Source organism: Neorhizobium sp. T25_27, assembly GCF_002968565.1.
GTDB classification, from domain to species: domain Bacteria; phylum Pseudomonadota; class Alphaproteobacteria; order Rhizobiales; family Rhizobiaceae; genus Neorhizobium; species Neorhizobium tomejilense.
Genome location: NZ_PVBJ01000019.1, coordinates 1 through 41,031 on the forward strand (window position 1 = coordinate 1; position 41,031 = coordinate 41,031).

44 protein-coding genes and 1 pseudogene are annotated in these 41,031 nt (G+C 62.5%); 26 read left to right on the forward strand and 19 right to left on the reverse strand.

All coding sequences use genetic code 11. The features are described 5' to 3' along the window. Positions 1-38: 38 nt before the first annotated feature. Positions 39-683: a heme ABC exporter ATP-binding protein CcmA gene (gene ccmA / locus C5J24_RS30320; RefSeq protein ID WP_105423418.1), complete on the reverse strand. Its 645-nt coding sequence runs from the start codon at positions 681-683 to the stop codon at positions 39-41. A 270-nt stretch (positions 684-953) separates the two neighbouring features. Here ccmA and acnA point away from each other — a divergent pair, with 270 nt between their 5' ends. The 4 genes from acnA (at position 954) to C5J24_RS30340 (ending at position 6,127) form a co-directional block, all read left to right on the forward strand. Next, positions 954-3,647, forward strand: coding sequence for an aconitate hydratase AcnA (gene acnA, locus C5J24_RS30325; RefSeq protein WP_105404546.1), 2,694 nt, complete (start codon positions 954-956; stop codon positions 3,645-3,647). A gap of 115 nt (positions 3,648-3,762) precedes the next feature. Continuing rightward, positions 3,763-4,500, forward strand: a complete 738-nt coding sequence (locus C5J24_RS30330; RefSeq protein WP_205836993.1) for a sulfite exporter TauE/SafE family protein — start codon at positions 3,763-3,765, stop codon at positions 4,498-4,500. Between the two features lie 195 nt (positions 4,501-4,695). Next, a complete protein-coding gene (locus C5J24_RS30335; protein WP_105423381.1) occupies positions 4,696-5,445 on the forward strand; it encodes a thioredoxin family protein in 750 nt (249 codons plus the stop codon). 292 nt (positions 5,446-5,737) lie between these two features. Then, positions 5,738-6,127 carry a DUF2794 domain-containing protein gene (locus C5J24_RS30340; protein WP_046631850.1) on the forward strand — a complete coding sequence of 130 codons (390 nt, stop codon included), beginning with the start codon at positions 5,738-5,740 and terminating at the stop codon, positions 6,125-6,127. Between the two features lie 9 nt (positions 6,128-6,136). Here C5J24_RS30340 and C5J24_RS30345 read toward each other — a convergent pair whose 3' ends face one another. From C5J24_RS30345 to C5J24_RS30360, 4 genes are all read right to left on the reverse strand, one after another. Continuing rightward, the gene (locus C5J24_RS30345) at positions 6,137-6,694 is read right to left on the reverse strand and encodes a GNAT family N-acetyltransferase (RefSeq protein ID WP_105423383.1); all 558 of its coding nucleotides are present in this window, start codon (positions 6,692-6,694) and stop codon (positions 6,137-6,139) included. A 109-nt stretch (positions 6,695-6,803) separates the two neighbouring features. Then, positions 6,804-7,586: a Bax inhibitor-1/YccA family protein gene (locus C5J24_RS30350; protein WP_037081483.1), complete on the reverse strand. Its 783-nt coding sequence runs from the start codon at positions 7,584-7,586 to the stop codon at positions 6,804-6,806. 234 nt (positions 7,587-7,820) lie between these two features. Continuing rightward, positions 7,821-10,364, reverse strand: a complete 2,544-nt coding sequence (locus C5J24_RS30355) for an ABC transporter permease (protein ID WP_105423385.1) — start codon at positions 10,362-10,364, stop codon at positions 7,821-7,823. Then, a complete protein-coding gene (locus C5J24_RS30360) occupies positions 10,361-11,074 on the reverse strand; it encodes an ABC transporter ATP-binding protein (RefSeq protein WP_046665109.1) in 714 nt (237 codons plus the stop codon). Before C5J24_RS30360 ends, C5J24_RS30355 begins: the two co-directional genes overlap by 4 nt. A gap of 77 nt (positions 11,075-11,151) precedes the next feature. On the opposite strand from C5J24_RS30360, the gene C5J24_RS30365 reads away from it, so the two are divergent. The 4 genes from C5J24_RS30365 to C5J24_RS30380 all read left to right on the forward strand — a co-directional run bounded on the left by C5J24_RS30365 (position 11,152) and on the right by C5J24_RS30380 (position 13,255). Beyond that, positions 11,152-11,802 carry an arylesterase gene (locus C5J24_RS30365; protein WP_105423387.1) on the forward strand — a complete coding sequence of 217 codons (651 nt, stop codon included), beginning with the start codon at positions 11,152-11,154 and terminating at the stop codon, positions 11,800-11,802. 66 nt (positions 11,803-11,868) lie between these two features. Continuing rightward, a complete protein-coding gene (thpR, locus tag C5J24_RS30370) occupies positions 11,869-12,459 on the forward strand; it encodes an RNA 2',3'-cyclic phosphodiesterase (RefSeq protein WP_105404554.1) in 591 nt (196 codons plus the stop codon). A 37-nt stretch (positions 12,460-12,496) separates the two neighbouring features. Beyond that, positions 12,497-12,799 carry a 4a-hydroxytetrahydrobiopterin dehydratase gene (locus C5J24_RS30375; RefSeq protein WP_046631864.1) on the forward strand — a complete coding sequence of 101 codons (303 nt, stop codon included), beginning with the start codon at positions 12,497-12,499 and terminating at the stop codon, positions 12,797-12,799. 57 nt (positions 12,800-12,856) lie between these two features. After that, a complete protein-coding gene (locus C5J24_RS30380) occupies positions 12,857-13,255 on the forward strand; it encodes a YkvA family protein (RefSeq protein WP_046665105.1) in 399 nt (132 codons plus the stop codon). A 12-nt stretch (positions 13,256-13,267) separates the two neighbouring features. On the opposite strand, the gene C5J24_RS30385 is transcribed toward C5J24_RS30380, so the two are convergent. Beyond that, the gene (locus tag C5J24_RS30385) at positions 13,268-13,831 is read right to left on the reverse strand and encodes a sigma-70 family RNA polymerase sigma factor (RefSeq protein ID WP_105404555.1); all 564 of its coding nucleotides are present in this window, start codon (positions 13,829-13,831) and stop codon (positions 13,268-13,270) included. A gap of 328 nt (positions 13,832-14,159) precedes the next feature. Between C5J24_RS30385 and C5J24_RS30390 the strand changes: the two genes are divergently transcribed. The 4 genes from C5J24_RS30390 (at position 14,160) to C5J24_RS30405 (ending at position 17,913) form a co-directional block, all read left to right on the forward strand. Beyond that, positions 14,160-14,726: an invasion associated locus B family protein gene (locus tag C5J24_RS30390; protein WP_080955221.1), complete on the forward strand. Its 567-nt coding sequence runs from the start codon at positions 14,160-14,162 to the stop codon at positions 14,724-14,726. A gap of 221 nt (positions 14,727-14,947) precedes the next feature. After that, positions 14,948-16,186: a 23S rRNA (adenine(2503)-C(2))-methyltransferase RlmN gene (rlmN, locus tag C5J24_RS30395; RefSeq protein WP_105404556.1), complete on the forward strand. Its 1,239-nt coding sequence runs from the start codon at positions 14,948-14,950 to the stop codon at positions 16,184-16,186. Between the two features lie 102 nt (positions 16,187-16,288). After that, entirely contained in the window at positions 16,289-16,642 is a 354-nt protein-coding gene (locus C5J24_RS30400; protein WP_105423389.1) for a YciI family protein, read from the forward strand. Continuing rightward, entirely contained in the window at positions 16,642-17,913 is a 1,272-nt protein-coding gene (locus C5J24_RS30405; protein WP_105423391.1) for an RNA polymerase sigma factor, read from the forward strand. The genes C5J24_RS30400 and C5J24_RS30405 overlap by 1 nt, the downstream gene beginning before the upstream one ends. Here C5J24_RS30405 and C5J24_RS30410 read toward each other — a convergent pair. Beyond that, the gene (locus C5J24_RS30410) at positions 17,897-18,538 is read right to left on the reverse strand and encodes a LysE family translocator (RefSeq protein ID WP_046637422.1); all 642 of its coding nucleotides are present in this window, start codon (positions 18,536-18,538) and stop codon (positions 17,897-17,899) included. The genes C5J24_RS30405 and C5J24_RS30410 overlap by 17 nt on opposite strands. Before the next feature lie 70 nt (positions 18,539-18,608). Beyond that, entirely contained in the window at positions 18,609-19,469 is an 861-nt protein-coding gene (locus tag C5J24_RS30415; RefSeq protein WP_105423392.1) for an SDR family NAD(P)-dependent oxidoreductase, read from the reverse strand. A 105-nt stretch (positions 19,470-19,574) separates the two neighbouring features. On the opposite strand from C5J24_RS30415, the gene C5J24_RS30420 reads away from it, so the two are divergent. After that, positions 19,575-19,829 carry a type II toxin-antitoxin system ParD family antitoxin gene (locus C5J24_RS30420; protein ID WP_105423394.1) on the forward strand — a complete coding sequence of 85 codons (255 nt, stop codon included), beginning with the start codon at positions 19,575-19,577 and terminating at the stop codon, positions 19,827-19,829. 121 nt (positions 19,830-19,950) lie between these two features. Beyond that, entirely contained in the window at positions 19,951-21,174 is a 1,224-nt protein-coding gene (locus tag C5J24_RS30425; protein ID WP_046637426.1) for an argininosuccinate synthase, read from the forward strand. Positions 21,175-21,228: 54 nt separating this feature from the next. Here the strand turns inward: C5J24_RS30425 and C5J24_RS30430 are convergent, their stop codons facing one another. Then, complete coding sequence (locus C5J24_RS30430) at positions 21,229-22,425, reverse strand: multidrug effflux MFS transporter (protein ID WP_245446869.1); 1,197 nt, start codon at positions 22,423-22,425, stop codon at positions 21,229-21,231. Position 22,426: 1 nt separating this feature from the next. Next, complete coding sequence (locus C5J24_RS30435; protein ID WP_371674857.1) at positions 22,427-22,930, reverse strand: MarR family winged helix-turn-helix transcriptional regulator; 504 nt, start codon at positions 22,928-22,930, stop codon at positions 22,427-22,429. Positions 22,931-23,043: 113 nt separating this feature from the next. Between C5J24_RS30435 and C5J24_RS30440 the strand changes: the two genes are divergently transcribed. After that, positions 23,044-23,685, forward strand: coding sequence for a LysE family translocator (locus C5J24_RS30440; RefSeq protein ID WP_105404563.1), 642 nt, complete (start codon positions 23,044-23,046; stop codon positions 23,683-23,685). A gap of 27 nt (positions 23,686-23,712) precedes the next feature. On the opposite strand, the gene C5J24_RS30445 is transcribed toward C5J24_RS30440, so the two are convergent. After that, entirely contained in the window at positions 23,713-24,135 is a 423-nt protein-coding gene (locus tag C5J24_RS30445; protein ID WP_105404564.1) for a hypothetical protein, read from the reverse strand. A gap of 189 nt (positions 24,136-24,324) precedes the next feature. Here C5J24_RS30445 and C5J24_RS30450 point away from each other — a divergent pair, with 189 nt between their 5' ends. The 5 genes from C5J24_RS30450 (at position 24,325) to ppa (ending at position 29,984) form a co-directional block, all read left to right on the forward strand. Beyond that, the gene (locus tag C5J24_RS30450; protein ID WP_105404621.1) at positions 24,325-26,415 is read left to right on the forward strand and encodes a M3 family metallopeptidase; all 2,091 of its coding nucleotides are present in this window, start codon (positions 24,325-24,327) and stop codon (positions 26,413-26,415) included. A 46-nt stretch (positions 26,416-26,461) separates the two neighbouring features. Further along, on the forward strand, positions 26,462-26,707 hold the full coding sequence (locus C5J24_RS30455; RefSeq protein WP_245441292.1) for a hypothetical protein: 246 nt from the start codon (positions 26,462-26,464) through the stop codon (positions 26,705-26,707). Between the two features lie 62 nt (positions 26,708-26,769). Beyond that, positions 26,770-28,593 carry a translational GTPase TypA gene (typA, locus tag C5J24_RS30460; protein ID WP_105404622.1) on the forward strand — a complete coding sequence of 608 codons (1,824 nt, stop codon included), beginning with the start codon at positions 26,770-26,772 and terminating at the stop codon, positions 28,591-28,593. Between the two features lie 203 nt (positions 28,594-28,796). Continuing rightward, entirely contained in the window at positions 28,797-29,303 is a 507-nt protein-coding gene (locus tag C5J24_RS30465) for a GNAT family N-acetyltransferase (protein ID WP_037081530.1), read from the forward strand. Between the two features lie 147 nt (positions 29,304-29,450). Further along, positions 29,451-29,984, forward strand: a complete 534-nt coding sequence (gene ppa / locus C5J24_RS30470; RefSeq protein ID WP_037081533.1) for an inorganic diphosphatase — start codon at positions 29,451-29,453, stop codon at positions 29,982-29,984. 4 nt (positions 29,985-29,988) lie between these two features. Here ppa and C5J24_RS30475 read toward each other — a convergent pair whose 3' ends face one another. Both C5J24_RS30475 and C5J24_RS30480 read right to left on the reverse strand, forming a co-directional pair. Further along, positions 29,989-30,303 (reverse strand): DUF167 domain-containing protein, encoded by a 315-nt coding sequence (locus C5J24_RS30475; RefSeq protein WP_105423398.1) that lies wholly within the window; start codon positions 30,301-30,303, stop codon positions 29,989-29,991. Further along, the gene (locus tag C5J24_RS30480; RefSeq protein WP_245446871.1) at positions 30,300-30,590 is read right to left on the reverse strand and encodes a YggT family protein; all 291 of its coding nucleotides are present in this window, start codon (positions 30,588-30,590) and stop codon (positions 30,300-30,302) included. The genes C5J24_RS30475 and C5J24_RS30480 overlap by 4 nt, the downstream gene beginning before the upstream one ends. 141 nt (positions 30,591-30,731) lie before the next feature. Here C5J24_RS30480 and C5J24_RS30485 point away from each other — a divergent pair, with 141 nt between their 5' ends. Beyond that, the gene (locus C5J24_RS30485; RefSeq protein WP_105423402.1) at positions 30,732-31,991 is read left to right on the forward strand and encodes an MFS transporter; all 1,260 of its coding nucleotides are present in this window, start codon (positions 30,732-30,734) and stop codon (positions 31,989-31,991) included. On the opposite strand, the gene C5J24_RS30490 is transcribed toward C5J24_RS30485, so the two are convergent. The 6 genes from C5J24_RS30490 to hemC all read right to left on the reverse strand — a co-directional run bounded on the left by C5J24_RS30490 (position 31,979) and on the right by hemC (position 37,909). Then, a complete protein-coding gene (locus C5J24_RS30490; RefSeq protein ID WP_371674858.1) occupies positions 31,979-32,761 on the reverse strand; it encodes a glutamine amidotransferase in 783 nt (260 codons plus the stop codon). The two genes, C5J24_RS30485 and C5J24_RS30490, sit on opposite strands and share 13 nt — an antisense overlap. 13 nt (positions 32,762-32,774) lie before the next feature. Beyond that, positions 32,775-33,254 carry a TerB family tellurite resistance protein gene (locus C5J24_RS30495; RefSeq protein WP_105423404.1) on the reverse strand — a complete coding sequence of 160 codons (480 nt, stop codon included), beginning with the start codon at positions 33,252-33,254 and terminating at the stop codon, positions 32,775-32,777. A 22-nt stretch (positions 33,255-33,276) separates the two neighbouring features. Continuing rightward, entirely contained in the window at positions 33,277-34,902 is a 1,626-nt protein-coding gene (locus tag C5J24_RS30500; RefSeq protein WP_105423406.1) for a heme biosynthesis protein HemY, read from the reverse strand. A 15-nt stretch (positions 34,903-34,917) separates the two neighbouring features. Further along, positions 34,918-36,174, reverse strand: a complete 1,257-nt coding sequence (locus C5J24_RS30505; RefSeq protein ID WP_105423408.1) for a mitofilin family membrane protein — start codon at positions 36,172-36,174, stop codon at positions 34,918-34,920. Positions 36,175-36,264: 90 nt separating this feature from the next. Then, positions 36,265-36,975: a uroporphyrinogen-III synthase gene (locus tag C5J24_RS30510; protein WP_105423410.1), complete on the reverse strand. Its 711-nt coding sequence runs from the start codon at positions 36,973-36,975 to the stop codon at positions 36,265-36,267. 4 nt (positions 36,976-36,979) lie between these two features. Then, positions 36,980-37,909, reverse strand: a complete 930-nt coding sequence (gene hemC / locus C5J24_RS30515; RefSeq protein ID WP_105423426.1) for a hydroxymethylbilane synthase — start codon at positions 37,907-37,909, stop codon at positions 36,980-36,982. A gap of 71 nt (positions 37,910-37,980) precedes the next feature. Between hemC and tsaD the strand changes: the two genes are divergently transcribed. The 5 genes and pseudogenes from tsaD to C5J24_RS32515 form a co-directional block, all read left to right on the forward strand. After that, positions 37,981-39,078 carry a tRNA (adenosine(37)-N6)-threonylcarbamoyltransferase complex transferase subunit TsaD gene (gene tsaD, locus C5J24_RS30520; protein ID WP_105423412.1) on the forward strand — a complete coding sequence of 366 codons (1,098 nt, stop codon included), beginning with the start codon at positions 37,981-37,983 and terminating at the stop codon, positions 39,076-39,078. Next, complete coding sequence (locus C5J24_RS30525; protein ID WP_105423414.1) at positions 39,075-40,076, forward strand: NAD(P)H-dependent glycerol-3-phosphate dehydrogenase; 1,002 nt, start codon at positions 39,075-39,077, stop codon at positions 40,074-40,076. The genes tsaD and C5J24_RS30525 overlap by 4 nt, the downstream gene beginning before the upstream one ends. A gap of 36 nt (positions 40,077-40,112) precedes the next feature. After that, on the forward strand, positions 40,113-40,403 hold the full coding sequence (locus tag C5J24_RS30530) for a YciI-like protein (RefSeq protein WP_105404574.1): 291 nt from the start codon (positions 40,113-40,115) through the stop codon (positions 40,401-40,403). An 8-nt stretch (positions 40,404-40,411) separates the two neighbouring features. After that, positions 40,412-40,852 (forward strand): EVE domain-containing protein, encoded by a 441-nt coding sequence (locus C5J24_RS30535; protein ID WP_105423416.1) that lies wholly within the window; start codon positions 40,412-40,414, stop codon positions 40,850-40,852. Positions 40,853-40,859: 7 nt separating this feature from the next. Then, positions 40,860-41,031, forward strand: a pseudogene (locus C5J24_RS32515) (methyltransferase); the annotation flags it as partial.

Sequence of the window (41,031 nt, forward strand, 5' to 3'; positions counted from 1 at the left end):
GCCTGTATATCGCGGCAAACGGGGGAGCAAAGCAGCTATCACCACCTCTCCTCCGCCAAACCCGCGAACCCTGCCATATTTAGCTCCCTAGCGCGCTCCAGCCCCAGCGGCTGGTGAGTCGCCGCCAGCACAATGCCACCGGCCGCCAGATGCGCATTGATCAGCTCCGTAAACGCCCCCTCCGCATTCACATCCAGCGCGGCCGTCGGCTCGTCGAGGATCCAGACCGGCCTATAAGCGACCAGCAGCTTGGCAAACGCCATGCGGCGCTGCTGGCCGGCGGAGAGGTAACCGAAGGGCAGATGAATGATGCCGCCAAGGCCGACGGTTTCGGCGGCCTCGGCCGGAGAGATACCTTTGCCGCCATCCACGTCGCCAAAGAAGCTCTTCCAGAAGGCAAGGTTCTCGGCAACCGTCAACTCCGCCTTCATCGCGTTGCGGTGGCCAAGATAATGGCAGGCTTCGGCGGCGCGCATTCCTGATTCGGAACTTTCGGATGTCCAGGCGACGCGGCCGGTTTCCGGATGCAGCAATCCGGCCACGACGCGCAGCAGCGTCGATTTCCCCGATCCGTTGCGGCCGGTCAGGACGAGGCTTTCACCGGCTCCGAGGTCAAAGGAGATATCCGTGAAAATCAGGTCTTCGCCGCGTCTTGCGCTCAAGTTTTCGGCCAAAAGCCGCATGCCGGAGACCTTCATTAAGATTTTAATCATCGCGATCCGAAAATTTATTCGGAATGGGCGCCAAGCGTCTGGAACCCTTCTTAGAAATTATCTATAAGCACTGCAACCACGCCAGCGGCCGGCGTGATTTCAATCTTCCGCCGGACCTGAAGATCCCAAAAAATCTTCTCGTGCGGACAGCGGAAATGGTCGTACCCGCATCCTGATGTGCATGAAGTGCATAGGCGTCCGCACGCGCGTGTTGGCTCTTTAATCAGCGGGGTTTATTCCGTGGCTAAATCTCTCGACAGTTTCAATTGTCGCTCCATCCTTACCGTAGGCGGTAAGGATTACGTTTACTACAGCCTTCCGAAGGCTGAGCAAAACGGCCTTGCCGGCGTTTCGAAGCTGCCCTTCTCCATGAAGGTGCTGCTCGAAAACCTGCTCCGCTTTGAAGACGGCCAGTCCGTCACCAAGGAACAGATCCTCACTGTTGCCGAATGGCTGAACAACAAGGGCCTCACGGAAGCGGAAATCGCTTACCGTCCGGCCCGCGTGCTGATGCAGGACTTCACCGGCGTTCCCGCCGTCGTCGATCTTGCCGCGATGCGTGACGCGATGGTGTCGCTCGGCGGCGATCCGGAAAAGATCAACCCGCTGGTTCCCGTCGATCTCGTGATCGACCACTCGGTCATCGTCGACGAATTCGGCACGCCGACCGCCTTTGCCAAGAACGTCGAGCTCGAATACGAGCGCAACGGCGAGCGTTACCGCTTCCTGAAGTGGGGCCAGCAGGCATTCAAGAATTTTCGCGTGGTTCCCCCGGGCACCGGCATCTGTCACCAGGTAAACCTGGAATATCTCGGCCAGACCGTGTGGACCAAGGAAGAGGATGGCGAAACGATCGCCTATCCGGATACCTGCGTGGGCACGGACTCGCACACCACGATGATCAACGGCCTCGGCGTTCTCGGCTGGGGCGTGGGAGGTATCGAAGCGGAAGCTTCCATGCTTGGCCAGCCGGTCTCGATGCTGCTGCCTGAAGTCATCGGCTTCAAGCTCACCGGCAAGCTCAAGGAAGGCGTCACCGCGACCGACCTGGTGCTGACCGTCGTGCAGATGCTGCGCAAGAAGGGCGTGGTTTCCAAGTTCGTCGAATTCTTCGGCCCGGGCATGGACAACATGCCGCTCGCCGACCGTGCGACGATCGGCAACATGGGCCCGGAATACGGCGCGACCTGCGGCTTCTTCCCCGTAGACGGCGAAACCATCAACTACCTGACCATGTCCGGTCGCACGCTCGAGCGGATCGCACTGGTCGAGGCCTATTCCAAGGTCCAGGGCATGTGGCGCGAAGGCGACGGTTCCGACCTCGTCTTCACCGATACGCTGGAACTCGACCTTAACGACGTCGTGCCGTCGATGGCCGGCCCGAAGCGTCCGGAAGGTCGCATTTCGCTCGACAAGATCGCCTCCGGCTTCGCCGGTTCGCTCGACACCGAATACAAGAAGCCCGGCCAGCTCGACAATCGTTACCCTGTCGAAGGCACGGATTTCGATCTCGGCCATGGCGACGTGGCAATTGCCGCGATCACCTCCTGCACCAACACCTCCAATCCGTCGGTGCTGATCGCTGCCGGCCTTCTTGCCCGCAATGCTGTTGCCAAGGGCCTGAAGTCCAAGCCGTGGGTCAAGACTTCGCTTGCACCGGGATCCCAGGTCGTCGGCGAATACCTTGCCAAGTCCGGCCTGCAGGTCGATCTCGACAAGCTCGGCTTCAACCTGGTCGGCTTCGGCTGCACGACCTGCATCGGCAATTCCGGCCCGCTGCCGGCGCCGATCTCGAAGACGATCAACGACAAGGGCCTGATCGCCGCCGGCGTGCTCTCGGGCAACCGTAACTTCGAAGGCCGGATCTCTCCGGACGTCCAGGCGAACTACCTCGCTTCGCCACCGCTCGTCGTTGCCTATGCGCTCGCCGGTTCGGTCCAGAAGGACCTGACCTCCGAGCCGCTCGGCGAAGACCAGAACGGCAACCCGGTCTTCCTCAAGGACATCTGGCCGACCTCGAAGGAAGTCCAGGAATTCATCCTGAAATACGTCACCCGCGAACTCTACGAAACCAAATATGCGGACGTGTTCAAGGGCGACGAGAACTGGCAGGCGGTCAAGATTCCCCCGGGCCAGACCTATGCCTGGGACGACGATTCGACCTATGTGCAGAACCCGCCCTATTTCGTCGGCATGGGCAAGACAGGCTCGGGCCTCAAGAACATCAAGGGCGCCCGCGTCCTCGGTCTCTTCGGCGACAAGATCACCACCGACCACATCTCGCCGGCCGGTTCGATCAAGGCCGCTTCGCCGGCCGGTGCATACCTGACGGGTCATGGCGTCGGCGTTGCGGACTTCAACCAGTACGGCACGCGCCGCGGCAATCATGAAGTGATGATGCGCGGCACGTTCGCCAACATCCGCATCCGTAACTACATGCTCGGCCCGAACGGCAAGGAAGGTGGCTACACCTTCCACTATCCGTCCAAGGAAGAGATGTCGATCTACGACGCGGCCATGAAGTACAGGGAAGAGGGCGTTCCGCTGGTCATCTTCGCCGGCGTCGAATACGGCAACGGTTCGTCACGCGACTGGGCCGCGAAGGGCACCAACCTGCTCGGCGTCAAGGCGGTCATCGCCCAGTCCTTCGAGCGTATCCACCGCTCGAACCTGGTCGGCATGGGCGTCGTTCCTTTCGTCTTCGAAGAGGGCACGACCTGGGCCAGCCTCGACCTCAAGGGCGACGAGACCGTCGAGATCCTCGGTCTCGAAGGCGACATCAAGCCGCGCGAATGGAAGACCGCCAAGATCACCTACGGCGACGGCACGGTGAAGGAAATCAACATCCTCTGCCGCATCGATACGCTCGACGAGGTCATCTACATGAACAATGGCGGCATTCTGCAGACCGTTCTGCGCGACCTCGCCGCCTAAGCGACAACAGCCAATCATCCGCCGGAGCGAAACCTCCGGCGGATTTCCTTGCCCATAGCCGATGTCCGCACAACTGTCGCCGGCGTGACATCGTCCTCCCCAAGGTCCCGCGCCCTTGACCGTCGTCATCCTCATCGGAATGGCCGTCACCGTTTTCCTGACATCGCTGCTTTCGGGAATTTTCGGCATGGCGGGCGGGCTGATCCTGCTCTGGATGCTGCTTTTCCTCTTTCCCGTCAGTACCGCGATCGCCATTCATGGCGTCATCCAGATGGTCTCGAACGGGTCGCGTGCCTGGTTCTCGCGCGCCTATATCGACTACCGCATTCTCGGCATCCTGGGCCTGGGTCTGGTCATCTCAAGCATCATCCTGCTGATCGTCGACTATCAGCCGGACCTGATCGTCGTGTCGATCGCTATCGGGCTGATGCCGATCCTGGTCTGGATGCCGGTATCGAAGCTGCGGCTCGACGCCTCGAAGCCGCTGCATGCACTGGCCTGCGGACTGATCGCCGGCGCGTTGACGGTCGGCGTCGGCGTATCGGGGCCGACGATCGATATCTTCTTCATCCGCACGACGATGGACCGTCGCAAGGTGATCGCCACCAAGGCGGCCGTACAGGTGGCCTCGCATGCCACGAAGGTGGTGTTCTACTGGAATGCGGCCTCGGAACTGCCGACCACCGAATGGATTGCGGTGCTGGTCGCGGCGCCGATCGCGATCCTCGGGGCGCGGGCCGGCAACGACATATTGCAGAAGATGACCGACCAGAATTTCCGCGCCTGGACGCGCTGGATCGTCACCGGCGTGGGTGCCGTTTATTTTACTCAAGGCCTGCTCAAACTGATTTGACCTCGGCGCGTTTTTCGCCAAGTTTGGCACCCGACGAAACGCATTCGGAAACCGATCAAATATCCGGTCTTCACCCCTTCGTGACTTTCTCTTGAGGGCGCCCGGTGGTTACTTTCCGCCATCCCGTGCGTTAGGCCCTTGATCGCCGCGAGCAATCGTGGATAACAGTTACCCTGATAAAAAGGTCTGCCACCCATGCCCTTTCGTTTTCGCTCCGTACTCCTTGTTGCGGGCCTGTTTTATGCGGGCACTGCATTTGCAGGAGAGGTCAGGGCGCCGAAGGGCGTGATCGAACTTTTTACCTCCCAAGGCTGCTCCTCCTGCCCGCCGGCCGACGCCGCTTTGGGTGAGTTGGTGGCGCAGGGAGACATGGTCGTACTTTCCTACCACGTCGATTACTGGAACTATCTCGGCTGGACCGATACGCTGAGCTCCAGGGAAAATACCGAGCGGCAATACGGCTATGCCAAGACGCTGGGGCGGAGCGGCGTCTACACGCCGCAGGCCGTCATCAACGGCCGCGATCACGTCAAGGGCACCGACCTCACGATCATCAACGACAAGGTGAAGGCACTCGGCCAGGCCGGCAAGGGGCTCGACGTCCCGGTCACCGCGGCGATGCGTGGCGACGAAATCGAGATCGAAATCGGCGATGGCAAGGGGCAGGCGGACGTCGTCGTCGCCTATTTCACGAAACGCCAGCTGGTGGATGTCACCAAGGGTGAAAACAGCGGCAAGACGATGGAATATTGGCACGCCGTCTACGACGTGCAGTCGGTCGGCACCTGGAACGGCCAGAGCATGAAGCTGACCCTGCCCGGCAAGCTGATGGGGAAGTCGAAGAAGGATGGTTGCGCGATCTTGCTGCAGACTTCCGGCCAAGGCGGCGAGCCAGCGGCAATTCTTGGCGCCACCGTGCTGATGGCAGGCCGTAAAAAATACTGACCGCGCGTGCGGTCTCTGGCCTGCCGTATTGTGCGTGAAACTGTTGTTGGCGGCCCGATCCAATAACATTGGGGGGCTGGGGGTAAGGGTCAATGCACCAGACCGGGCCATATGGCGCTGAAAACGGCGCCAACCAACGATGCCAATCTCGCTTCGAAATCGGGCACTCTTTTGTTCGAAATGGGGCAAGAATAAAATCGTGCGGTTCGTTTCCCGCAGGATTGCCGGGGTTGATTTTTACGGCCTCTCGGGCACACTGTCACAACTCTGACATGACGATTTGGGAGTCTTGATGACAGATCAGCCGGATTTGCCGGGGAGCCAGAGACCCCGGGACGCAGCCGTTGTCGTCGATCTCAGTGAATATCGGCAGAACCGCGATCCCGCACCGGTCACCTTCCACCGGCGTGAACTCGATGCGATCTTGAGGATCTACGGCCGAATGGTCGGCGAGGGAGAGTGGAAGGACTACGCGATCGACCACCTCAAGGACCGGGCCGTATTCTCCGTCTTCAAACGCTCTGGCGAAAGCCCGCTCTTCCGAATCGAGAAGAACCCGAAGCTCGCCGGCAAGCAGGGCGCCTACTCCGTGATGAACACCCATGGCATGATCATGAAGCGCGGTCATGAGCTGCCGCAGGTGCTCAAGGTGTTCGACAAGGTGCTGAAGCTGATCGACTGAGGCGGCGCCCTATTCGGTAAACAGCGAGCCGGGATAGACGCCGGGATCCGGATCGGTTTCATTGCCTTCGCCGAGCGAGACCTGCATCAGCACCGTATCCTGCCACTTTCCGTGCTTGAAGCCGGTGCCCTTCAGGGTGCCCGTCAGTTCGAAGCCGAGGCCGCGATGGAGCGCCACGGAGGCGGGGCTTGCACCGCCGATCACGGCGACCATCTGGCGGAAACCGAGCGCCTCGCAGCGCACCAGCAGTTCCTTGAGCAGCGCCTTTCCGACGCCCTTGCCGCGCGCTTCCGGCGCCAGGTAGATCGAGTCCTCGACCAGCCAGCGATAGGCGGGACGGGTCCGGAAGGCCGAGGCGTAGGCATAACCGAGCAGGGTGCCATCTTCCTGTTCCGCTGCGATATAGGGGTAACCCTTGGTCCGGATCGCCTCGAAACGGGCCGTCATCTCCGCCTGGTCGGGGGGCAAGATCTCATAGCTTGCGGTGCCGTTCAGCACGCTGTCGCGATAGATCTCGGTGATGGCGGGAAGATCGGCGGGGGAGGCGTCGCGGAGATGGAATGTCATTGAGATTTCAGGCCGTTGAAAGGGATCGCCAAGCCTATGCCGAGGCGCGAGGCCGGGCAATAAAAAAGGCGGCCCGGAGGCCGCCTTTTCCTATTCGAATTCCTCAAGATCAGTTGTTCCGGTTGCCCAGGAACTGGAGGAGGAACGTGAAGAGGTTGATGAAGTCGAGGTAGAGGGTCAGAGCGCCCATGATGGCCTTGCGGCCAGCAACCGCGACGTCGTCGCCGTCAAAGTACATTTCCTTGATCTTCTGCGTATCGTAGGCGGTAAGGCCTGCGAAGATCAGCACGCCGATGGCGGAGATCGCGAAGCCGAGTGCGGAAGACGCCAGGAAGATGTTGACGATCGAGGCGATGATCAGGCCGAACAGGCCCATGATCAGGAACGAGCCCATGCCGGACAGGCTTCTCTTCGTCGTGTAGCCGTAAAGCGACAGGGCGCCGAAGGAGGCCGCCGTGATGAAGAACGTCTGCACGATGCTTTGCGACGTGTAGATGAGGAAGATCGACGACAGCGAAAGGCCCATCAGGGCCGCGTAGCCCCAGAAAGTGGCCTGTGCCGCGCCGACGCTCATCTTATGAACGCGGAAGCTCAGGAAGAACACCACCGCGAGCGGCGCGAGCATGACGACCCAACGAAGCGGCGAGCCGTAGATCGCAGCGCCGAGGCTGGTCAGCAGGATGCCGTTCGGAAGCCGGGCGACAGCTGCAGCCGCATCCGTCGTCGTTGCGAGGGCCGAGATACCATAGGCGGCGATACCGGTGATAGCCAAGCCGACAGCCATCAGGTTGTAGACCTTGAGCATGTAGGCGCGCAGGCCTTCATCGATCATCGCGCCGGACTGGGCGCGACCCTGCGCCGCCCGGGTCTGGTAGTTGTTAAAGTCAGCCATTGTTTCCTCTTTAAGCTCCGGAATTATTCACGGTGTCGGGCCCCCTTTTTTACGGACCCAGGCGCCGCTGCGGAGCTCCAGCAAGCCTGCGCATAAATATGATGCGAGATCGTTTCACATACAAGAGGTGTGACAAGCGAAAAACGCAAGCTATCGGGGCTCTTTAGCAACCTATGGGACGCTCTGACGGGAATTTGATCAGAGAGTTAACGGGAAATACTACCTGTGGGCGAATTAGAGCTCGCGCAGCACTGGCGCGGCCTTCTGCCCTAATATGCGCCATGTGCCGGCGAGGCCAATTCCGACGGTCAAAACCAGAGAAACGGCGAGCGTCAGCACTGCAATGTCGGGCAGGAAGACCGACTGAAGCCGCATGATCCGGCTGACCACGAACCATGCGGAGAGGCCGCCGGCGAGAAGCGCGAAGAGCGCCGTCGCCGTTCCGAGGATCATGTATTCGTAGCTGAAGGCGCGCATCAGCATGCTGCGCGTGCCGCCGAGCGTTTTCAGGATGACGGCGTCATGGGTACGGGCCCGGTTGCCGGCCGCCAGCGCACCGGCAAGCACCAGCACGGAGGCGATCAGCGCAACGGCGGCCGCGGCCCGGATCGCGGCCGCAAGCTGGCCGACGAGCTGGTCGACGATATCGATCGCGTCCTTGACCCGGACGCTGGTGATGGTCGGATAGGCGTTGGTGACCGCACGCAGGATCGAGGCCTCCTGCTGGGCGGTGGCCTTGGGATCGCTGAGCGTCGCGAGCCAGGCATGCGGCGCGCCGCGGAAGGTGTTGGGCGAAAAGACCATCACGAAGTTGATCGAGAGAGATTCCCACTGAACCTTGCGGAAATTGGCGATGCGGGCGGTGATATTGCGGCCGAGCACGTTGACGGTGACGGTGTCGCCGATCTTCAGGCCGAGTTCGCCGGCTTCTTCCGCCGAGAAGGAGACCAGCGGTTCGCCGGTATAGTCGGCGGCCCACCATTGTCCCGCCGTCAGCGCGGAGTTGGAAGGAAGCTTCTCCTCGTAGGTGATGCCGCGGTCGCCGCGCAACACCCAGCGGCCGGCGGGCGGGACGTTCATCTGGGTCACGTCCTGGCCGTTGAAGGCGAGAATTCTTCCGCGCAGCATCGGCACCTGGGTGATCGCACCCTCCGGCGCCTGTTGTTTCAGGATGTTGACGAAACCCTCGCGCTCCGGTCCCTGGATGTCGACGAAGAAGAAATTCGGCGCCTGCTGGGCGATGCTGCCGGTGAGCTGGCGACGCATGTTGCCGTCGATCAGGGCGAGCGTCACGAGGAGCGCAAGGCCGAGGCCGAGCGACAGCACGACCGACGGCGTCAGCGCGCCCGGCCGGTGGATATTGCCGATCGCCAGCCGCAGCGCCGGCGAATTGACCCGCGGGCTTCGTTTGGCAAGTGCGGCGATCAGGGCTGCCACGAGGCGCAAAAGCACGAACGCGCCGGCGACGGCGGCGAGGAAAACGGAGGCGATGAAGCGCTCTTCCGCAGAGACGATCGCAAGTGCCGCCAGGGCCGCAAGCGCCAGGCCGGCCGCAAGAAGATAGGGCCAGGAGGGAAGGCGGGTATTGTCGAAGCTTTGTTCCCGGAAAAGCGCGGTCGCCGGAACTTCGCGGGCATGGCCGAGCGGCAGAACCGCGAAGGCGAAGGTGATCAGGATGCCGAACAGCGCGGCAAGCGCCAACGCCGAGGGGTAGAAGGTGACTTCTTTCGGAACCGGTAGCACGCCTTCGAGGAATTGCAGCGCCACGAAGGGCGAGACGGCGCCGATGACGAGACCGATCAGGATGCCAATGACTGCAAGCAGCATGATCTGGATGAGATAGATCATCGTCACGACCGAGGCCGGCGCGCCCAGGCATTTGAAGGTGGCGATCGTGGTGCGCTTGGCATCGAGGAAGGCGCGCACCGCATTGGCGACGCCGACGCCGCCGACGATCAGTGCCGTCAGACCAACGAGCGTCAGGAATTGCGAGAAGCGGTCGACGTTTTCGGTGAGCGAAGGGGCGGCACGGTCGCTGGTGCGGACCGACCAGCCGGCGCTCGGGAACTCGCGATTGGCGCGGGCGGCGAGCGTCGAGCGGATCGCCGGGTCGTCGAGCCGCACCTTGTAGGCATGTTCGACGAGGCTGCCGGTGGTGATCAGGCCGGAGGCCGCGAGTGCCTCACGGCTGACGATCAGGCGCGGCGCAAAGCCGAAACCGTCAGAAAGCGCGTCGGGCTCGGCGGTGATCGTGCCGCGCAATGTCAGCCGGGCATTGCCGAGCAGAAGCTGGTCGCCGTCCTTGAGGCCAAGGCGTTCCAGCAGAAGCGGGGCCGCGAGCGCGCCAAACGTCTCTCCCTGCTTGCCAAGCAGGTCGGGCAGCGGTGCGGAAGGTTCGGCGCCGAAACTGCCGTAGAGCGGATAGGCGTCGTCCACCGCCTTGACCTCGACCAGCGCCTGCTCGGAACCGTCAGGCTTGCGGGCCATGGAGCGCAGGCTGGTGGACAGGGAGACCTTGCCGAGGCTGGTGAGGAACGCGCGTTCCTGGTCGGTGGCTTCGCGGTTGTTCAGTTCGAAACGGATGTCGCCGGCAAGAATTTCCTGGCCCTGGGAGGCGATGGCCCCGGTGATCGCCCGCGATACCGAATTGACGGCCGCGATCGCCCCGGTGCCGAGCGCGATACAGGCGAGGAAGATGTAGAAGCCGGCAAGGCCGCCCCGCATTTCGCGCAGCGCCAGGCGGAAGGAAATCGAGAGGCGCGGAAAGGCCGGCCTCATGCGGAGACCGCCTGGACGGTTGCGTGGGCGCTTTCGCTGTCGCCGACGATCTCGCCGGAGCGGACGCGGATCTGGCGCGAGCAGCGGGCGGCAAGCGCATTGTCATGGGTGACGAGCAGCATGGTCATGCCGCGCTCCGCCTGTTTCGAAAATAAGAGGTCGGCGATCTGCCGGCCGGTCTCGGTGTCGAGATTGCCGGTCGGTTCGTCGGCGATCAGCACGGAGGGCGAGGGGGCGAGGGCGCGGGCAATCGCCACGCGCTGCTGCTCGCCGCCGGAAAGCTGGCCCGGATAGTGGCTCAGCCGCTCGCCGAGGCCGACGGCGGTCAGTTCCCGCCTGGCGATCTCGAAGGCATCCCTGACATTGGCGAGTTCGAGCGGAACGGCCACGTTTTCGAGCGCCGTCATGTTGGCGATCAGGTGGAAGGACTGGAAGACGATGCCGATATTGCGACCGCGGAAATCGGCGAGCCTGTCTTCGGAAAGTGCGTGAAGGGGAGCGCCGTTGATGACGATCTCGCCGCTGTCCAGCCGTTCGAGGCCAGCCAGAACCATCAGCAGCGTCGACTTGCCGGAGCCCGAAGGCCCGACGATGCCGACGGCCTCGCCGGCCCGGATTTCGAGGTCGATCTGCTTCAGCACATGCACCGAGGCTGCCGCGCTGCCCAGGGTCAGATCGGCTTTCTTCAGTGTGATGATGGTTTTAGTCAAATCGAACCGTCCTATATTAGGCGTGAAGCGTAACCCGAGTACCGCATTGCGGTCGCGCTCAATCTAGGAGACGGATCGTGAGTTTTAAAGCAAGCCTGCTTCACTTCATCGTCATGTCCGTGCTGGGTCTGGCCGCATTGCCGGCCGCCGCGCAGGATAGGACGATCCAGATCGTCGGTTTCGGCGACAGCCTGATGGCGGGCTACCAGCTTGCGCCTTCCGAATCCTACACGGCACAGCTCGAGGCGGCGTTGAAAGCCGCGGGCCAGAATGTCGTGGTCGCCAATGCCGGCGTGTCCGGGGATACGACGGCCGGCGGGCTTTCGCGCATCGACTGGTCGGTGCCCGACGGCACGGACGGCGTGATCCTCGAGCTCGGCGCCAACGACGCGCTGCGTGGCATCTCCCCGGACCAGTCGGAAAAAAATCTCGATGCGATCCTGGCGCGGCTGAAGGAACGGAAGATCCCGGTCTTCCTGATCGGCATCCTGGCGCCGCCGAACATGGGCGGCAATTACGCTGAAAAGTTCAACCCGATCTACAAGCGGCTGGCCGGCAAATATGCGGTGCCGCTCTATCCGTTCTTCCTTGATGGGGTCACGACGATTTCCAGCCTGCAGCTCTCGGACGGCATGCATCCGAACGCCAAAGGGGTGGCCGTGATGGTCGAAAAGACCGTTGGACCTGTCAAAAGCTTCCTGGGGGCTATTAAGGATAAGGGAAAATAACACCTTGCGCGGAACTCCGTTGCATGATTCGCTGTTAGCATCTGCAAAAGATTCGAGGAGGTCCCTATGCCGAGACTTTTCACCGCCCTCGAAGTTCCGCGCAATGTAGCGATGAGCCTGTCTCTCCTGCGCGGCGGGATCCCCGGTGCCCGGTGGATCGACGTGGAGAATTATCACATCACGCTGCGCTTCATCGGCGATGTCGACGGCCGCACCGCCGACGAGATCGTCGACCGGCTGGACCGCATCGACCGGCCGGAATTCCAGGCGACGCTGACCGGGATCGGCTCCTTCGGGTCGAAAAAGCCGCATTCCATCTGGGCCGGCGTTTCGCCCTCCCCGGAAATATATGCGCTGCAGGCGGAGATAGAACGGATCTGCCAGCGCATCGGCCTGCCGCCGGATCCCCGCAAGTTCACCCCGCATGTGACGCTGGCACGGCTCAAGAATTGCCGGCTGGACGATGTGGTCCACTACCTTTCCGGCCGCGGCAACTTCTATACGGCGCCCTTCACGGTGCCCCGTTTCGTGCTGCTGTCGTCGAAGGAATCGGTCGGCGGCGGGCCCTATCTGACGGAGGAAATCTTCCCGCTGCAGGAGACGAGCTACGGCACTGCCTATGCTGGCGACATGGAGCCGGCTAAAAGCCTCCTTTGACCCGAAGCAGCCCCTTTTTCCGAAGGAGCGTTGGACGATGAACTACGAAAAGCTGGATACGGCGGGCGTCGAGCGCGAGTTCGCGACACTTGACGGCTGGGATCTGAAGCCGGAAGGCGATGCGATCTTCAAGAGCTTCAAGTTCAAGACCTTCATCGAGGCCTTCGGTTTCATGGCCGAATGCGCGCTGTCCGCCGAGAAACTCAACCACCACCCGGAATGGTCGAACGTCTATTCGCGGGTCGACGTGCTGCTGACCACCCATGCGACCAAGGGGCTGACCGACATCGACTTCAAGCTTGCCCGGGCAATGGACAAGGCATCCTCGCGCCGCAATTGAACTTCATGGTCGAGAGCCCAATATTGGATGGGCACACGTTGAGCGAACGGAGCGACCATGGACGACGTGAAGATCGGCGAAATTCTGCTGCCGGGTGACGAGGATACGCAAGGCCGCCGCGAGCGGCAGGTCCGGACAAAGTTTTGGCCGACCCTGAAGCGGGCCGTCCGGCAGGTGCCATTCAGCCGTGACCTGATCGCCGCCTATTATTGCGCCATCGACCGCCGGACGCCGACTCGGGTGCGGGGAGTGCTGCTTGCGGCGCTTGCCTATTTCGTGATGCCGATCGATTTCCTGCCGGACATGTTCGTTCTTGTCGGCTTCACCGACGATGTCGCGGTGCTCGCGGCAGCCTTCCGGATGATCCAGGGGCATATTGCCGACCGCCATTACGAGGCTGCCGATCTGGCGCTCGCGGACAATCCGGACATCGCCGACGGCGTCCGCGGCAAATAGTCTCAAGGGGCGTTATCCCTCCGAAGGATCGTCGAGAACTCGTCGCAAGCGCTCGAAAGCGAGCCGGATTCGCGACTTCACCGTGCCGAGCGGAAGACCCGTGGACGAGGCGATTTCCGAATGGGACTGGCCGAGGAAGAAGGCCGCCCTCACCAGTTCCATCTGTTCGCCGGGGATATCGGCAAGGGCTGCGCGCACCTGGGCATCGCGTTCCTCGCCTTCGAAAATCGTATCGGCTCCCGGCGCCTCGGTCACGAAGAACAGGGGTTCGTAGACGTCCAGCGGCCTGTGCCTCGTCCGGCGTTCCGCGTCGATGCGGCGGTTGCGGGCGATACGGAAAAGCCAGGTGGACAAGGAAGATCGGGCCGGATCGTAGAGGCCGGCGCGGTGCCAGAGAACGGCCATCACTTCCTGGACGAGTTCCTCCGCGTCGTCGGGTCGCATCGACCGTTTCACCAGCCAGGATTTCAGACGCGGCGCATAATAATCGAACAGCACGGTAAAGGCTGCCTGATCGCGCTCATCGGCCACTGCCCTTACCAAGCCGGCGAAGTGGTCTCTTTCGTCTACATTCATTTACGCTGCGCAAAGTTTCCGATGAGATTCGCATCATATTCGACCATTCTAATGTCATTGTGAGAGTTAGGAAAAGGACAAACTCTTGCCCCAATCCTTGTGTCACTGATTGACGAAACGCATGGAAATTCTGCTGGTTGGGTCTTTGGAGGCATGGCGGTGAGTGCTATTCCTACCATCCAAGGGCCGGGGCAGGAGATTCAGCAAATTCTAATGGTCTGGTTGACGGTTTGGTAACCAGGATCAAGTCAAAATGCGCCGAATCAGGATCATGCCTGGCAAGGCTTGCCCGCTCGGGCCGTTGAACGAACAAAACCGGCAGGAGACCATGTCTGTAAGAACAATCGCAACCGCATTGGCAATTTTGGCTGCAAGCGCCGGCCTGGCATCGGCTCAGGCGCCGAAGGCTACTGGTCCGGCCAAGCCGCAGCAGGCCCAGGCACCGGCAGCAGCGGCCGCAGGTCCCACCCGCATCCAGCAATTCAAGGCATGGGGCGCCTATTCCTACAAGTCGGGCGCCAGCAATGTCTGTTACGTGCTTTCGGTGCCGACCACCAAGGAACCGGCCAGCGTCGATCACGGCGATATCTTCTTCATCGTCTCGCAGCGGCCCGGACAGAACATTTCCTACGAGCCGCAGGCGATGGTGGGATACGTGCTGCAGCCGAATTCCAAGGTGACCGTGACGATCGACAAGAAGAACTTCACGATGTTCACCAAGGACAAGGCGGCCTGGGTCGAGAACGCCGCCGAGGAGCCGGCGCTCGTCGCAGCGATGAAGACCGGTCAAAACATGAGCGTCAGCGCCGTTTCCGGCCGTGGCACCAAGACCTCCTATGCCTATTCGCTGCAGGGCATTGCGGCAGCGCTGAAGCAGATCGAAACCTGCAAGTAAGCGTCCGCGCGCAGCAAGAGTTGGAAGGCCGGTCCCGTGACCGGCCTTTTGCATTTCTTGAAGAATAGTGACGCGGCGGCTATTTGATGATAAAGCCCGCCTCAACGAAGGTCCGGCACATGTGCCCGATGGGCCGATACAGGTTTCACGCATTCAACATGCCCTGACTTTCCCGCTGATCGAATGTGGGAAAGCTGCATGTGTTCGAACGGGATAAAAGAATGTCAGTCTCAGAGGCTCTGGCGCCGGTCGCCATCAAGAAGCCGCTCGTCGCCAACCCGGATCTCTTCGGCACTAAGCCGTCGCTGATCGGGCTGACGCGCGAGGACATGGCGCAGGCGCTGAAGGAAAAGGGCGTTTCGGAAAAGCAGGTACGCATGCGCGTCAGCCAGCTCTGGCACTGGCTCTATATCCGCGGCGTCTCCGATTTCGACGCGATGACCAATGTCGCCAAGGACATGCGCGAGATGCTGAAGGCGCATTTCACCATCGCGCGTCCGGAGATCGTCGAGGAACAGGTTTCCAATGACGGCACCCGCAAATGGCTGTTGCGCTTTCCGCCGCGCGGCGCCGGCCGTCCGGTCGAAGTCGAGACCGTTTACATTCCCGAAGAGGGTCGCGGCACGCTCTGCATCTCGAGCCAGGTCGGCTGCACGCTGACCTGTTCCTTCTGTCACACCGGCACCCAGAAGCTGGTGCGCAACCTGACCGCCGAGGAAATCCTGTCGCAGTTGCTGCTGGCCCGTGACCGGTTGGGTGACTTTCCGGGCACCGACACGCCGCCCGGCGCCTATGTGCCGACCGGCGACCGTAAGGTCACCAACGTGGTGATGATGGGCATGGGCGAGCCGCTCTACAATTTCGAGAGCGTCAAGACCGCGCTGCTGATCGCGACCGACGGCGACGGGCTGTCGCTGTCGAAGCGCCGCGTCACATTGTCGACCTCGGGCGTGGTGCCGGAAATCTACCGGACCGGCGACGAGATCGGTGTGATGCTGGCGATCTCGCTACATGCGGTGCGCGACGAACTGCGCGACATGCTGGTGCCGATCAACAAGAAATATCCGCTGAAGGAGCTGATCGAGGCCTGCCGCAACTATCCGGGCCTTTCGAACGCCCGCCGCATCACCTTCGAATATGTGATGCTGAAGGACGTCAACGACAGCCTGGAGGATGCCAAGGCGCTCATCCAGTTGCTCAAGGGCGTCCCGGCAAAGATCAACCTGATCCCGTTCAACCCCTGGCCGGGCACGAACTACCAGTGTTCGGAATGGGCGCAGATCGAGAAGTTTGCTGATTTCATCAACCAGGCCGGTTACGCCTCGCCGATCCGCACCCCGCGCGGCCGCGACATCCTTGCCGCTTGCGGCCAGCTGAAGTCGGAGTCGGAGCGGATGCGCAAGACCGACCGCCTCGCCTTCGAAGCGATGATGATCGCCGGGCACGGCGAGGACGACTGAGGCTGCCGGAAATATTTCACGGGGCGCATGTCGATCGGCTTGCATCCCGTTCGTTATCGGTCACCATCGCAATTGAGCGGTGGCTGAACCGAGGATACGGACATGAAATATATGGCGCTGATCTACACGAACCCGGCAACGATGACGCCTCCCGATTCTCCGAATTTCGGCCGAATGATGGAGGGCTACAAGCTCGCCAACGAGACCTATAAGCGCGACGGCGTCTATGTTTCCGGCGATGCGCTGCAGCCCGCGACGACCGCCACGACCGTGCGCGTGCGGGACGGCAGGACCGAAACGATGGATGGTCCTTTCGCTGAAACCAAGGAGCAGCTTGCCGGCTTCTACATCCTTGATTGCCCTTCGCTCGACGATGCGATCCGCTATGCCGCGATGATCCCCGGTGCGGCTCACGGTGCGGTGGAAGTGCGGCCGATCATGGTCTTCGACCGCTGATGAACGGCCCTGCGGCGAGGGCTCCGATTGCCGAGGCGATCGACAGGATCGCCCGGCAAGACGGCGGGCGCCTTCTTTCCAGCCTCGTCGGCTCGCTCAGGGATTTCCAGCTGGCTGAAGATGGCCTGCAGGATGCCCTCGAATCCGCGTTGATCCACTGGAACCGGAACGGATTGCCCGCCTCGCCGAATGCCTGGTTGATGCAGGTGGCTCGGCGCAAGGCCATCGACCGGCTGCGGCGCTCGGCCAATTTCCACGCAAAATCGGCGGAGATCGCGCATCTCATCGAACTGGAGAACAGATCTGCCGCAGCAGACGAGCCCGATCCGATCGGCGACGAGCGGCTGAAGCTGATCTTCGCCTGCTGCCATCCGGCGCTCGACAAAAAGACCTGCGTGGCTTTGACCCTGCGTTCGGTCTGCGGGTTGAAGACCGAAGAGATCGCGAATGCCTATCTGGACGGGCACGAGGCTATGGCCCAGCGGCTGGTGCGTGCCCGCCACAAGATTGCCAAGGCCGGCATTGCCTATGAGGTTCCGGGACCGGAGGGCTGGGCCGCAAGGCTCGAAAGCGTGCTCGCGGTCGTCTATCTCATCTTCAACGAAGGTTATGCCTCCGGAGGCGGCCATCATATCCGCGCCGATCTCTGTGAGGAGGCGATCCGCCTCGGCCGGCTGCTGACCAGGCTCAAGCCCGACGAACCCGAGATCGAGGGACTGCTGGCGCTGATGCTGCTGCATCATGCCCGGCGGGCGGCGCGGATCGGCGCCAGCGGCGAGATTTTGACGCTGGAGGCTCAGGATCGACGTTTATGGGATCAGGCCGAGATTTCGGAAGGCCTTGCTCTCATCGAACAGGCGCTGTGCCGCCGGCGGCCTGGGCCCTATCAGATACAGGCGGCGATCATCGCCGTGCATGCCGAAGCGCCGAGTTTTCCCAGGACGGACTGGCAGCAGATCGCCTCGCTCTATGCGGAACTTACCCGCACCGCCGACAATCCCGTCTATGAACTCAACCGGATCGTTGCCGTGTCCTACGTGGAAGGTCCGGCTACCGCATTGGCCTGTCTCAAACCCATTGCCATCGCTCTGGTGGAGTACCAGCCTTTTTATGCCGTTCAAGCCGATCTTCTGGCTCGGGACGGGCAAATAGATCAAGCGAGGCTTGCCTACCGCCGGGCGATCGAACTTTCCCAATCCGATGCGGAAAAGCTGTTTCTTTCGGGACGGCTGGAAGCGCTTGTCGGGGGCGCTCCTACCGGGCCTGCGTGAAGAAAATCTTCGCCGCGAAGATCGAGAAGACGCCGGCGAAAGTGTAGTCGATGCCCCGCAGGACCTTCGGGTTGGCCTGCAGCCAGCCCGAAAGCCAGTCGGCGGCAAGAACGACGATCAGGTTTACCGGCATGCCGATGACGATGAAATAGAAGCCGAAAAAGATCAGCTTGCCGGTGACATGCGGATCGCCGGCGGTCACGAACTGCGGCAGGAAGGTCATGAAGAAGATGATGACCTTCGGATTGAGGATATTGACCCAGAAGCCAGTCGAGATGTTGGCGAGCGGGCTGCTCGCGGTCTTTTCAACCTGCTCGACGGAAAAGTTCGAGCCGAAGCGGATCGCCTGGATCGCCAGCCACAGGAGATAGGCTGCCCCGCCGGTCTTCAGGATGAAGAAGGCGGTCGGCGATGCGGTAATCAGCGCCGAGATGCCGAAGGCGACGAGCAGCGTGTGGCAGACGACGCCGAGGCTGGTTCCGAGCACCACGAACAAAGCCGGGCGGCGGCCCTGGCCGAGCGCGCGGCTGATCGACAGCGTCATATCAGGCCCCGGCGTCAGGGCCAGAAGCAGGCCCGCGGCGGTGAAGGCAAGCAGGGCGGCAAGGCTCGGCAGGAATTCCATGGGTCACGCTCGAATAGCCGGATAAAGGAATGCTCCATTTACCCGGCTTTCGAAGCCTTGCCAAATCAATCTATCGACGCCCGTTGATGAAGTCCTTTGATGCATCCGCGAAATCCGGGTGCCAGCGCGACAGCGGCGGACGGTTGTCGATGATGTCGCCGATCGCCCAGGCCATGCGGCGTTCGTCTGTTGCCCGGTCCACGTCATTGTCGGGGCACAGGATGTAGAAGTCGCCGCGCTCGAGGCTGGTAAGCATGAACTCGACCGTCTGTTCCGGCGTCCAGGCGTCGGCAGGCTTTTCGATGCGTTCGCCCTTGGTCAGGCCGGTAAACACGAAGCCGGGGATGAGCAGATGCGCCGATACCTGGCAGTCGGGCGTGTTGCGAAGCTCGTGCTGGAGCGCTTCGGTGAACGCCTTCACACCGGCCTTGGCGACATTGTAGGCGGGGTTGCCCGGCGGTGTCGTGATCCCCTGTTTCGAGCCTGTGTTGACGATCAGCGACGGTTCGCCATGGGCGATCATGGCTGGGCCGAACGTCCGCGTGCCGTTGATGACGCCCAAAAGGTTGACGGCGAAAATGCTGTCCCAGTTGACCTGCGGCCCGAATATCGAGCTCCCCGGGCTGATGCCGGCATTGTTCATCAGCACATGCACCCGGCCGAAACGCTGGATCACGGCGCGTTCCAGAGCCTCGATCTCATCCGGCTTCGAAACGTCGGTGCCGATGGCGGCGACATCCGCCTCGCCGTCTTCGGCAAGAGCCGCGACCTCGTGGGCTGCTTCCGCGAGCTTGTCGCCCTCCAGATCGGCAAGGACGACCGAAAGGCCCATCCTGGCAAACTCCTTCGCGACGGCAAGGCCGATGCCCGATGCGGCGCCGGTAATCACGGCGACGTTGTCCTTTTTCAGAGCGGGATGAGTGACGGTCATGGCAGATCTCCTCTAGGGCGCTGCTGTTCAAAGGTCGGGCGGGATATGGTACCCTCGTCAAAACCTGTCAACATGACAAGGGCGTCACAAGAGAGCGGGAAGCCGATGGGCACGATCATCTCGATTACGATGGATGAGGAATTGGCCGCCTTCGTTCAGAGAAAAGTGGATGCCGGGCGCTACGGTTCAGTACGCGATGTGGTGGAAGAGGCGCTTCGCCTGCTGAAGCAGAGGGAAGACGAATCCCTCGAAGCGATCCGCACCGCCATCGCGGAGGGCGAGGCTTCCGGTGAGCCGCAACCGTTCGATTTCGAGGAGTTCCTGCGGGGGAGGCATGCGGAGATTGGCCGCGACCGATAATCGCTTCCGAAATCCATCCCCGGTTTTTCTTGCGTGCCTCAGGAAACTCGCTAAAAGTGCCGCAAATCCCGACCTGGCAGTTTCAACAACCGCTTCCACCCGCAGACGGACGTAAATCGACATGGCACTCCCGAAAGACGTAAAGAAGGTCGTTCTCGCCTATTCCGGCGGCCTCGACACCTCGATCATCCTGAAATGGCTGCAGACCGAGCTTAACGCCGAGGTGGTGACCTTCACCGCCGATCTCGGCCAGGGCGAAGAGCTGGAGCCGGCCCGCAAGAAGGCCGAGATGCTCGGCATCAAGGAGATCTATATCGAGGACGTGCGCGAGGAATTCGTGCGCGATTTCGTCTTCCCGATGTTCCGCGCCAATGCCGTCTATGAAGGCGTCTACCTGCTCGGCACCTCGATCGCCCGCCCGCTGATCTCCAAGCACCTGATCGAGATCGCCAAAAAGACCGGTGCCGATGCGATCGCCCATGGCGCCACCGGCAAGGGCAACGACCAGGTCCGTTTCGAGCTTTCGGCCTATGCTCTCAACCCGGATATCAAGGTCATCGCGCCCTGGCGCGACTGGGCCTTCAAGAGCCGCACCGATCTTTTGAAGTTCGCCGAGGAAAATCAGATCCCGGTCGCCAAGGACAAGATGGGCGAGGCGCCGTTCTCGGTCGATGCCAACCTGCTGCACTCGTCGTCCGAAGGCAAGGTTCTCGAAGACCCGGCCGTCGAGGCTCCCGAATACGTGCATATGCGCACGATCTCGCCGGAAGCTGCTCCGGACAAGGCGACCGTCATCAAGGTCGGCTTTAAGAAGGGTGATGCGGTTTCCATCAACGGTGTCGCCATGTCGCCGGCGACCCTGCTTGCCGCGCTCAACAATTACGGCCGCGACAACGGCATCGGCCGTCTCGACCTTGTCGAGAACCGTTATGTCGGCATGAAGTCGCGCGGCGTCTACGAGACCCCCGGCGGCACGATCCTGCTCGCCGCCCACCGGGCGATCGAGAGTATCACGCTCGACCGTGGTGCAGCCCATCTCAAGGATGACATCATGCCGCGTTACGCGGAGCTCATCTATTACGGCTTCTGGTTCTCGCCGGAGCGCGAAATGCTGCAGGCGCTGATCGACAAGAGCCAGGAGCATGTCGAAGGCGAAGTGACGCTGAAGCTCTACAAGGGCAATGTCATGGTGATCGGCCGCGAGAGCGAAAAATCGCTCTATTCCGACAAGCTGGTCACCTTCGAGGACGACCAGGGCGCCTACGACCAGAAGGACGCCGCCGGCTTCATCAAGCTCAATGCGCTGCGCCTGCGCACGCTCGCCAAGCGCAATCTCGGCAAGTAATTCCAAACAATCCGATCACCGAAGCCCGCTTGCCCGAAAGGGAGGCGGGTTTTTTCATGCCCTGCGGCTGGCGATCCGGAAACCGATGTAACCGAGCACGGCGATCAGGTGCATGGCGGGAATGACGATGCCGAAGGCCGGCAGCGGCGAGCCGATCGAGGCGGCGGCGACGCCGCCCACGAAGCCGGCGCCCATCTGGATGAAGCCCATCATTGCCGATGCCGACCCGGCAATATGCGGGAAGGGGATGAGACCCGCGGCGGTCATGTAGGGCGACACGAAGGCGATCCCGAAGGCGCACATGGCAACCGGCACCATGACCGACAGAAAGGACGGCGGCAGGTAGTGGACCGAAAGGGCCATGAGGAGGCCGCCGCTGCCGCTGAGGATCAGCCCGATCAGGGGAGCGCGTTCGGCGGGCAACCACCTCGATATGACCCTCAGGCAGACCGAACCCATCAGGAAGAAGCCGGATTGCATCAGCATGCTCAGGCCGAACTGGGTCGGCGTCAGCCCGACCTTCTCGATCAGGATGAACGGCAGCACCGCTGCCTGGGCATACATGGAGCCCACGGCGCCAGCGAGAACGACCGCGGTGAACAGGAAGCGCGGCAAGGCGATGATTTCCGCATAGGCCTGGACGAGCCGCAGCGGCTTCAGCCGGCTGCGATCCGGCACGGTCGTCTCCTTGAGACAGACGGTGGAGAGAAAAACGAGCAGGGCGCCGAAGCCGACCATCAGCAGGAATACCGATCGCCAGCCGAAGGCGGCGAGTGCAAGGCCGCCGATCGTCGGGCCTAGGGACGGTCCGATCGCCAGGATGATGCCCATCGTGTTGATGATCCGCGCCGCGTCGCCGCCGTTGAACTGGTCCCGCACGATGGCGCGCGACACGGTGATGCCGACCGAAGCGCCGATACCCTGGATCAGGCGGCCGGCGAGCACCCATTCGACCGTCGGAGCAAAGGCCGCAAGCAGAGAACCGGCAAGATAGATGAGGAGGAAGCTCAGCGAGGCAGACTTGCGGCCGAAGGCATCGGAGACGGGGCCGGCGACCAGCTGCGCCAGCGCAAAGCCCGCGAAATAGAGGGACAGCGACATCTTGATCGCCGCTTCCGTGGTGTCAAAGGCGCGCACCAGTTCCGGCATCGCCGGCGTGTAGATCGCCATGGAAATCGGCCCGATCGCCGTCAGGAGGGCGCCGATGATCGTGGTTCGGCGCTCGCTCATCCGAGCGGGGATAGGCGGCATGTTATCGGCTTTCATCGGGTGCAGTCTGCGGTGCGGCGGAGGGGACGGCGGCCTGCAGGTTGGCGTTGAACAGGGCCAGCGCCTCGCGCAGGATCCGGTTGTTTTCCTCGCTGAGGCCTTCGGTCGCCTGGCCAAGAATGGCGTTCAATTCGTTGCGGATCGAACCGATCATCTCGCCGGAAGTCTCGGTGAGATTGATCCGCTTGGCGCGCCGGTCGGCGGAGCATTGCTGCCTTTCGACCAGTCCGAGCGCCTCCAGCTTGTCGAGATAGGCGCAGAGCGTCATCGGCTCGACGCCCATGCGGGCGGCGATGTCGAGCTGGCGGCTACCGTCGAGAGCCGCGATGTTGATCAGGGCGCGGGCTTCGCCGGGTGTCAACCCCAGGCCTGCCTGGGCGATGCGGCGCTCGAAGGCGGCGCGCAGCAGTCGGGCACTGTCGACGATCAGGAACCCCAGAATGTCCATATGCTTTTCGGCACCCTTCGCCGCGTCGTCGAATTTCATAAGGCACGCTTACTATCTTTCGGGTGCGAGGCAAACGGAAAAGGGGGCTCTGGTTGCATTGACACCGGTAAAACCGGAGGCGAGATTGTCGCAGCCTTCCGACGGAGACCATGATGTCATCATCGCTGCTTGCCGGCGCCTTTTTCGCGGCGCTTGCCTATACGCTCATTCCCGGGCCGGCATTCCTGGCGCTGCTCGGCATCGGTGCCGGGCAGGGAAGGCAGGCCGGGGCCTTCTTCATGGGCGGCCATCTGGCGGGGGACATCCTGTGGTCCGGACTGGCGCTGGTGGCGATCATCGGCGCCAAGACGGTCGGCACCACCCTCTTCGACATACTCGGGGTTTTCTGCGGGCTCTATCTCGGCTGGATCGGCTGGAGCGCATTGCGGGCGAAACCGAAGGAGGACGGCGGCGCTCTGGTGACGGTCGAAAAACCGCTGCGGCGCGGGCTGATCTTCGGCCTGACGAACCCCAAGGGATATCCGGTGGCGCTGGCGACGTTCACCGCGCTGCTCGCAAGTTCTGCCGATGCACTGGATTTCAGCGCGCTGCCGCTTCTTCTCGCCGTGTCGCTGATCGGGTTCCTGACCGCCGATCTGGTGCTGATCGGGATTATCGGCGCCGGCGTGGTGCGGCGTTTCTATCGGAAACACGAGAGGGTGATCGTCCGGCTTTCCGGACTGCTGTTCATCGGCTTTGCGGTGCAGGCGCTCTGGCACTCGGCACCGGGCCTGTTCGGCTATCGGCGGGCCTGAAGGTGGGATGCGGCTAAGCTTTGCCGATCAGACTTCGATGAAGGCCATGACTGCGCGAAGGACGTTGGCGCGGGACGTATCGCCGAGCGACATGGCGATTTCAAGCTGGTTGCGGTAATAGTCGTGGAAGTTGAAGCCGGTTTCGTCGGTGACCTGCGACAGGTCCATCAACTGTCCTTGAGCATCGACGGCGTGTGTTGGAAGTTCTTCGGACAGCGTTATGTATGTGTCCTGGTCGATCTTGCCGGCCTGATAGTTTTCAAGCGCGAGCGCGCGCAGATCGCGCGGGGTGATCGCCGAAAAATCAATCGGCGATTCATCCGCGTCGGGCACCTGAAAGGTGATCTGGCTCTGCCGACTTCCATGCTCGGAAGATTTCTCGACCTTGTTGTTTCGAGAATGGTCTCTTTGCAGTAAGTTGGTAGACCAGCGCAAGGAACTGATTTCCATGGCTATATCCTGTTTCATCGGATACTGGGCCAAAAGTACCTTTGATTACTGCACTGCGTCAAATGGTTAATAACCGTTAATTGTTGTGTATGATTTCTTGCTGAAAAACGAAAATGGACGGGCGCATACCCATTCCCGCCGCCTTCTCCTATATGAATGGCGAAGCATCGTTATGAAGGATATATATTCATGTCTTCTAATCTTCTGGTGAACCCCGCTCTGGTGGACTGGAACGGTCATCACGGCCTGCCGCGCTTCGATCAGGTGAAGGACGAGGACTTCGCTCCCGGCTTCGACGCAGCGCTTGCCGCCCACGAAGCGGAGATCGATGCGATCGCCAACAATCCGGAAGAGCCGACCTTTACCAACACGGTCGTTGCCCTGGAGACCGCAGGCGATGCCCTGTCGCGCGTTTCGGCGCTGTTCTGGGGCAAGGCCGGTGCCCATACCAACGAGAATATCCAGGCACTCGAGCGCGAGATCGCGCCAAAAATGTCCCGCCATTATTCGAAGATCGGCATGAATGCGGCGCTGTTTGCCCGCATCGATACGCTCTGGGACAATCGCAAGGAACTGGGCCTGACGCTCGAGGAAGAGCGGGTGCTGGAACGTCACTGGAAGGGTTTCGTCAAGGCCGGCGCCAAGCTTGCCAAGGCCGAGCAGGAGCGGCTTGCCGATATCAACGAGAAACTTGCCGGGCTCGGCGCCAAGTTCGGCCAGAACGTTCTGGGCGACGAGAAAAGCTGGTCGCTGAAATTGTCCGACGAGGCCGAGCTCGACGGCCTGCCGGCGTTCCTGCGCGATGCCATGGCATCCGCGGCCCGCGAACGCGGCGAGGCGGACGGCTATATGGTGACGCTGTCGCGCTCGATCATCGAACCGTTCCTCACCTTCTCGACCCGCCGGGACCTGCGCGAACAGGCTTTCAGGGCCTGGGCGGCGCGCGGACAAAACGGCGGCGAGACCGACAATCTCGGGATTGTGCGCGAAACGCTGGCGCTGCGGGCGGAAAAGGCAAAACTGCTCGGATACGAAAATTTCGCGGCCTACAAGCTCGACAACACAATGGCGAAGACGTCCGATGCGGTGAATACGCTGCTCCGCCAGGTCTGGGACAAGGCGCGCTCCAAGGCGCTGGAGGAAGAGGCGAGCCTTGGCGGCCTGATCGCCGAGGAGGGCAAGAACCACGAGGTCATGCCGTGGGACTGGCGTTATTATGCCGAGAAGCTGCGGCAGCGGACCTTCGATTTCTCCGAAACCGAACTGAAGCCCTATCTGCAGCTCGAAAAGATCATCGAGGCCTGCTTCGATGTCGCCGATCGCCTGTTCGGCATCAAGGCGGTCGAGGTGAAGGGTGTTTCGGCCTACCATCCGGATGTGCGGGTGTTCGAGGTCCGCGACCGGGACGGTTTTCTGAAGGCGCTGTTCCTCGGCGATTATTTCGCCCGGTCCTCGAAGCGCTCCGGCGCCTGGATGAATTCCCTCCAGTCGCAGCATAAGCTGCCGCTGAAGAACGGCGCGACAGGCGAGCTGCCGATCATTTACAACGTCTGCAATTTTGCCAAGCCCGCCGAAGGCAAGCCGGCCTTGCTGTCGATCGACGACGCCCGCACCCTGTTCCACGAATTCGGCCACGCGCTGCACGGCATGCTGTCGGATGTCACCTATCCGTCGGTCTCCGGCACCGGCGTGTCGCGCGATTTCGTCGAACTGCCGTCGCAGCTTTACGAGCATTGGCTGACCGTGCCGGAAATCCTGGAAAAATATGCCGTGCATTACGAAACCGGCAAGCCGATGCCGAAGGCGCTGCTCGACAAGGTGCTGGCGGCCCGCACCTTCAACGCCGGTTTCGCGACGGTGGAATTCACCTCCTCGGCGCTGGTGGACATGGCGTTTCATACCCGCGGAGCGGTCGAAGATCCGATGGCGGTGCAGAAGGAAGTGCTCGACGAGATCGGCATGCCGGCCTCGATCGTCATGCGCCACGCGACGCCGCATTTCCAGCACGTGTTTTCGGGTGACGGTTATTCGGCGGGCTACTATTCCTACATGTGGTCGGAAGTGCTCGATGCGGACGCCTTCTCCGCCTTCGAGGAAACCGGCAACGCCTTCGATCCGGTCATGGCGCGCAAGCTCAAGAACAACATCTACTCCGTCGGGGGCTCGATAGATCCGGAAGAGACCTACAAGGCGTTCCGCGGAAAGTTGCCGGACCCGAAGGCGATGCTGAAGAAAAAGGGCCTCGCGATGGTCGAGGAGCTTTCCGGCAGCGACGCCTGAGCGCGTTGCGATTCCGAGTCTTCCGGGATAGAATAGGGCCGAAGATTTGCCGATCATCGGCCTGTCATGCGGCGGCCGTAATACCGTAGCGCCAGATCGCAACATCGATCTGGCGGCAGTCGCGCGGGGGTCGATCTGGCTCGGTGTCGCCATGGCCTTCATTGCAATCGTGGCGACCACCCTCCTGCCGCTCCTCTTGGCCACCGTCTTGAGGCGCAGCGGGCTGGTGGCGAAACAGCTATCAACCATCATCGCGCTCACCCCTTTCGCAAATGCGAAAAACAGGGTATGAGGCCGCAAAACGAATTGGGTGCCGCCTCCCGTTGCCGCGCCAAGAGCTCAGAGATTCAAAACATGAAAATGCGAAATATCGCGATCATCGCACACGTCGACCATGGGAAGACCACTCTTGTCGACGAACTCCTGAAGCAGTCCGGCTCGTTCCGTGACAACCAGCGCACCACCGAGCGCATGATGGACAGCAACGATCTCGAAAAAGAACGTGGCATCACCATTCTTGCCAAGGCGACCTCGATCGAGTGGAAGGGCGTTCGCGTCAACATCGTCGACACCCCCGGCCACGCCGACTTCGGCGGCGAAGTCGAGCGCATTCTCTCAATGGTGGACGGCGCGATCGTTCTCGTCGACTCCTCGGAAGGCCCGATGCCGCAGACCAAGTTCGTGGTCGGCAAGGCGCTGAAGGTCGGCCTTCGCCCGATCGTCGCGATCAACAAGATCGACCGTCCGGACGGCCGCCACGAGGAAGTCATCAACGAAGTCTTCGACCTCTTCGCCAATCTCGACGCCACCGACGAACAGCTCGATTTCCCGATCCTCTACGGTTCCGGTCGCGATGGCTGGATGAACGTCAATCCGGAAGGCCCGAAGGATGAGGGGCTCGCCCCGCTTCTCGACCTGGTGCTGAAGCACGTTCCCGAGCCGAGCGTCGGTGAAGAAGACGGCGCGTTCCGCATGATCGGCACGCTGCTCGAAGCCAACCCCTTCCTCGGCCGCATCATCACCGGCCGTATCCATTCCGGCTCGATCAAGCCGAACCAGCCCGTCAAGGTGCTGTCCCAGGACGGCAAGACGGTCGAAACCGGCCGTATCTCCAAGATCCTCGCCTTCCGCGGCATCGAGCGTACGCCGATCGACGAAGCGCATGCGGGCGATATCGTCGCCATTGCCGGCCTCTCAAAGGGCACCGTCGCCGACACGTTCTGCGATCCCTCGGTCACCGAGGCGCTGCATGCACAGCCGATCGACCCGCCGACCGTTACCATGTCCTTCCTCGTCAACGACAGCCCGCTTGCCGGCACCGAAGGCGACAAGGTGACGAGCCGCGTCATCCGCGACCGCCTGTTCAAGGAAGCCGAAGGCAATGTCGCGCTGAAGATCGAGGAAGCCGAGGGCAAGGATTCGTTCTACGTTTCCGGTCGTGGCGAATTGCAGCTCGCCGTCCTGATCGAAACCATGCGCCGCGAAGGTTTTGAGCTTGCCGTGTCGCGTCCGCGCGTCGTCATGCACAAGTCCGAGGACGGCACGCTGATGGAGCCGATCGAGGAAGTCGTCATCGACGTCGATGAGGAGCATTCCGGCGTCGTCGTGCAGAAGATGTCCGAGCGCAAGGCCGAAATGGCCGAGCTGCGTCCGTCCGGCGGCAGCCGCGTTCGCCTGGTATTCTTCGCGCCGACCCGCGGCCTGATCGGCTATCAGTCGGAACTGCTGACCGATACTCGGGGCACGGCGATCATGAACCGCCTGTTCCACGACTATCAGCCCTACAAGGGCGAGATCGGTGGCCGCACCAACGGCGTGCTTCTGTCCAACCAGTCCGGCGAAGCCGTTGCCTATGCGATGTTCAACCTGGAAGACCGTGGCCCGATGATCATCGAGCCGGGCGAAAAGGTCTATATGGGCATGATCATCGGCATTCACAGCAGAGACAACGACCTTGAGGTCAATGTCCTCAAGGGCAAGCAGCTGACCAACATCCGTTCTGCCGGCAAGGACGAAGCCGTCAGGCTGACCCCGCCGATCCGCATGACGCTCGACCGTGCGCTGTCCTGGATCCAGGACGACGAGTTGATGGAAGTGACGCCGAAGAACATCCGGCTGCGCAAGACCTATCTCGACGCCAACGACCGCAAGCGCTTCGGCAAGGCGAAAATCGCCTGATTTCGACAGCATGCTCTGAGCCTTTCAAAACCCGGCAGAAATGCCGGGTTTTTTTCTGTGCCTGAGACCCGGCCGCCCTTGTCGCAAAGGTTAAAAACACGTTAACGTTGCCGCGTCGTCCACATGAGAAGTCTGTGGGCAATCCGCTCTACACACATTGGTGGAATGGCGGATTGCCAGCATCAGGGCCTAGAGTAAACGTTATGAAAACGTTATCGATCGATGTCCGGCGGGCCGAACCGCAAGACGCTCGCGCCATTTCCGAGGCGCACCGCCAGGCATGGACCCAGGCCTATGCAGGCCTCATTCCCCACAAGCCACTGACCCAGATGCTGGAGCGCCGGGGCGAGGCATGGTGGCGCAAGGCGACCCGCGGTCCCGCGACCCTGCTGGTGCTCGATGTCGCCGACCAGGTCGCCGGTTACGCCACGATCGGCCTCAACCGGGCCCGTGCCCTGCCTTATGACGGCGAGGTTTACGAAATCTACCTGCGTCCGGAATTTCAGGGCATCGGCCTTGGCCGCCGCCTGTTTGGCGAAAGCCGCCGGCTCCTGAAGTCGCTCGGCTGCGAAGGTCTCGTCGTCTGGTGCCTGGAGGACAGCGAGCATGCGGCGCGTTTCTTCCGCCGGCACGGCGGCGTGGACCTTGCCGAAGGCATGGAGGATTTTGGCGGCACTCAGCTTCGCAAGATCGGTTTCGTCTGGTCTTGAACGGTCAGCCTTCAACCCCCTGAATTTGAACGCTTTCTAGTGTTGCGGCGCGCAGTGCGGTTCAACATTGGCGTCAAAGCCTTGTTGCCTTGCAGCATGATTCCCGCTATCGACGCTTAACTTTGTTGAACCTCATCGGGGACTAGAATGCGTATCGATGCAATTTCCGTTGGCAAGAATCCGCCTGAAGACGTCAACGTCATCGTTGAAGTGCCGGTCGGCGGCCAGCCGATCAAGTACGAAATGGACAAGGAAGCCGGCGCTCTCGTCGTCGACCGCTTCCTCTACACGCCGATGACCTATCCGGGCAATTACGGCTTCGTACCGCACACGCTTTCGGAAGACGGCGACCCGATCGACGTCCTCATCTGCAACACCCGTCCGCTGGTTCCGGGCTGCGTCATCAACGTGCGCCCGATCGGCGTGATGATCATGGAAGACGACGGCGGCAAGGACGAGAAGATCATCGCCGTGCCGGTTCCGAAGCTGACCCAGCGCTACGACAAGATCAAGAACTACACCGACATGCCCGAGATCACGCTGAAGCAGATCGAGCACTTCTTCGAGCACTACAAGGATCTGGAGCCCGGCAAATGGGTGAAGATCGGCGGCTGGCAGAATGTCGACGTGGCAAAGACGCTGATCATCGAAGCCATCGAGCGCTACAAGGCCCAGAAGTAAGCCGTCAGGCCTTCAGGACCTTCTTGAATTTCTCTTCCAGATCCTCCGGGTCGCCATCGATCCGGAGGATTTTTTTGCGCGCGGTTTCGCCCGACAGGATCGAAATGGAGGATTTGGGAAGGCGGAACGTATCGGCCAAGAGCAGGATCAGCGCCTTGTTGGCCTTGCCGTCCTCCGGCACGGCGGTGACGCGTGCCTTCAGGAACACCTCGCCATCGGCGGCGATCTCCATGCCCTCGACGGCATTGCGGCCCGAATTCGGCGTAAGCCGGATTGCGAGCCGCAGATGGTCGGAATGCTTGCTGTAGGCGCCGCTCACGCAACCAGCGGATAGATCGACGTCCACATCAGCGAGCGAATGAAGAAGATGATCAGGAGCAGGATGACCGGCGAGATGTCGATGCCGCCGAGGTCCGGCATGATGCGGCGGATGGGACGCAGCGCCGGTTCGGTGACGGCGAAGAGGAAACGACCGACCGCATCGACGAACTGGTTTCGCGAATTGATGACGTTGAAGGCAAAGAGCCACGAGAAGATGGCGCTGGCAATCAGCACCCAGGTATAGAGGTTCAAGGCCAAATCGATGGTCTGAAACAGGGCGAGCATTAACGTCTCCATTTCTTTGTTGACAGACATGTAGACATTGGCGAACTAACGGGCAAGTGCCGCGCCCGCGCCTCATCCGATTCATGTTTAACGGGCGGCGGGCACGCTGCCGGCTTCCGGCTCCGCTGAAAGTGTTGCCTCATGTCCATTTCCGCCTCGGGCGATCGTTTCGCCGCCTTCCGGCACTCATCTTATACTCGCTTCTTCTTTTCCCGACTTTTCTCGGCTTTCGCGATCCAGATCATCAGCGTCGCGGTCGGCTGGCAGATGTACGACGAGACGAGCAATCCGCTCTATCTCGGCCTGATCGGCCTTTTCCAGTTCCTGCCATCGCTGCTCCTGATCCTCGTCACCGGTTCGGTCGCCGACCGCTATAACCGACGCGTGATCATGGCGATCTGCATGGTGGTCGGGGCGCTCTGCGCCGGCGCCCTTCTGGCTCTCACCGTCACCCATTCGTTTTCGCCCTGGCCGGTTTTCGGCATCCTGATCGTGTTCGGGATCGAACGGGCCTTCATGGGGCCGGCGGTCCAGTCGCTCGGTCCGAACCTGGTGCCGGAACAGGACCTGCCGAACGCAGTCGCCTGGAATTCCTCGTCATGGCAGACGGCGGCGATCCTCGGCCCGGTTGCCGGCGGCCTGCTCTACGGCATCAGCGCGGTTTCCGCCTATTCGGTCGCACTGGTCTTCCTCGTCCTCGCCGCCGCCCTCGTGTTCATGATCCCGAAGCCTCCGCAGCGCAACGCTGCCGAAAAGGTGAGCTGGGGCCAGATCCTGGCCGGTTTCCACTTCATCTCGCGGGAAAAGATCGTGCTCGGAGCGATCTCGCTCGACCTCTTCGCGGTCCTGCTCGGCGGCGCGGTGGCGCTGATGCCGATCTTTGCGCGTGACATTCTTGAACTGGGTCCATGGGGCCTCGGCATGCTGCGGGCAGCACCGGGCGTCGGGGCGATCGTCGTCGCGATCTACCTCGCCTTCTATCCGATCCGCCACCATGCCGGTCTGGCGATGTTCATCGGCGTCGGGCTGTTCGGCATCGGCACGCTGATCTTCGGTCTCTCAGTGACGCCCTGGCTGTCGATCTCGGCGCTGATGCTGATGGGAGCGTCCGACATGATCTCGGTCTATGTGCGCGAGACGTTGATCGCGCTCTGGACGCCGGACGAGGTGCGCGGCCGGGTCAACGCGGTCAACATGGTGTTCGTCGGTGCGTCCAACGAGCTCGGGGAGTTCCGTGCGGGTACGATGGCCTCGATCTTCGGCGCCGTACCGGCCGTGGTGATCGGTGGCGTCGGCACGCTGGGCGTCGCGATCATCTGGGCCATGGGCTTCCCGAAGCTGCGCAGGATCGACAGTCTTGATGCGCCGGACCGGGAAGAGAGATCGGTTCAGCCGGCCTGAAGCGCCGGCTGTCGGCCGTGTCCGATCTGTTCGCCGTGGGCCTGCGCGCCGTGGGCCTGCGGGTCGAAGACGAGATCGAGGAAATTCCAGAGCCATTCCTTGAGCGGCGCATCGAAGATCATCCGGCCCTCCAGATGGTCGCGACCGGCCTGTGCATTCGGCATGGTGAAACGCTCGGCGCCATGCACGACCCAGCGCTGCATCATGGCCCGTGTCAGTTCCGCGTGGAACTGCAGCCCCCAGGCGTTGTCGCCGTAGCGGATCGCCTGGTTGGGATAGGCGTCGCCTTCGGCAAGCAGCTGCACGCCGCGCGGGATGTCGAAGCCTTCGCGGTGGAAGTGATAGACCATTTTCGGCCATTTCATCAGCAGCCGGCCGTGTTCGGTGGCGCGTAGCGGATACCAACCGATTTCGGTGAGGCCGTTTTTCTCCGCGGCGACCGTGCCGCCGAGATGGCGCACCATCATCTGCGCGCCGAGGCAGATGCCGAGATAGGGCTTGTTCTCCCTGAGCGGAACGCCGATCCAGTCGATCTCCGTTTTGACGAAGGGATCCGGGTCGTTGGCGCTCATCGGCCCGCCGAAGATCACCGCGCCCGAATGATCGGCCATGGTGTGCGGCAGGGGATCGCCGAGCACGGGGCGGCGGATATCGAGAGGGAAACCCTTGTCGGAAAGCATCTGGCCGACGCGCCCGGGCGACGAGCGCTCCTGGTGCAGCACGATCAGCACGGGAAGTTTTCGGGTATGACGGGAGGGAAACATCAGCATTTCAACAACGTCCTCAGTCTCCTCCCTCATCTCCTCCGGTTGCACGGGCGGCGGCCTGCTGGCGCTCCAGAACCCTGTCGCGCGCCGAGACGCCCAGAAGATCGGCGATCCTCCAGATCACGTGATCTTCGATCTCGCTGCGCTGGCCGTCGGCATAAACGATATCCCAGAGGATGCCGAGAAGCTCGACGCGGTCCTCCTCGTCGACGAGATGTTTTCTAAGATCGGAAGTGAAGCGGTAATAGTCAACCGCCTCGCTGCCGGCCTGATGGCCGATCTCGATCAACGCCTTCAGGCGATCCTCGCTCAAGTCGTAACGTTCGCGCAGCAGGTCGCGAAACTTCTGCTGTTCCCGGGGCGAGACGTTGCCATCCGCCTCCATCACCTGGAAACAGAGCGCGACAAACGCCACCCGGGGGTCATCGGAGGCGAATTCCTGCGTATGGTGGGACCCTGTCAGAGTTTGGAGGAAGGCCTGAATGCGATCTAACATCTATCTCCAGGCCCTCGCCATTCTAGAACAGCCGGAGCCTCGTTGCGGGCTGCGCGGCATCGGGATCTTTCACACCCGGATCATCCGGCGGGCGGCCGAAAAAGGGAACGGGCTCCTCCTCATTTTCAGGGGATTTTCCGTCCTTCGGCGTCACATTCGCCGGGGCTGGTGTTTTTGCTGCAACAGCTAACTCCTTCTGAGGGGGCTTTGCCTCCTGCGGGGCCGGCTTGACCTCGACGAGAATGGGCTTCGGGGTCTCTTCTGTCGCCGTGCCGGCCTTCGCCTCGCTGACCGTGACAGGCGGCAGGCTGGCGATCGCGGTATCGGCCGCGAGCGAACCTTCCTCGACCGGGCCTTCGAGCTGGTCGAACGGCGCCTTCCACTCGAAGGCATCGAGCCGGCCGGTCACCGGGGAGAGCGGCAGCCACTTTTCCGAGACGAAACCATCGGCGACCCAGGCGGGGTCCCGCGGTGCGCGCAACGCCTGCGCCATCCAGTGGCGAACGCGGCCCTGGTCGCCGGTTTCGGCTTCCTCGATATCGGCGAGCAACAGGTAGACGGCCTCCCGCGGCTGCATGCGGGCGGCGGCTTCCGCCTTGGCACGCGCCTTCTTGAACTGCTGGGCATCGAGTGCAGCCTGGGCGACGGCCAGCAGCGATTCGACATTGTTGGGGCGCATCGCCTCGAGCTTTTCGGCGCGTTTCAGCCGGTCGACCGTGCTGTCGCCGCTGCGGGCGCGGATATAGGCGCCGGCGATTTCCGGATGCGGTCCAAGCTTCCAGACACCTTCGAGGGTGGACGCGGCCTTGCGGACGTTGTCCTCGCGCAGCCAGGCCTTGGCGGCGATGACGGCGGCGGGCACCAGATCCTTGGCGAGCTTCAAGGCCGCCATGGCGTCGTCGCGGGCGCCCTTCGGATCACCCTCCAGCCGGTCATTGGCCTTGGCCGTCAGAAGCACGGCCTTCCAGCGTTCGGCCTGCGGCTTTTCGAGGATATTGGCCATGCGTTGCTGGTCGAGCAGGCGGATCGCATCGTCCCAGCGGCCGGCCTGGCTGCGGGATTCGAGCGTCGCCTGGGCGGCCCAGGGCAGGTAGGGCGCATGCTCGACGGCCTTTTCCGCATATTGGCGGGCGGCCTCGTTGGCACCGAGCCGGCGGGCTTCCATGTAGAGGCCGCGCAGGCCCAGTTCGCGGGTCTCCGGATCCTCGGCCATCTGCTCGAACTTCTTGCGCGCTTCGTCGTGCTTGCCTTCGATCAGGGCTGCCTGGGCTTCAAGGAGGTGGATCAGGGGTTCCTGATCGGCGCTGATCAGGCCGCGGGTGCGAAGGCTCATCTTGCGGGCGAGAAGCGCATTGCCGGCGCCGGCGGCGATCAGGCCGGTCGACAGCGCCTGGTAACCGCGGTCGCGCTTGCGGGCGCGAAAATAACGGCGGACGGAATAGGGCGAGGTCCAGATCACGCCGACGATCCACCAGAGGAGCATTGCGGCGCCGACCAGCGCGACCATGGCGGTCGCGGCCACCATCAGGGTCGTTTCGATCAGGTGGTCCTGCCAGGTGATGGAAATCAGGCCGGGGCGATCCGCAAGCAAGGAGAAACCCCAGGCGAGAGCCAGCACCACAACGAGAAAAGTGAAAAGTCTGACCATCCGGTTCTTCCGTCCTCAGCCTTGGGTGCCGGCGACGGCGCGCGTCAGCGTTCCGCCCACGAGATTTTCCACCTGAATGCGGGCATCGAGCTTCTGCTTGAAATCGCGAGAAACCGCCTTTGCCGGTTCCGGTAGCGCATCCCAATCGCGGGCGGAGGCCTGGAGATCGCCGTTGCGCAGCGCATTTTCCATGCGGGCGACGACCGCATCCGGTGTTTCGCCCTGGACGTCGCCGACCCGGCGGACCTTGACCACCGACATGGCGGAGGAAAGCAGCCGGCTGGCAATGCCCTCGTTCGGGTCCGACTGGACGGTCGCCTCCAGCATGGCATCGGCAATGCGGGGGAAATCGCGCTGCAGCTCGGCGCGCGCGGGCACGCCGGCGGACGCGAATTTCTGCAGGTCGGCGACGGCGGGATCGTCGCCGGCGACGGTCACGAAGGTCTGCAGTTCGGTTTCGAACGGGCCGCCGCGATCGATGCCGGCCTTGAGGGCGGCGGCTGCGACAGCGCGGGCGACCTGCTGTTCCGGGCCGCGGTCGTTCAGCTTGGCCTCGGCCTGGTCCAGGCGCTGGGCGAGACCGGAATCGGCGGTCGTCGCCGACTGGACGGTGGCGCGAAGCCGGTCGAGATCGGCCTTCAGGGCGCCAAGCGCCTGTTCGCTGGCACCGCCCGACGTGCGAGGCGCTGTTTCAAGCGCAGCAACCCGGCTGGCGAGCGCGGCATCGGGGGCCGCTGCTGCGGCAGGCCGGTTTTTGAGCGCTGCGATTTCCTGGCGCAGTGCGGCGATCTCGGAGGAGAGGCCGGCCGTGTTGGAGGCCGCCGGGGCGGGCGTGGCGCCGGGCAGGTAACCGGCATATTGCATGCTTCCGGCCAGCAGCAGCGCGACGATGCCGCCGAAAATGCCGGCCGCGATCAGCGTCGACGTGGCAGGGCTCGGGCGATGGTGCGGAGCGGGTGTCGACTCCGGTTCGGGCGCCACGGTCGCGGGCTGCGGTTCGCTCTGGGCGGCGGCAGACCAAGGATCGTCATAACGCGGCTCGTCTGCGGCCGATGGGCTGGATGCCGGTTCTTCCGTGGGCTCGGGCCCGGGTTTGGCCGGCTCTTCGCCTATTGCGGAAATGTCTTCGGCGGGTTCCGTGGCGCTCACCGCGTCGTCGGTGTCGTTGCTGCGGACTGGTTCGGCGACGACATCAGACTGCTCGGCGGTCAAGTCGATCGTGACCGGCTCCTTGTCCGTCTTGGATCGGCGGGGTGGTTGTTCCGGTACCATCTCGACCTCTTTTTGCATGCGCTCACAGGAAACTAGTGGGTGGGTCTTAGGAAAGAAAGGGGCGGGCGGGATTTTGGCGCAACACCTCGACTAAAGGAGTGCCAATACCCCATCCTCGTCAGGGTGGCTGGCGATCTTGATATTTCTATGGAATTCCCGCGGAATGATTTCGGCGACATTGTCGCTGAGGCACAGGAACTGCAGGGACGGGAGTTCCTGAAGGTGCGGCGCAGCGAAATCGCAGAAAAGCCGGGCATTTTCCCGCGAGTAGAGAAGCACGGCATCCGCCGGCTGATCGAGGAGAGTGCCGCGGATAAGAGCTTCATCGTAGGCTATGGGTTCCATTTCGTAGATTTCGGCGGCGACGAACGGCACCGCCGCCGCGCGCAGGCCATCTTCAAATTTTGACGAACGCGGCCTGCCGGCAAGGTAGAGCAGCGGAGCATCGAACGTAGGTGCATCGCTGGCGATGATCTTTGCGAGTTCGGCGCCTGTGCCAAGCCCGCGGCGAATATTTCGGAAGCCGACATCTTCGGCAGCCTTTGCCGTTGTTTCGCCGACGGCGTAGAGGGTTTGGCCGAGAAATGGGATGAGACGCTCGCCCAGCGCGGACAGCACGCGCAAGGCTTCGGCGCTGGTGACGGCCAGCGCGGAATGGGGGCTGGCGAGCACGGCTTCGGCAATTTTCGGATGATGGATCGCCCTGGTCAGCGGCAGCAGGACCGGCTGATGGCCGAGGTCCTGCAGACGCTCGGCGGTGCGCCGGGCCGAGCTTTCGGGGCGGGTAACGACGACCCGCATCGCTTTACGACCAGCCTTCGAAAAAATCGGCGCCGGCCGCCGCACGGACGGCTTCGCCGGCCTGGCGACCGAGTTTTTCCGCGTTGGCGCGTTTGCCTTCGGTCTCGATCGAATGTTCCTTGCGGCCATCCGGTGTCAGGATGAGGCCTGAGAATTTCAGATGGTCGCCCTCGCAGATGGCGTAACCGCCGATCGGTGTGCGGCAGGAGCCGTCGAGCGCTGCCAGGAAGGCGCGTTCGCAGGAGACCGCGTCATAGGTCGGGCGGTCGTTGATCGGGTCGAGAAGCGCTTCGATGCGGGCGTCACTGACACGGCTTTCGACGCAGATCGCGCCCTGCGCCGGTGCAGGGGGAAAGTCCTGCGGGTCGAGCAGTTCGGTGACCACATCCTGCTTGGCGAGGCGCTTGAGGCCGGCGTAGGCGAGCAGGGTCGCATCCACCTGGCCTTCGTTCAGCTTGCGCAGCCGAGTTTCGACCAAGCCGCGGAAGGTGATGACCTCGATATCCGGCCGGATGCGGCGGATCAGCGCCTGGCGGCGCAGCGACGAGGAGCCGACGGTGGCGCCATCGGGAAGGGCGGCAAGCGTATGGGCGGTGCGGCCGATAAACGCATCGCGAAAATCCTCGCGGGGCAGGTAGGCGGCGAGACGCAGGCCGTCGGGCAGTTTGGTCGGCATGTCTTTCGACGAATGCACGGCGAAATCGAGATCGCCGGAGATCAGTCCTTCCTCCAGCTCCTGGGTGAACAGGCCCTTGCCGCCGAGCTCCGAAAGCGACCGGTCGGTGATCCGGTCGCCTGTCGTCGACAACACGACGATCTCGAACATGTCCTCCGGCAGGCCATGCGTCGTCATCAGTCGTGCGCGCGTTTCGGAAGCCTGTGCGAGCGCCAGCGGGCTGCCGCGCGTGCCGATCCGGAAAGGTTTTGTTTGCATCCGCGTCATTCCATTGTTACCGGAGGCTTTCGTAGACCGGTTTATCCGGCATCGCAATTATCGATAGGCGTATGGCGACCTTTCTTCGCATCCTCGGCATTGAAACTAGCTGCGACGAGACGGCAGCTTCCGTCGTCGCGCGCCATGAGGACGGCCGCGGCGAAATCCTCTCCGACATCGTGCTGTCGCAGCTCGACGAACACAGCGCCTATGGCGGCGTCGTGCCGGAGATCGCCGCGCGCGCGCATGTCGAGGCGCTGGACGGGCTGATCGAGGAGGCGCTCACCCGCGCCAATGTGTCGCTCTACGAGATCGATGCGGTCGCCGCAACCTCCGGACCGGGCCTGATCGGCGGGCTGATCGTCGGACTGATGACCGCCAAGGCGATCGCGCGGGCGGCCGGCAAGCCGCTGATGGCGATCAATCACCTCGAAGGTCATGCGCTGACGGCGCGGCTGACCGACGGGCTTTCCTTTCCCTACCTGATGCTGCTCGTGTCCGGCGGTCATACCCAACTGGTACTGGTGCGCGGCGTCGGGGAATACGAGCGCTGGGGCACGACGATCGACGATGCGCTTGGCGAGGCGTTCGACAAGACGGCAAAGCTGCTCGGCCTGCCCTATCCCGGCGGGCCGGCTGTCGAGAAGGCGGCGCTGAAAGGCAATCCGGACCGGTTCTCGCTGCCGCGGCCGCTGGTCGGCGAAGCGCGGCTCGACTTTTCCTTCTCGGGCCTCAAGACGGCGGTGCGCCAGGCGGCGACCGAGATCGCCCCCTTGAGCGAGCAGGATGTCGCCGATATCTGCGCCTCGTTCCAGAAGGCGATTTCCCGCACGCTGCGCGACCGCATCGGCCGCGGGCTGGCGCGGTTCAAACAGGAATTCGCGCATCTTGATGTCGACCGGGCGCTGGTCGTCGCCGGCGGGGTTGCCGCCAACCAGGAAATCCGCCGGACGCTGCAGGCGCTCTGCATCGAGAACGGCTTCCGCTTCATCGCGCCGCCGCTGAGGCTCTGCACCGACAATGCGGCGATGATCGCCTGGGCGGGGCTCGAGCGGATGGCGGAGGACCTGCCAACCGACGGTTTCGACGTGGCCCCGCGCTCGCGCTGGCCGCTCGACAAGGACGCCAAGACCCTGCTCGGGTCCGGCAAGCGAGGAGCCAAGGCATGAGCGGTGCGGAAAAAATCGTCGTCATCGGTGCCGGTGCCTTCGGGACCGCGCTTGCCGCCGTGATTTCGCTGGAAGGCCGGCATCCGGTGACCCTGATCGGCCGTGACCCTTCGCTGATGAGCGATCTGCGCGACGACCGGGTGCATGATGCCGCACTTCCCGGCGTTCCCCTGCCGGATGCGCTGGAGTTTTCCGCCGAGCCGGATGCGATCGGCGAGGCGAGCCTCGTGCTTTTTGCCATGCCCTCGCAGGCGCAGGCGGATGCGGCACGGCACTACGGTCCTTATCTGGCGGAGGGCGCGATTGTCGTCACCTGCGCCAAGGGCATCGACAGGTCTTCCGGCCGGTTGCTGACCGAGCTGCTGGAGGCGGAATTGCCGCATCATCCGGTCGCGGTGCTTTCGGGGCCGGGTTTTGCGGCCGATATCGCCCGCGGCCTGCCGACGGCGATGGCGATTGCGGCGGGGGATGAGGCATTGGCGGAACGGCTCGCCAACGCGCTCTCCAGCCGTACCTTCCGCCTCTATGCTTCCACCGACCGGATCGGGGTGCAGCTCGGCGGCGCGCTGAAGAACGTACTGGCGATTGCCTGCGGCATCATCGAAGGCGCCGGGCTCGGCGAATCGGCGCGTGCAGCACTGATCTCGCGCGGGCTTGCGGAAATGTCGCGGCTGGTCGAGGCGATGGGCGGCAAGGCGGATACGGTGCGGGGCTTGTCGGGCCTCGGCGACCTGGTGCTGACCGGCACCAGCCATCAATCGCGCAACCTGCGTTTCGGCATCGCGCTCGGGCAAAGTGGCGGTAGCTGGGGCGAGGGCACTCAGGCCGGCGGACCGCTGGTCGAAGGGGCGTTCGCGGCATCCGTCGCGGCGCGTCTGGGCAAGAAATTTTCGGTCGAACTGCCGGTCACCAACGCGGTGGCCGATATCATCGACGGCAAGCTCGATATCATGACGGCCATGGAACAGCTGATGACCCGGCCGATCACCACCGAATAAGACATTCCCCCAAAAGGATCATGCAAGGAGAGACTGATGCTGTTTGCGTTTCTGTGCACCGACAAGCCCGGCCATCTGAACGTCCGGATGGAAACCCGCCCCACCCATCTGGAGCATCTGAACAAGCTCAATGCAGAGGGTGTGCTGAAGTTCGCAGGCCCGTTCCTCGATGAGGACGGCAAGCCGAACGGCAGCCTCGTGGTCGTCGAAGCCGCCGACATGGCCGCCGCCCGCCTGATCGCCGAAGCCGATCCCTATTACCTGGCCGGCCTGTTCGAGAAGGTCGAAGTGAAGGCTTGGAACTGGGTCTTCAACAAGCCGGAGTGAGGCGACAGATGGCATATTGGCTTTACAAATCCGAACCGTCGGCCTGGTCCTGGGAACAGCAGAAGGCGGCGGGCGAAAAGGGCACCGAATGGACCGGCGTGCGAAACTACCTGGCGCGCAACAACATGCGGGCCATGAAGATCGGCGACAAGGGTTTTTTCTACCACTCGAATGACGGACTGGAGATCGTCGGCATCGTCGAGGTTTGCGCGCTGTCGCATCCCGATTCGAGCGCCAAGGGCGACCCGAAGTGGGATTGCGTCGACATCCGCGCGGTGACCGACATACCGACGCCGGTGACGCTGAAGGATATCAAGGCGAACCCGAAGTTCGAGAAGATGTCGCTGGTGACCTCGATGCGGCTTTCGGTGCAGCCGGTGACCGACGACGAATATTTCGAGATCTGCAAGCTCGGCGGCCTCGACAATCCGCCCAAATCGCCGGCCTGAAGCGACCTTGAAGACCGATCCCCGGACCTTCATCCTCCAAAACACGGTTCTCATGAGCCCGCCGCATGTGCCGGAAATCCGGCTGCGCTTGGCGAGCGAGGCGCATGACCTCTGGCTGAAGACGGAAGAAGACCTGGAGGAAATCGGCTTGCCGCCGCCGTTCTGGGCTTTTGCCTGGG

Coding starts and splice junctions, on each gene's coding strand:
- C5J24_RS30495 (WP_105423404.1), bottom strand. CDS start 33,254: ATGTTAGATCGCATTCAGGCCTTCCTCCAAACTCTGACAGGGTCCCAC.
- C5J24_RS30345 (WP_105423383.1), bottom strand. CDS start 6,694: ATGACATTCCATCTCCGCGACGCCTCCCCCGCCGATCTTCCCGCCATC.
- C5J24_RS30335 (WP_105423381.1), top strand. CDS start 4,696: ATGCCCTTTCGTTTTCGCTCCGTACTCCTTGTTGCGGGCCTGTTTTAT.
- C5J24_RS30525 (WP_105423414.1), top strand. CDS start 39,075: ATGAGCGGTGCGGAAAAAATCGTCGTCATCGGTGCCGGTGCCTTCGGG.
- C5J24_RS30445 (WP_105404564.1), bottom strand. CDS start 24,135: ATGGAAATCAGTTCCTTGCGCTGGTCTACCAACTTACTGCAAAGAGAC.
- thpR (WP_105404554.1), top strand. CDS start 11,869: ATGCCGAGACTTTTCACCGCCCTCGAAGTTCCGCGCAATGTAGCGATG.
- C5J24_RS30430 (WP_245446869.1), bottom strand. CDS start 22,425: ATGCCGCCTATCCCCGCTCGGATGAGCGAGCGCCGAACCACGATCATC.
- C5J24_RS30405 (WP_105423391.1), top strand. CDS start 16,642: ATGAACGGCCCTGCGGCGAGGGCTCCGATTGCCGAGGCGATCGACAGG.
- ppa (WP_037081533.1), top strand. CDS start 29,451: ATGCGTATCGATGCAATTTCCGTTGGCAAGAATCCGCCTGAAGACGTC.
- C5J24_RS30350 (WP_037081483.1), bottom strand. CDS start 7,586: ATGGCTGACTTTAACAACTACCAGACCCGGGCGGCGCAGGGTCGCGCC.
- C5J24_RS30420 (WP_105423394.1), top strand. CDS start 19,575: ATGGGCACGATCATCTCGATTACGATGGATGAGGAATTGGCCGCCTTC.
- hemC (WP_105423426.1), bottom strand. CDS start 37,909: ATGCAAACAAAACCTTTCCGGATCGGCACGCGCGGCAGCCCGCTGGCG.
- ccmA (WP_105423418.1), bottom strand. CDS start 683: ATGCGGCTTTTGGCCGAAAACTTGAGCGCAAGACGCGGCGAAGACCTG.
- C5J24_RS30510 (WP_105423410.1), bottom strand. CDS start 36,975: ATGCGGGTCGTCGTTACCCGCCCCGAAAGCTCGGCCCGGCGCACCGCC.
- C5J24_RS30480 (WP_245446871.1), bottom strand. CDS start 30,590: ATGCTCGCCCTGTTTCAGACCATCGATTTGGCCTTGAACCTCTATACC.
- C5J24_RS30380 (WP_046665105.1), top strand. CDS start 12,857: ATGGACGACGTGAAGATCGGCGAAATTCTGCTGCCGGGTGACGAGGAT.
- rlmN (WP_105404556.1), top strand. CDS start 14,948: ATGTCAGTCTCAGAGGCTCTGGCGCCGGTCGCCATCAAGAAGCCGCTC.
- C5J24_RS30490 (WP_371674858.1), bottom strand. CDS start 32,761: ATGCTGATGTTTCCCTCCCGTCATACCCGAAAACTTCCCGTGCTGATC.
- C5J24_RS30415 (WP_105423392.1), bottom strand. CDS start 19,469: ATGACCGTCACTCATCCCGCTCTGAAAAAGGACAACGTCGCCGTGATT.
- typA (WP_105404622.1), top strand. CDS start 26,770: ATGAAAATGCGAAATATCGCGATCATCGCACACGTCGACCATGGGAAG.
- C5J24_RS30530 (WP_105404574.1), top strand. CDS start 40,113: ATGCTGTTTGCGTTTCTGTGCACCGACAAGCCCGGCCATCTGAACGTC.
- C5J24_RS30385 (WP_105404555.1), bottom strand. CDS start 13,831: ATGAATGTAGACGAAAGAGACCACTTCGCCGGCTTGGTAAGGGCAGTG.
- C5J24_RS30485 (WP_105423402.1), top strand. CDS start 30,732: ATGTCCATTTCCGCCTCGGGCGATCGTTTCGCCGCCTTCCGGCACTCA.
- C5J24_RS30435 (WP_371674857.1), bottom strand. CDS start 22,930: ATGAAATTCGACGACGCGGCGAAGGGTGCCGAAAAGCATATGGACATT.
- C5J24_RS30505 (WP_105423408.1), bottom strand. CDS start 36,174: ATGGTACCGGAACAACCACCCCGCCGATCCAAGACGGACAAGGAGCCG.
- C5J24_RS30410 (WP_046637422.1), bottom strand. CDS start 18,538: ATGGAATTCCTGCCGAGCCTTGCCGCCCTGCTTGCCTTCACCGCCGCG.
- C5J24_RS30465 (WP_037081530.1), top strand. CDS start 28,797: ATGAAAACGTTATCGATCGATGTCCGGCGGGCCGAACCGCAAGACGCT.
- C5J24_RS30535 (WP_105423416.1), top strand. CDS start 40,412: ATGGCATATTGGCTTTACAAATCCGAACCGTCGGCCTGGTCCTGGGAA.
- C5J24_RS30400 (WP_105423389.1), top strand. CDS start 16,289: ATGAAATATATGGCGCTGATCTACACGAACCCGGCAACGATGACGCCT.
- C5J24_RS30355 (WP_105423385.1), bottom strand. CDS start 10,364: ATGAGGCCGGCCTTTCCGCGCCTCTCGATTTCCTTCCGCCTGGCGCTG.
- C5J24_RS30450 (WP_105404621.1), top strand. CDS start 24,325: ATGTCTTCTAATCTTCTGGTGAACCCCGCTCTGGTGGACTGGAACGGT.
- C5J24_RS30340 (WP_046631850.1), top strand. CDS start 5,738: ATGACAGATCAGCCGGATTTGCCGGGGAGCCAGAGACCCCGGGACGCA.
- C5J24_RS30500 (WP_105423406.1), bottom strand. CDS start 34,902: ATGGTCAGACTTTTCACTTTTCTCGTTGTGGTGCTGGCTCTCGCCTGG.
- C5J24_RS30390 (WP_080955221.1), top strand. CDS start 14,160: ATGTCTGTAAGAACAATCGCAACCGCATTGGCAATTTTGGCTGCAAGC.
- C5J24_RS30425 (WP_046637426.1), top strand. CDS start 19,951: ATGGCACTCCCGAAAGACGTAAAGAAGGTCGTTCTCGCCTATTCCGGC.
- tsaD (WP_105423412.1), top strand. CDS start 37,981: ATGGCGACCTTTCTTCGCATCCTCGGCATTGAAACTAGCTGCGACGAG.
- C5J24_RS30440 (WP_105404563.1), top strand. CDS start 23,044: ATGTCATCATCGCTGCTTGCCGGCGCCTTTTTCGCGGCGCTTGCCTAT.
- C5J24_RS30375 (WP_046631864.1), top strand. CDS start 12,497: ATGAACTACGAAAAGCTGGATACGGCGGGCGTCGAGCGCGAGTTCGCG.